This is a genomic window from Lacrimispora indolis DSM 755 (genome assembly GCF_000526995.1).
GTDB classification, from domain to species: Bacteria; Bacillota; Clostridia; order Lachnospirales; family Lachnospiraceae; genus Lacrimispora; species Lacrimispora indolis.
Genome location: NZ_AZUI01000001.1, coordinates 6,189,040 through 6,246,710, shown reverse-complemented (window position 1 = coordinate 6,246,710; position 57,671 = coordinate 6,189,040). Strand labels below are relative to the sequence as shown.

General features: G+C 46.6%; 52 protein-coding genes and 1 tRNA gene (2 of these 53 only partly in view). 46 read left to right on the top strand and 7 right to left on the bottom strand.

All coding sequences use genetic code 11. The features are described 5' to 3' along the window. The 11 genes from K401_RS0130230 to K401_RS0130180 form a co-directional block, all read left to right on the top strand. On the top strand, positions 1–880 hold the 3' portion of the coding sequence (locus K401_RS0130230; RefSeq protein ID WP_024296465.1) for an L-lactate dehydrogenase. Its footprint begins 68 nt before the window's first position; 880 of the gene's 948 nt are visible here — the last part of the coding sequence; its start codon lies beyond the left edge, outside the window; it ends in the stop codon at positions 878–880. 204 nt (positions 881–1,084) lie between these two features. Beyond that, positions 1,085–1,157 (top strand) — tRNA-Thr (locus K401_RS0130225). 164 nt (positions 1,158–1,321) lie between these two features. Next, positions 1,322–3,874, top strand: coding sequence for a transglycosylase domain-containing protein (locus K401_RS0130220; RefSeq protein WP_029701102.1), 2,553 nt, complete (start codon positions 1,322–1,324; stop codon positions 3,872–3,874). Positions 3,875–4,220: 346 nt separating this feature from the next. Then, positions 4,221–5,570: a magnesium transporter gene (gene mgtE, locus K401_RS0130215; protein WP_024296463.1), complete on the top strand. Its 1,350-nt coding sequence runs from the start codon at positions 4,221–4,223 to the stop codon at positions 5,568–5,570. A gap of 111 nt (positions 5,571–5,681) precedes the next feature. Beyond that, positions 5,682–7,142 carry a glutamate--tRNA ligase gene (gene gltX, locus K401_RS0130210; protein ID WP_024296462.1) on the top strand — a complete coding sequence of 487 codons (1,461 nt, stop codon included), beginning with the start codon at positions 5,682–5,684 and terminating at the stop codon, positions 7,140–7,142. 200 nt (positions 7,143–7,342) lie between these two features. Beyond that, a complete protein-coding gene (locus K401_RS0130205) occupies positions 7,343–9,187 on the top strand; it encodes an ATP-dependent helicase (protein ID WP_024296461.1) in 1,845 nt (614 codons plus the stop codon). Between the two features lie 79 nt (positions 9,188–9,266). Next, the gene (locus K401_RS0130200) at positions 9,267–9,791 is read left to right on the top strand and encodes a cob(I)yrinic acid a,c-diamide adenosyltransferase (RefSeq protein WP_024296460.1); all 525 of its coding nucleotides are present in this window, start codon (positions 9,267–9,269) and stop codon (positions 9,789–9,791) included. Between the two features lie 100 nt (positions 9,792–9,891). Next, positions 9,892–10,224, top strand: coding sequence for a DUF1292 domain-containing protein (locus tag K401_RS0130195; protein ID WP_024296459.1), 333 nt, complete (start codon positions 9,892–9,894; stop codon positions 10,222–10,224). Positions 10,225–10,482: 258 nt separating this feature from the next. After that, positions 10,483–10,851 carry a helix-turn-helix domain-containing protein gene (locus K401_RS32190; RefSeq protein WP_024296458.1) on the top strand — a complete coding sequence of 123 codons (369 nt, stop codon included), beginning with the start codon at positions 10,483–10,485 and terminating at the stop codon, positions 10,849–10,851. Between the two features lies 1 nt (position 10,852). Then, positions 10,853–11,467 (top strand): sulfurtransferase-like selenium metabolism protein YedF, encoded by a 615-nt coding sequence (gene yedF, locus K401_RS0130185; protein WP_024296457.1) that lies wholly within the window; start codon positions 10,853–10,855, stop codon positions 11,465–11,467. A 139-nt stretch (positions 11,468–11,606) separates the two neighbouring features. Then, a complete protein-coding gene (locus K401_RS0130180; protein ID WP_024296456.1) occupies positions 11,607–12,011 on the top strand; it encodes a DUF6465 family protein in 405 nt (134 codons plus the stop codon). A 115-nt stretch (positions 12,012–12,126) separates the two neighbouring features. Here the strand turns inward: K401_RS0130180 and K401_RS0130175 are convergent, their stop codons facing one another. Beyond that, positions 12,127–12,690: a hypothetical protein gene (locus K401_RS0130175; RefSeq protein ID WP_024296455.1), complete on the bottom strand. Its 564-nt coding sequence runs from the start codon at positions 12,688–12,690 to the stop codon at positions 12,127–12,129. Positions 12,691–12,795: 105 nt separating this feature from the next. On the opposite strand from K401_RS0130175, the gene K401_RS0130170 reads away from it, so the two are divergent. Beyond that, on the top strand, positions 12,796–14,196 hold the full coding sequence (locus K401_RS0130170; RefSeq protein ID WP_024296454.1) for an RsmB/NOP family class I SAM-dependent RNA methyltransferase: 1,401 nt from the start codon (positions 12,796–12,798) through the stop codon (positions 14,194–14,196). On the opposite strand, the gene K401_RS0130165 is transcribed toward K401_RS0130170, so the two are convergent. Next, positions 14,159–15,082, bottom strand: coding sequence for an RluA family pseudouridine synthase (locus K401_RS0130165; protein WP_024296453.1), 924 nt, complete (start codon positions 15,080–15,082; stop codon positions 14,159–14,161). The two genes, K401_RS0130170 and K401_RS0130165, sit on opposite strands and share 38 nt — an antisense overlap. A gap of 89 nt (positions 15,083–15,171) precedes the next feature. Between K401_RS0130165 and K401_RS0130160 the strand changes: the two genes are divergently transcribed. Continuing rightward, positions 15,172–15,441 (top strand): hypothetical protein, encoded by a 270-nt coding sequence (locus K401_RS0130160; RefSeq protein ID WP_024296452.1) that lies wholly within the window; start codon positions 15,172–15,174, stop codon positions 15,439–15,441. 38 nt (positions 15,442–15,479) lie between these two features. After that, positions 15,480–16,358 (top strand): YitT family protein, encoded by an 879-nt coding sequence (locus K401_RS0130155; RefSeq protein ID WP_024296451.1) that lies wholly within the window; start codon positions 15,480–15,482, stop codon positions 16,356–16,358. Positions 16,359–16,373: 15 nt separating this feature from the next. On the opposite strand, the gene K401_RS0130150 is transcribed toward K401_RS0130155, so the two are convergent. After that, positions 16,374–17,618: a DNA polymerase Y family protein gene (locus K401_RS0130150; RefSeq protein ID WP_024296450.1), complete on the bottom strand. Its 1,245-nt coding sequence runs from the start codon at positions 17,616–17,618 to the stop codon at positions 16,374–16,376. A 138-nt stretch (positions 17,619–17,756) separates the two neighbouring features. On the opposite strand from K401_RS0130150, the gene K401_RS0130145 reads away from it, so the two are divergent. The 15 genes from K401_RS0130145 (at position 17,757) to K401_RS0130075 (ending at position 34,159) form a co-directional block, all read left to right on the top strand. Continuing rightward, positions 17,757–19,076 carry a D-alanyl-D-alanine carboxypeptidase family protein gene (locus tag K401_RS0130145; protein ID WP_024296449.1) on the top strand — a complete coding sequence of 440 codons (1,320 nt, stop codon included), beginning with the start codon at positions 17,757–17,759 and terminating at the stop codon, positions 19,074–19,076. A 174-nt stretch (positions 19,077–19,250) separates the two neighbouring features. Next, complete coding sequence (locus tag K401_RS0130140; RefSeq protein WP_024296448.1) at positions 19,251–20,096, top strand: YitT family protein; 846 nt, start codon at positions 19,251–19,253, stop codon at positions 20,094–20,096. 135 nt (positions 20,097–20,231) lie between these two features. Then, on the top strand, positions 20,232–20,810 hold the full coding sequence (locus tag K401_RS0130135; RefSeq protein WP_024296447.1) for a hypothetical protein: 579 nt from the start codon (positions 20,232–20,234) through the stop codon (positions 20,808–20,810). 267 nt (positions 20,811–21,077) lie between these two features. Beyond that, positions 21,078–22,532 (top strand): acyl-CoA carboxylase subunit beta, encoded by a 1,455-nt coding sequence (locus K401_RS0130130; RefSeq protein WP_024296446.1) that lies wholly within the window; start codon positions 21,078–21,080, stop codon positions 22,530–22,532. 17 nt (positions 22,533–22,549) lie between these two features. Next, positions 22,550–23,332 (top strand): OadG family protein, encoded by a 783-nt coding sequence (locus tag K401_RS0130125; protein WP_024296445.1) that lies wholly within the window; start codon positions 22,550–22,552, stop codon positions 23,330–23,332. A gap of 21 nt (positions 23,333–23,353) precedes the next feature. Then, positions 23,354–23,767 carry a biotin/lipoyl-containing protein gene (locus tag K401_RS0130120; protein WP_024296444.1) on the top strand — a complete coding sequence of 138 codons (414 nt, stop codon included), beginning with the start codon at positions 23,354–23,356 and terminating at the stop codon, positions 23,765–23,767. A 146-nt stretch (positions 23,768–23,913) separates the two neighbouring features. After that, complete coding sequence (locus tag K401_RS0130115; protein ID WP_024296443.1) at positions 23,914–25,062, top strand: sodium ion-translocating decarboxylase subunit beta; 1,149 nt, start codon at positions 23,914–23,916, stop codon at positions 25,060–25,062. 63 nt (positions 25,063–25,125) lie between these two features. Beyond that, positions 25,126–26,538: an oxaloacetate decarboxylase subunit alpha gene (locus K401_RS0130110; RefSeq protein WP_024296442.1), complete on the top strand. Its 1,413-nt coding sequence runs from the start codon at positions 25,126–25,128 to the stop codon at positions 26,536–26,538. 171 nt (positions 26,539–26,709) lie between these two features. Continuing rightward, positions 26,710–27,267, top strand: coding sequence for a helix-turn-helix domain-containing protein (locus K401_RS32185; RefSeq protein ID WP_024296441.1), 558 nt, complete (start codon positions 26,710–26,712; stop codon positions 27,265–27,267). A gap of 196 nt (positions 27,268–27,463) precedes the next feature. Then, positions 27,464–29,152, top strand: a complete 1,689-nt coding sequence (locus K401_RS0130100) for an ABC transporter substrate-binding protein (RefSeq protein ID WP_024296440.1) — start codon at positions 27,464–27,466, stop codon at positions 29,150–29,152. A gap of 102 nt (positions 29,153–29,254) precedes the next feature. Further along, positions 29,255–30,175: an ABC transporter permease gene (locus tag K401_RS0130095; protein WP_024296439.1), complete on the top strand. Its 921-nt coding sequence runs from the start codon at positions 29,255–29,257 to the stop codon at positions 30,173–30,175. Between the two features lie 12 nt (positions 30,176–30,187). After that, the gene (locus K401_RS0130090; protein ID WP_024296438.1) at positions 30,188–31,102 is read left to right on the top strand and encodes an ABC transporter permease; all 915 of its coding nucleotides are present in this window, start codon (positions 30,188–30,190) and stop codon (positions 31,100–31,102) included. A gap of 12 nt (positions 31,103–31,114) precedes the next feature. Further along, positions 31,115–32,104, top strand: a complete 990-nt coding sequence (locus tag K401_RS0130085) for an ABC transporter ATP-binding protein (RefSeq protein ID WP_024296437.1) — start codon at positions 31,115–31,117, stop codon at positions 32,102–32,104. Then, a complete protein-coding gene (locus K401_RS0130080; protein WP_024296436.1) occupies positions 32,105–33,082 on the top strand; it encodes an ABC transporter ATP-binding protein in 978 nt (325 codons plus the stop codon). A gap of 33 nt (positions 33,083–33,115) precedes the next feature. Next, positions 33,116–34,159: a dipeptidase gene (locus K401_RS0130075; RefSeq protein ID WP_024296435.1), complete on the top strand. Its 1,044-nt coding sequence runs from the start codon at positions 33,116–33,118 to the stop codon at positions 34,157–34,159. 185 nt (positions 34,160–34,344) lie between these two features. On the opposite strand, the gene K401_RS0130070 is transcribed toward K401_RS0130075, so the two are convergent. From K401_RS0130070 to K401_RS0130055, 4 genes are read right to left on the bottom strand one after another with little or no spacing between them, the layout of a single operon-like run. Further along, complete coding sequence (locus tag K401_RS0130070; protein ID WP_024296434.1) at positions 34,345–34,932, bottom strand: hypothetical protein; 588 nt, start codon at positions 34,930–34,932, stop codon at positions 34,345–34,347. Further along, positions 34,922–35,671: an SDR family NAD(P)-dependent oxidoreductase gene (locus K401_RS0130065; RefSeq protein WP_024296433.1), complete on the bottom strand. Its 750-nt coding sequence runs from the start codon at positions 35,669–35,671 to the stop codon at positions 34,922–34,924. The genes K401_RS0130070 and K401_RS0130065 overlap by 11 nt, the downstream gene beginning before the upstream one ends. Before the next feature lie 13 nt (positions 35,672–35,684). After that, a complete protein-coding gene (locus K401_RS0130060) occupies positions 35,685–36,800 on the bottom strand; it encodes an enolase C-terminal domain-like protein (RefSeq protein ID WP_024296432.1) in 1,116 nt (371 codons plus the stop codon). After that, positions 36,797–37,339 (bottom strand): YcxB family protein, encoded by a 543-nt coding sequence (locus tag K401_RS0130055; protein ID WP_024296431.1) that lies wholly within the window; start codon positions 37,337–37,339, stop codon positions 36,797–36,799. Before K401_RS0130055 ends, K401_RS0130060 begins: the two co-directional genes overlap by 4 nt. 319 nt (positions 37,340–37,658) lie before the next feature. Between K401_RS0130055 and K401_RS0130050 the strand changes: the two genes are divergently transcribed. The 17 genes from K401_RS0130050 to K401_RS0129970 form a co-directional block, all read left to right on the top strand. Further along, the gene (locus tag K401_RS0130050; protein ID WP_024296430.1) at positions 37,659–38,747 is read left to right on the top strand and encodes a TRAP transporter substrate-binding protein; all 1,089 of its coding nucleotides are present in this window, start codon (positions 37,659–37,661) and stop codon (positions 38,745–38,747) included. 84 nt (positions 38,748–38,831) lie between these two features. Next, on the top strand, positions 38,832–39,338 hold the full coding sequence (locus K401_RS32180; protein ID WP_024296429.1) for a TRAP transporter small permease: 507 nt from the start codon (positions 38,832–38,834) through the stop codon (positions 39,336–39,338). A 1-nt stretch (position 39,339) separates the two neighbouring features. After that, on the top strand, positions 39,340–40,638 hold the full coding sequence (locus K401_RS0130040) for a TRAP transporter large permease (protein ID WP_024296428.1): 1,299 nt from the start codon (positions 39,340–39,342) through the stop codon (positions 40,636–40,638). A 124-nt stretch (positions 40,639–40,762) separates the two neighbouring features. Next, positions 40,763–41,470 (top strand): RraA family protein, encoded by a 708-nt coding sequence (locus K401_RS0130035; protein WP_024296427.1) that lies wholly within the window; start codon positions 40,763–40,765, stop codon positions 41,468–41,470. A 64-nt stretch (positions 41,471–41,534) separates the two neighbouring features. Further along, positions 41,535–41,858, top strand: a complete 324-nt coding sequence (locus K401_RS0130030; RefSeq protein WP_027352251.1) for a UxaA family hydrolase — start codon at positions 41,535–41,537, stop codon at positions 41,856–41,858. Then, positions 41,851–43,089 carry a UxaA family hydrolase gene (locus tag K401_RS0130025; RefSeq protein ID WP_029701098.1) on the top strand — a complete coding sequence of 413 codons (1,239 nt, stop codon included), beginning with the start codon at positions 41,851–41,853 and terminating at the stop codon, positions 43,087–43,089. Before K401_RS0130030 ends, K401_RS0130025 begins: the two co-directional genes overlap by 8 nt. Before the next feature lie 22 nt (positions 43,090–43,111). Continuing rightward, on the top strand, positions 43,112–43,912 hold the full coding sequence (locus K401_RS0130020; RefSeq protein ID WP_024296424.1) for an SDR family NAD(P)-dependent oxidoreductase: 801 nt from the start codon (positions 43,112–43,114) through the stop codon (positions 43,910–43,912). 20 nt (positions 43,913–43,932) lie between these two features. Next, the gene (uxaC, locus tag K401_RS0130015; RefSeq protein ID WP_024296423.1) at positions 43,933–45,339 is read left to right on the top strand and encodes a glucuronate isomerase; all 1,407 of its coding nucleotides are present in this window, start codon (positions 43,933–43,935) and stop codon (positions 45,337–45,339) included. Positions 45,340–45,392: 53 nt separating this feature from the next. Then, positions 45,393–46,484 (top strand): substrate-binding domain-containing protein, encoded by a 1,092-nt coding sequence (locus K401_RS0130010; protein WP_024296422.1) that lies wholly within the window; start codon positions 45,393–45,395, stop codon positions 46,482–46,484. Between the two features lie 29 nt (positions 46,485–46,513). Beyond that, positions 46,514–47,791: a hypothetical protein gene (locus tag K401_RS0130005; RefSeq protein WP_024296421.1), complete on the top strand. Its 1,278-nt coding sequence runs from the start codon at positions 46,514–46,516 to the stop codon at positions 47,789–47,791. 290 nt (positions 47,792–48,081) lie between these two features. Then, entirely contained in the window at positions 48,082–50,424 is a 2,343-nt protein-coding gene (locus tag K401_RS0130000; protein ID WP_024296420.1) for a dockerin type I domain-containing protein, read from the top strand. Positions 50,425–50,448: 24 nt separating this feature from the next. Next, complete coding sequence (locus K401_RS0129995) at positions 50,449–52,326, top strand: cadherin-like beta sandwich domain-containing protein (RefSeq protein WP_024296419.1); 1,878 nt, start codon at positions 50,449–50,451, stop codon at positions 52,324–52,326. Positions 52,327–52,683: 357 nt separating this feature from the next. Continuing rightward, a complete protein-coding gene (locus tag K401_RS0129990) occupies positions 52,684–53,070 on the top strand; it encodes a GntR family transcriptional regulator (RefSeq protein WP_024296418.1) in 387 nt (128 codons plus the stop codon). Between the two features lie 22 nt (positions 53,071–53,092). Further along, positions 53,093–53,698 carry a UvrB/UvrC motif-containing protein gene (locus K401_RS0129985; RefSeq protein ID WP_024296417.1) on the top strand — a complete coding sequence of 202 codons (606 nt, stop codon included), beginning with the start codon at positions 53,093–53,095 and terminating at the stop codon, positions 53,696–53,698. Further along, positions 53,691–54,722, top strand: a complete 1,032-nt coding sequence (locus tag K401_RS0129980) for an ATP--guanido phosphotransferase (RefSeq protein WP_024296416.1) — start codon at positions 53,691–53,693, stop codon at positions 54,720–54,722. The genes K401_RS0129985 and K401_RS0129980 overlap by 8 nt, the downstream gene beginning before the upstream one ends. Positions 54,723–54,835: 113 nt before the next feature. Beyond that, positions 54,836–57,286, top strand: coding sequence for an ATP-dependent Clp protease ATP-binding subunit (locus K401_RS0129975; protein WP_024296415.1), 2,451 nt, complete (start codon positions 54,836–54,838; stop codon positions 57,284–57,286). Between the two features lie 99 nt (positions 57,287–57,385). Beyond that, positions 57,386–57,671 carry the 5' portion of a hypothetical protein gene (locus tag K401_RS0129970; protein WP_024296414.1) on the top strand. The gene runs 128 nt beyond the window's last position, so only the first 286 of its 414 coding nucleotides appear in the window; its start codon is at positions 57,386–57,388; the stop codon falls past the right edge of the window.

The window sequence follows — 57,671 nt, the reverse complement described above, 5'->3', positions numbered from 1 at the left end:
CCTTTTGAACCAGGGAGTTTGTGATGAACTGGTTCTCATCGATATTGACAGAAAACGGGCGGAAGGCGAGGCAATGGATCTAAACCATGGGCTCGCTTTTTCTGCCTCTCATATGAAGATCTATGCCGGAGAATACCGGGATTGTTCCGATGCAGACATTGTTGCGATCTGCGCAGGAGTTGCGCAGAAGCAGGGAGAGACAAGGCTTGACTTGTTAAAGCGCAATGCTTCTGTGTTTCAGTCCATTGTGCAGCCTGTGGCGGAATCCGGCTTTAACGGGATTTTCCTGGTAGCCACCAATCCGGTGGATATTATGACGAGAATCACTTATTCTCTGTCAGGCTTTAATCCCAAACGGGTGCTTGGAAGCGGCACTGCTCTGGATACTGCTCGCCTCCGGTATTTACTTGGCGAATCCTTGCGGGTGGATCCGAGAAATGTCCATGCCTATGTCATGGGTGAGCACGGGGACAGTGAGTTTGTACCCTGGAGCCAGGCCATGATCGCCACAAAGCCCATTTTGTCCCTTTGTGAAGAAGAGGAGGAATTGGTATGCAGGGAAGAGCTGAAACGGATCGAAGACGAAGTCCGGGGAGCCGCTTACCGGATCATTGAGGCCAAGCAGGCCACCTATTATGGGATTGGCATGGCCCTCACCAGGATCACCAGAGCTATTCTTGGAGATGAAAACAGCGTTTTTACGGTATCAGCCATGCTGCGGGGAGAATACGGGCAGTCGGAGGTTTATGCAGGAGTTCCCTGCATCATCAATAAAAACGGAATACAAAGAGTTCTTTCTCTGTCTCTGACGGAAGAAGAGAGAAAGCAGTTTCACAAATCCTGTGACACGCTTCGGGAAAGTTTTGAAGGAATTTTATAAAAACATGTGGAAGAGAATAGGAAACGGGAGGCCGGTTTTTCCTGTTCTCCTTCCCTTTCATGGCCATGGATATGAGTGTGATTGCAGGACAATAATTTTAAATTTTTGTTATTTTGTATTGTTTAGAAAAAATTTTAAAAAGCGTTGACAAACCGATTTTCCCATGCTATGATATACGAGGTTCAGGCGATGAACCAAAAAGATGCTGATGTGGCACAGGTGGTAGCGCACCTCATTGGTAGTGAGGAGGTCACGGGTCCGAGTCCCGTCATCAGCTCTGAAAACAAACGGGAAGTCTTAATAAAGAGGCTTCCCGTTTTTGTCATATGTAAAGGTTAAAGGAGAAAATCTTTAGCCTTAAGGTTGTGAATCAACTGGATATGCAAGCATATTCTTTTGATCCAAAAGGATACAAAAATGATGAAAAGGAGGCATATTGATATGGGAAAGCATAAAAAGAAGCACAAGAGTCCATGGTCCATATTCTTTCGGCCGATTAAAGTTATTCTTTTCGTGTTTCTGGGGATCATGGTTTTGGGCTGTCTGGCAGGCGGCGTGGTATTTTTAAAATATCAGAGTGAGATCATGGCTTGTAAAGAGAAGGCGGATGCCATCATGGACAAGACCGTCAAGACTGATTTTTCCCAGCCAACGGATACGAGAATTTATGATTCTGCCGGAACTCTGATCGGAACCATCAACTCCGGTCACTATGAATACGTTCCGATTTCAGAGATCAGCAAAAATCTGCAGAATGCCTACATTGCCCAGGAGGACAGAAGGTTTTATAAACACCATGGGATCGATTACATAGGCTTACTGCGTGCAGGCGTGGTATACGTAAAAAATAAGGGGGCAATCACCCAGGGTGGTAGTACCATCACCCAGCAGGTCATTAAGAACACCTATCTCACTCAGGAACAGACCTTCCAGAGAAAGCTGACGGAATTTTTTTCCGCTCCCCGTATGGAGGAGAAGTACTCAAAGTCAGACATCCTGGAATTTTACTGCAATACCAATTTCTTTGCAAACAGGTGCTACGGCGTATCCGAGGCCAGCCGCTATTATTTTGATAAGGAAGCAAAAGATCTGACTGTCTGGGAGGCGGCCACCCTGGCGGGCATCAGCAATAACCCGTCAAGGTATGATCCGGTTGCCCATCCGGAAACCTCAAAATGGAAGAGAGATCAGGTCATTGACAATATGGCTCTCAACAAATATATCTCCGAAGAGGAAAGGGATTATGCCAAGGCCCAGCCTTTGACAGTTGCTAAGATTTATGAGCCGGGAACAAAGGAGAATTACCTGACAAGCTATGCCATACACTGCGCCGCACTGGAACTGATGAAGAACGACGGCTTTGTTTTTCAGTATGTGTTTAACAATCAGGCCTCTTATGATTCCTATAAGGAAGAGTATCAGGAGCTTTATCAGGCTAAAAGCGATATGATCCGAAACGGTGGGTTTGAAATACGCACCAGTCTGGAAACATCGGTCCAGAACTCTCTGCAGGCGATCATTGATGAACGGCTGAAGGGCTTTAAGGATCTCCAGGAGAACGGTAAATTCGCCTTACAGGGGGCGGCGGTGTGCATTGATAACCAGACCGGATATGTGGTAGCCATTGTAGGAGGCAGGGGTACTGATGACGAGTACAACCGTGGATTTTTAAGCAAACGCCAGCCAGGGTCTACCATAAAGCCGCTGATTGACTATGCTCCTGCCTTTGAAACCGGATTTTATTATCCCTCCAGGCTGGTAAATGACCACTTATTTGACAAAGGTCCTAAAAACAGCGGAGGCAGCTATTATGGCAATGTTTCCGTGAGAGAGGCATTGAACCGCAGCTTAAATACGGTGGCCTGGCAGGTGCTGGGGGACATCGGCGTTAATACGGGTATCGGGTATCTGGGTAAAATGCATTTTGTTGGCTTAAGCTACCTGGATAACGGAAACAGCAGTATGAGTATCGGAGGTTTTACGGAAGGCGCCAGAGTGGTGGATATGGCAAAGGGATATTCTGTTCTGGCAAACAAGGGGATGTACAGCAATAGAACCTGTATTGTCAGCTTACAAAGCCAGTATGACGGTGAGATCTACAACGGAAATCAGGCAGATGAGAGAATATTTACGGAAGATACCGCTTATATGATCACCGATGTGTTAAAGGGGACCCTGGATAAGCCTTACGGCACAGGCTACGGCCTGGGGCTTGGCATTCCGGCTGCAGGAAAGACCGGGACTACCAACAGCAATAAGGATACCTGGTTTTGCGGGTACACCAAGCATTACACCACAGCTGTCTGGGTTGGATATGACACGCCTAAGGCAATGCCGGGAGTTTACGGAAAAACCTATTCAGGAAGGATCTGGCATGACTTTATGGCCGAAATAAACAACGGGCTTCCTGTTCTGGACTGGGATATGCCTGCAACAGTTTCCCTTTGGAATGTGGATTCCAGAGGGGAAAAAACAGACGCTGCAACAGGAAATAAGGACTTATTTTCCTCTGTGGCAGAGTCCGCAGCCAGATCCAATGGAAGTAAATGGAAGGAAGAGGAAGAGCGTAAAAAACTGGAGTCCCAGGCGCAGAAAAACTTAGAGGCTTCCCAGCAGGCATTGCAGGCTGTGGAGCAGGCGGCTGCCTCCCTCCAGTCCCTGATCGGGGAATTAACCGGCTTAAGCCACAGGGACAGCTCTACGGAAGAAAAAATAAGTACCGCTTACGGCTTATTAGACCAGCTGGTCAATACAGAATATTATGAAGGATTGAAGAGCCAGCTTGATGCGGCGGTGAGCCACGCAGAGTCCCTGCCAAAGCAGGAGGATTCCGGAGGAAACCCCCAGGAGATCGGTCCTGGAGTTACAAAGCCCAGAGAGACCACTGCCCCCGTTTTTCCGGGAGATTTTGATCCTGACGGAGAAAATTCCTCCGGAATTGGCCCCGCCGGCCCTGATTCCGGAGGGGTGGTAGTAGGCCCGGGGATGGAATAAAAGAGAAAAGTGTAATGGGGGTTGCTTTTTATGACGGCAGCTGTTATCCTTAATTAGGAAAATCATTAAGAAAGGAAGTGAACCGGAGTGGAAGGTCGAAGTCAGAAGATGGAAGCAGATAATGATCATAGGCGTATGGCAGTGAAGGCAGAATCCTATGCTTTGAGTCTGCTCTGGTTTCGCTGCCGTTAAAAGAGGAAAGTCTCTGCGTTTATGATAGCCATGGATTACAGGCAGGCTCTGTAATTATGGCTATTTTGCGTTGCCGGAAGTTTGGCAGGGCAGCATTAATTTTGCTTCCATAATAGCCGCGACGAAAAAAAGGTTCATATGGAGGAAGAGTGAAATGCAGGAAAATTACAATATGGAAGAGCTGTTGGAGCTGGCTGACAGCCGTCAGTTCCGAAAGCTGAAGGAAGTGCTGAAGGAATTTAATGAAGTGGATGTTGCCGCTTTTATTGAGGCGCTGGACTGGGAAAAAACAGTGGTGGTATTCCGGATGCTTCCAAAGGAAATGGCCAGTGATGTGATTGCATGCCTGGAAGTGGAGAAGCAGAAACACATTATAAACAGCATAACTGATCACGAACTGGGAACAATCGTAGAAGATTTATTTGTGGATGATGTGGTGGACATGCTGGAGGAGCTGCCTGCCAGCGTGGTAAAAAGAGTTTTGCAGAATGCCACTCCTGATACCAGAAAGCTGATCAACCAGTTTTTGAATTATCCGGAAAACAGCGCCGGAAGCATCATGACGGCTGAGTATGTGGGTCTAAAGAAGACCATGACCGTTGACCAGGCCTTTGATTATATCAGGAAGCATGGAGTGGATAAGGAAACCATTTACACCTGTTACGTGATGGATGCCACAAGAAAGCTGGAGGGGGTGGTCACGGTCAAGGACTTACTGATGAGCCCCTACGAGGTAGCCATCGGCGATATCATGGATACCCATGTGATAAAGGCAGTCACAACAGAGGACCAGGAGGAGGTGGCGGACAGCTTCCGGAAATACGGCCTTTTAAGTCTTCCGGTGGTGGATCACGAGGACCGGCTGGTGGGAATCGTTACCGTTGACGACGTTGTGGATGTCATGGAGCAGGAGGCTACTGAAGATTTTGAGAAAATGGCTGCCATGATCCCAAGCGAAAAGCCCTATTTAAAAACCAGCGTGTTCCAGCTGGCGAAAAACAGGATCATGTGGCTTCTCGTTCTGATGATCAGCAGCATGGTGACCGGAGGGATTCTGGCCAGATATGAGGCGGCCTTTGCGGTGATCCCTCTGCTTGTGACCTTTATTCCCATGCTTACGGATACGGGCGGCAATGCGGGAAGCCAGAGCAGCACCATGATCATCAGGGGAATGGCCGTGGGAGAGATCGGAACAAAGGATATTTTCCGCGTGGTCTTTAAGGAGCTAAAGGTGGCTATCCTGGTCGGACTGATTCTGGGGCTGGTGAATTATGTCCGCCTGATCCTCCTTTATCCGGGGCAGGAAATGCTTTGTCTGACAGTCATGCTGAGCCTTCTGGTCACAGTGATCCTGGCAAAGACCATCGGAGGAGTTCTTCCAATTGCAGCCAAGGTAGTTCATATGGACCCGGCGATCATGGCTGCTCCTCTCATCACCACCATTGTGGATGCGGTCAGCCTGATCATATATTTCCAGCTGGCATGCAGGCTTCTGGAATTATAATTGCTCCGGAAATTTCTGCTAAATCATTGTCTTTTCCAGTTGTTCGTTATATAATGTACTATACGGCTTTGGCGGCCCATCACGAGAAAGAAGATATAGGAGTGTGTTCACATGAGTAAAATAAGAACAAGATACGCACCAAGCCCTACAGGACGTATGCACGTAGGGAATTTAAGAACCGCATTATATGCTTACCTGATTGCAAAACATGAAGGCGGCGATTTCCTTCTGCGCATCGAAGATACGGATCAGGAACGTTTTGTGGAAGGTGCTGTCGGGATTATTTATAGAACTTTACAAGAGACAGGTCTTAACCATGATGAAGGACCGGACAAGGATGGCGGCGTAGGTCCTTACGTACAAAGTGAGCGCCAGGCCTCCGGAATTTATCTGGAATATGCAAAAAAGCTTGTGGAAAAAGGAGAGGCTTATTACTGCTTCTGCACCCAGGAAAGACTGGATTCCTTAAAAAAAACAGTGGAAGGCCAGGAGATCATGACTTATGACAAGCACTGCCTCCATCTCTCCAAAGAAGAAGTGGAAGCCAGCTTAGGGGCAGGTATGCCTTATGTCATCCGTCAGAACAATCCAACAGAAGGAACCACAGCCTTCCATGACGAAATATATGGAGACATTTCCGTGGACAACTCAGAGCTTGATGATATGGTTCTGATCAAATCCGACGGATTCCCCACTTACAATTTTGCAAATGTGGTGGATGACCATCTTATGGGAATCACTCATGTAGTGAGAGGCAATGAATACTTATCCTCCTCTCCAAAATACAACCGCCTTTACAGCGCCTTTGGCTGGGAGGTCCCTGTATATGTCCACTGCCCCCTGATCACCAACGAAGAGCACAAGAAGCTGAGCAAAAGAAGCGGTCATTCCTCCTATGAGGATCTGATCATGCAGGGCTTTATTTCTGAGGCTGTTGTGAATTATGTGGCTCTTTTAGGCTGGTCCCCTGTAGGCAACCAGGAGATTTTCTCCCTGGATGACCTGATCAGGGAATTTGATTACCACAATATCAGCAAATCCCCGGCTGTTTTCGACATGACAAAACTGCGGTGGATGAACGGTGAATATATGAAGGCCATGGATTTTGACCGTTTCTATGAACTGGCAGAGCCTTATTTGAAGGCAGTGATCAATAAAAATCTGGATTTAAAGAAGATTGCAGCCATGGTCAAGACCAGGATCGAGGTTTTTCCGGAAATTGCAGATCACATTGACTTTTTTGAAGCTCTTCCGGAATACGAGCTTTCCATGTACACCAATAAAAAAATGAAGACAGGCAGCGAGACTTCCCTTTCTGTACTGCAGGAAGTGGTTCCCATTCTGGAAGCCCAGGAGGATTACAGCAATGATGCGCTTTATGAGACGCTTTCAAAGTACGTTTCCGAAAAGGGGTATAAAACCGGTTTTGTCATGTGGCCCATCCGCACTGCGGTTTCAGGAAAGCAGATGACTCCGGCAGGTGCTACTGAGATCATGGAGGTCCTTGGCAAGGAAGAATCCCTGGCGAGAATAAGAAAGGGAATCCAACTTTTAAGCAATGGGGCTCAATAGGTTATATTATGAAAACAAAAAGATGTTTTCATAATCGGATGGACGGGGCAAAGAACGCCCCTTTTATCTGAACTTGCGTTGCAAGTTCAGATAAGCTATAATATAGAAGCAGAGGCTCAGGATCAACCGGGCCCTGCTTTTCTTTTGGTCATGGTATGGGCTGAAACCCAATTGTGCTTGATTCATTAGGAGGGAAAATTATGAAAGAACAGGTCATATATGAGGGAGCGCAGAAGGAGGCGGTTCTTCATAACAAAGGGCCTATGATGGTCCTTGCCGGGCCGGGATCAGGAAAGACATTTACCATCACTCACCGGATATGCTATTTGATTGAACGGTACGGAGTGGATCCTTCCAATATTCTTGTTATCACATTCACAAAGGCTGCGGCAAGGGAGATGAAGGAGCGTTTTGAAAGCCTTGTGGGCGGCAGGCCGTCTGCGGTCAGCTTTGGAACCTTTCATGCCATATTTTTCAGGATCTTAAAGTTCGCCTACCGGTACGATGCCAGCAGCATCGTGAGGGAGGAGCAGAAGATTCAGTACATAAAAGAAGCCATGGACAAGTGTCAGGTGGAGGTGGAGGATGAGGCGGAATTTGTGACCTCCATCCTGTCGGAAATCAGCTCCGTAAAGGGAGATATGATCGATTTAAATCATTATTATTCTAAAAACTGCTCTGAGGAGATATTTAAGCAGCTTTATCTTGCGTATGAAGACAGGCTTCGCAGGGCCAATCTCATTGATTTTGATGACATGATGGTGATGTGCTATGAATTGTTCGTCCAAAGAAAGGACATCCTGGAAGCATGGCAGAAAAAGTACCAATATATCCTGGTGGATGAGTTTCAGGATATTAACCGGGTGCAGTATGAGATCGTCCGGATGCTTGCCGCACCGGAAAATAATCTGTTTATCGTAGGGGATGACGACCAGTCCATATACCGTTTCCGGGGAGCAAAGCCGGAAATCATGCTGGGCTTTGAAAAGGATTATGAGGGAGCAAAAAAGGTCCTTTTGAATATGAATTTCCGGAGCACAAGAGAGATCGTGGAGACAGCAGGAAGGCTGATCGCTCATAATGAGCTGCGTTTTCCTAAAAAGATCATCACGAAAAAAGGACCTGGAAAGCCTGTGGTCACAAGAGTCTGGCAGGATCCCCAGGAGGAGACCATGGAAATCGTCAGGGAGATCATGGCTTATGCAAAGGCCGGGTTTGAATGGCAGGATATTGCAGTTCTTTACAGAACGAATTTAGGCCCCAGACTGCTGATCGAAAAGCTTATGGAATATAATATCCCGTTTACCATGAAGGATTCCGTTCCCAATCTATACGACCACTGGATCGCCAAAAACATAATTTCCTATATTCATGTGGCCTCCGGTGAATTATCCAGGGCCAATGCACTCCAGATCCTTAACCGCCCCAACCGTTACATCAGCCGTGATGCGGTTGAAACCAGTCCGGTGAACTGGGAATCGGTGAAATCTTTTTACCAGGATAAGGGCTGGATGGTGGAGCGGATCGAACAGCTGGAATATGATTTAAAAATGATCAGGAACATGGCTCCCGTGGCTGCTGTAAACTATATCAGGAAGGCGGTGGGATATGACGATTATATCCGGGAATATGCCCAGTACCGAAGGATGAAGCCGGAGGAGCTTTTGGAGGTTTTAGACCAGCTTCAGGAAAGTGCAGCCGGTTATCCCACCACGGAGGAATGGTTCTGCCATATGAAGGAATATGGGGAGGAGTTAAAAGCCCAGGCTCAGTCAGGGGAAGGAAGAACCAAGGGAGTCGCCCTTATGACCATGCACAGCGCCAAAGGGCTGGAATACCGGATCGTCTATATTTTAGATGCCAATGAGGGCGTAACGCCTCATCACAAGGCAGTTCTTCCTGCTGATATGGAGGAGGAGAGGCGGATGTTTTACGTGGCAATGACAAGGCCAAAGGAACGTCTTCACGTCAATTATGTGCGGGAGAGATACAGCAAAAAGCAGGAGGTTTCCCGTTTTGTCCGGGAATATTTAGGGCGGGATTGACAAGGAATAAGGGAATACCCTGCGTGCATACCTTTATGTCCTGAAAATATGGACAATAGTAAGGCAAGGAGGAGATGAAATGAAGTCCTGTATACACATATACTGCGGAGATGGAAAGGGAAAGACAACGGCGGCCATAGGACTGGCTGTGCGCGCCTGCGGATGCGGGAAAAAGGTGCTTATTACCCGATTCTTGAAGACCGATCATTCCGGTGAAGTAAAGGCATTAGGCGGGCTTGATCATATTACAGTCACACCCTGTGAACGAAGCTTTGGCTTTTTTTCAAAGATGTCCCCTGAACAGAAAACGGAAGCTGAAATCTATTATTCCCAGCTGTTAGAGACGACCTTGAATAAGGCGGCAACAGAGGATTTTCAACTGCTTGTTTTAGATGAGATCATGGCTGTGTGCAATTTCGGTCTTGTGGAAGAAAGGAAGGTTCTGGAGTTTCTTTCTTCGCGCCCGGAAGGGCTTGAGGTGGTACTTACAGGGCGGGATCCGTCGGAAAAGCTTGTAGAAATGGCGGATTATGTGTCGGAAATCAGGAAGGTAAAGCATCCTTACGACAGGGGAATTTCGGCAAGGCAGGGAATTGAATATTAAAAAGAAAATCCCTTGATTTTTGCCGGATAGTTTGATAGAGTGGAAACAGGTGCAGATGAATGCGCCATACAACTAGATTAAGAAAAAGAGAGGTATCGGGATGGCACAGGATCCTAATTTAGAGCGGGATGATATGGAACCCCAGGAGGAAATGACAGTTACACTGACCCTTGATGACGGATCAGAACTGGAGTGCGTAGTACTTACCATTTTCACAGCAGGAGAAAGAGATTATATTGCACTGCTTCCTATGAACGGCCCTGAGGCAGAAGAAGGAGAAGTTTATCTGTACCGTTATTTTGAGAAAGAGGACGGACAGCCGAATCTTGAAAATATTGAAGATGATGAAGAATATGAGATCGTTGCGGATGCCTTTGATGAATTACTGGACGAAGCGGAATACGACGAGCTGGTAGGCGAAGACGAGGAGTAAACAAAGAAAAAGCCGGGGCAGGTCCTTTCTAAGGGACTGGTCCCGGTTTTGAGATTTGGGCGGGCAGTGAGCCGAACAAATATGCTTGCATATTCATTTGGCGTATACCGCATCAACAAAGAAAAACGTAATGATCAAACCTTACAGATCATAGAATAGTACTGAAAATAGAAGCAAGTACAACAAGTATTACAATCTATCAAAGTTGCGTTCTATATACTACTATTATTGTATCTATGGGAAGTGAGGGGTATCTGTATGGACAACGAGGCGGTACTTAAGAAAATTGAGGAAATCAACAGAAGCAAAGAGTGGTCTATGTACAGGCTGTCAAAAGAAAGCGGGATCGCTCAGTCCACATTGTCCAGTTTGTTTGGCAGGAGGGCCAATATCAGCCTTCCGAAACTTGGCAGGATCTGTCAGGCCTATGGCATTAAAATGTCGGATTTCTTTTCTTTACTGGAGGAGGAGGCGGAAGACGGAGATCCTTGTCAGAAGGATTATGAAATCATTGAGATGGTCCAGAAAGCGGCAACCCTGTCAAATAATAACAGGCGGCTTTTGCGGTCCATGATCATTTTGATGGAAGAACTGGAAAGAGAAAATAAAAGAAAAGGAGAACGGTAAAATGGAAAAGATTGTTGACGCCAGAGGTCTTACATGTCCTCAGCCGGTGATCAAGGCAAAAGAGGCATTAAAGAATATGGCAGAAGGAACTTTAAAGGTTCTTGTGGACAATGAAATTGCAGTCCAGAATGTGATGAAGCTGGGAAAATACGAGGGACTTGCTCCTGTTTCTGAAAAAAAAGGGGAAGAAGAATTTGAGATCCTGTTCCATGTGGACAAAAAATCAGGAGATACGGAAGAGACAGCGCCTGAGGCAGAATGCATTCCCGATGCCAGGAAAAAGGGCCTTGTGGCCGTGCTTTCATCCGATCAGATGGGGGGAGGCAACGAAGAGCTTGGACGACTTCTGATGAAGGGCTTTGTTTACGCTCTTACCCAGCTGGACGAGCTTCCTGAGACAGTTTTGATTTACAACGGCGGAGCTAAATTGTCTGTGGAGGGATCCCAGTCCCTTGAGGATTTAAAGACTCTGGAAGCCCAGGGAGTGGAGGTACTCACTTGCGGGACTTGTCTGAATTACTATGGATTAACGGACCAGCTGAGAGTTGGTTCCGTAACCAATATGTACGAAATTGTGGAAAAAATGGCAGGTGCCCGGGTAGTGGTCAGGCCTTAAGAATCTCAGGTTTTTCATGTAAGAGATGGTTTTTATTGACAAAACATGGGTTTCGTTCTATAATTCACTCAGCTAATTTTAAACATCACAGGCAGGCTTGATTTGTTGTCACCGTTTTATTTGTTTGAGGAGGAGAATTATGGAAAACAATAAAAGTGCAGGAAAAAGACCAGTAAAAGCCGCAGAAGAGAAAGCAGTTGGAAAAGCAACAGCTAAGAAAGCAGCGGCAGCAGCCCAGGTGAGTAAAGTGAAGGTACAGGAAGAGAAAGAGAGCGCTGCTGTCAAGAAGGCACCTGTGAAAAAAAGTGCTGCGCCAAGGAAAACAACTGCAAAGAAGACAGAGCCGGAAGTAACCTTATTCATTGAATATTCCGGAAAACAGATTGCTGCAGGAGAAGTGGTGGAAGCGGTTAAAAAGGATTATCTGTCAAAACAGGAAGGTGCTGCAGTAAAAACCATTGAAGTATACGTAAAACCGGAAGAAAATACTGCTTATTATGCTGTGAACGGGGAAGGCTCCGACCAGTATAAGATCATGTTGTAGTATTCCGCCCTCGCCCCGGTATGATTTTACATACGGGGAGGTCCGGAAAAATGGAAGTGCCCGTAAGAAGTTTTCTTTCTTCCGGGTACTTTCCTTTTTATGATCATGGTTTTACTTATCTCCACAGGAGCCTTGGAGCACAGATCCTTTGGTAAAGTTTTTGCAGCAGGATGGTGCTGGAAAGGATGAAGAAGATTTCCAGCACAGTGCTCACGATCCCGGTGAGGAAAAAGAGGAAAGCGGACATGGCTGTTATCATCAGCAGGCAGTGGAGATAGGGCCGGTAAACCTCCTGATTCATGCAGTAAAGCTTCCAGATGATCATATAGAGGCAGATCAGAAGAGAAATCGATGCCAAAAAGGACAAAATAACATGGAGCACCGCATGAAAAGGCTGGGAATCCGGCAGGTAAGGGGTGATGACCGCCATAGCCAGGAAAAAAAAGGCAAAGTTGCTGACAGCGGTTTCCTTTTTGTTTCTGGGAAGTCCGCCTATGATCCGCTTTAAGACATAATAAAAATATGTTCCTACTATGATGCCCCACAGGAGAAACAGATTTTTTCTGGCGGACAAGCTTCCTAATACGGAAAAATTCAAAGTGAACCAATCAGTTCCCCAGGCAAACAAAACAGTATATATGGGAATAATAAAATAAGCGGTAATGGTTATTAAGGACATAAGGCACCTCCGAAGTTCGTCTCTTTCTATTTTGGCATTTACTTCGGAAAATAATAATAAACAAATGTTATTTTTATATAAAATTTAAAATTCAGAGGAAAAATGATGATTCAATTACCGGATGAATTCAGGGAAAAAATGAAAGAGCTTTTAGGAGAGGGGTATGATTCTTTCATAGAAAGCTATGACAAGGAACGGGTTCAGGGGCTGCGGGTAAATCCCTTAAAGATTTCCCGGGATAAATTTCAAAAGATATGCCCTTTTGAATTAAAGAAAATTCCGTGGGCAGCAGAAGGGTATTACTATCAGGCGGCCCAGCGGCCGGGAAAGCATCCATTCCATGAGGCAGGCCTTTATTATATTCAGGAGCCAAGTGCCATGGCCGTTGTGGAACTCCTTGATCCCCAGCCAGGAGAAAAGATCCTTGATTTATGCGCTGCGCCGGGAGGAAAAACCACTCATATTGCAGGGAGGCTTCAGGGAAAAGGCTTTCTTTTAAGCAATGAGATCCATCCCGCCAGAGCGAGGATTCTTTCCCAGAACGTAGAGCGCATGGGGATCGGAAACGGGGTGGTGTCCAATGAGGATTCCAAAAGCCTGTCCTTGCGCTTTCCCGGTTTTTTTGACCGGATTGTGGTGGACGCGCCCTGTTCCGGCGAGGGGATGTTCCGAAAGGATGAGGCTGCCAGGCTGGAATGGACCCCAGGACATGTAAATGCCTGCGCAGTCCGTCAGGAAGAGCTTCTTTCCAATGCGGCAGTCATGTTAAAGCCGGGAGGAACCATGGTTTATTCCACCTGTACCTTTTCCCCTGAGGAAAATGAACAGGTCATTGAAAGCTTTCTTCTTTCCCATCCCGGCTTTTCCATCAAAGATATGGGAGAGCGCCCCGGCCTTTACCCCGGCCGCCGGTCATGGAGTAAATCCGGTCTGGCGGACTTGGAAAAGACCTTTCGCATCTGGCCTGATAAGTCAGAAGGAGAAGGCCATTACCTGGCGGTATTAAAAAAAGACGGGGATGAGATTTCTGAAAAAAAGCAGACTGTGCCGGAATACACCAGGGACAAATCCGTGTTAGGGGGATTAGAAGAGTTTTTAAAGGATTTCCTGGCAGACCCTGCCCCCTTGCTTCTTAGAAAAGAATATATTCTTTTTGGGGATCAGCTGTATCTGATTCCCCCGGAAATGATGGATTTTAAAGGCATGAAAATCATCCGTCCGGGACTTCATATGGGGACTGTGAAAAAGAACCGGTTTGAGCCGTCCCATGCGTTCGCTCATTTTCTTAAAAAAGAAGAAGTAAACCGTTTCATTGACCTTCCTGCTGACGGAGAGGAAATTATTAAATATCTTAAGGGAGAAACTCTTCCGGAAGAGACCGCCCTTTACGGTGACAATAAAAAAGGCTGGGTGTTAGTCAATGCCGGAGGATATTCCATCGGGTTTGCCAAGCTGGCCGGGGGAATCCTTAAAAATCATTATCCCAAAGGCCTTCGGTGGATGTAATTCCAAGGAACTGCATGTCCTCAGGAAGGGGTGCCTCAAAGGAAAGGGGCTCCTTTTTGATTGGATGAAGGAAATCCAGCCGGAAGGAGTGGAGGGCCTGCCGTTTTATGTAACCATAGTCGGGATGATAAAGAAAATCTCCGGGAATGGGATGGCCGATGGATTTTAAATGGACCCGGATCTGATGTGTGCGGCCGGTTTCCAGGCAAAGACTTACCAGGGAATGTCCGGTCACAGGGTCATAATAAAGCCGTTTATAATGGGTGCGCGCTTCTTCTCCATTTATCCGGTCCACACACCGTTCAATGGTGGAGCCTTCCACACGGGCGATGGGAGCGTCAATGGTGCCTTCCAAGGGGAGCTTTCCACAGGCAACAGCCAGGTAGCGGCGGCGGATCTCCCTTTTTTGCACCATATCTGAAAGGATGCAGGCGCTTAAAGGATTTTTAGCCAGAATCAAAAGTCCGGTTGTATCCCGGTCCAGACGGTTGATGGCCCGGTAAATAAAAGATTCTCCTTTTTCCTTAAAATAATATGCCGTTCCGTTAGCCAGAGTATGGTCAAAATTGCCCTGGGACGGATGGATAGGGATACCGGCCTCCTTATTGACAACCAGGATATGTTCGTCCTCGTATTCAATTTGAATTGCCATGGGAGTGGGAACGATGTTTTCAGAGCTTTCATCCTCACGGATAAAGACAGACAAAGAGTCACCCGGTTTCAGGATGCGGGTGGTATATACGGATTCTCCTCCAACCATGATTCCGTTTTCTGTGTTCCGAAGCTGCCGTATCAGGCTCTGGGAGTATCCCAGGTTCAGGAGATACTGTTTCACAGTCACCTTTTCTTTGATTTGGGTTATAGGATAAGTCATAGTCATTTTCATAAACAGATTCTACCATGGAGGGTGGCGATTGACAAGGAGAATCTATGGGTTATAATTAGCTGGTAGAAAATGAAAGAGGGGTTTTAATCATGTTTGATCAGGATACTTATGAAGCATTGGAAATGGAATTTGGAAGAAACCGCATCACGGAAGATGTTGAGGAGGTTTTGCTGGATTTTGCAGAAGCCATGGCAGACAGGGGAATTATGGATAAAGAACTGGTTTTAACGGAATCCTATGGAAAGACACCGGTTTTAGTGTCAGGGATCTGCTCTGAAGAAGAGGGAGAAGTGAACGTCCTCATTAAGAAGGTGAAGGTCGGTAATAAGGAATTTGAAATTAACGATTATTTTCTATAGGGAGAAAACAGGGCGGAAGAAATGGAGGCAGCACACTCATGATGACAATCAGACAGGAATATTCGCCAAAGGAGATGGGACTTGATCTCCTGTGCGATCTGGCGGGAGCATTTTTATTTAATATTGGAATCTATAATTTTGCGGTAAACGCGGAGTTCGCACCCGTAGGAGTATCAGGCATTGCGCTGATTCTGCGCTATTTGTTCGGCCTTCCCATGGGAATTACCAGCATCGTCTTAAACGTTCCCATTGTGCTGGTCAGCTACCGGCTTTTGGGCCGGCGGTTTTTGCTCCGTTCCATGAAGAGCATGGTCATCTTTGCCCTTGTGCTGGATTACGTGGTCCCTTATCTGCCGGTTTACCAGGGAAATCCCCTGTACGCTTCCGCCTGTACCGGGATTTTTTCCGGCCTTGGTCTGACTATCGTCTATTTAAGAAACTGCTCCACAGGAGGAACAGACTTTCTGGTCATGGCCATCCGAAAACTGCTCCCTCACCTGACCATCGGACAAATATCCCTTGTGGTAGATGCCATCGTGATCATTGCCGGAGGTTTTGTGTTCCGCAACCTGGATGCTGTCATCCTGGGCCTGATATCTTCCATAGTGACCACCATGGTGATCGACAAGATCATGTACGGACTTGGCGCCGGAAAGCTGGTCTTTGTGGTCACCTCCCATGAGGAAGAGGTGGCTCAGAGAATTGAGGAAAATACCGGCCGGGGCTGTACGTTTCTGCAGGGACAGGGCTCCTATTCCCGGGATGAAAAGAAGGTGGTCATGTGCGCCTGCAACAACAGCCAGGTGGTGCCCATCCGCCGTGCTATCCATGAGATTGATAAGGAAGCATTCATCATTATCACAGATTCCAACGAGGTATACGGAGAAGGGTTTAAGGCCATGGGAGGACAGCTTTAGGCGAAAGGCGCACACTTATTTTATGCCGGACTTTCCCCTGCCGGATGTATGGTCCACAATGGCATCCTTTTTTAAAAAGCTGGCCCTTTTCACGCTGTCGGTGCCGAATTTGCTGCGGATATGATCCACGGCTTTTTCCATTTCTTTCATTTTGCGGGCCTGTTCCGATTCAAAAAGACTGAGCTGGCAAAAGCCTTCCTCTGAAATCTTGGTGGTGCGTACGCCGATTAAGCGTAAGGGGGTGCGGTCCCATAGCTCCTCAAGCAGCTTGCAGGCGCTTTCGTAAATAACTGTGGTGGAGTCCGTGGGATTGTTTAAGGTCACCTGATGGGACTTGGTTTGAAAATTCCAGTCCTTAATCTCCACGCAGACGCAGTCGGACAAGACATGGTCTGCCCGGAGGCGGGCGCCCACGGTTTCGCTTAAAGATAAGAGGACCTGGCGGGCTACTTCAAGGTCGTCCACATCATGGGAAAGGGTGGTGCTGTTTCCGTAGCCCTTGTTTAATGGCTCCCTCTCTGCAACAGGGGAGGAGTCAATGCCGCAGGCATAGTCATGGATCAAAAGCGCGTATTTTGCCCCCAGAAGGCGCTTTAAATGGCTTACGTTGCAGGCCGCCAGTTCTCCTATGGTGTGTATGCCGATGCCTTCCAGCTTTTTCTGGGCGGAATGGCCCACAAAAAACAGTTCCCGGATAGGAAGAGGCCACATTTTGGAAGGAATTTCATGGGCAAATAAGGTGTGGCAGAGATTGGGTTTTTTAAAGTCCGAGGCCATCTTTGCCAAAAGCTTGTTGGGAGCTATGCCGATGTTTACCGTAAAGCCCAGTTCACGCCATATCCTTTCCCGTATCTGGTTTGCCACCTCTAAGGGGGGCCCGAAGAGATGGATGGTGGAGGTCATATCAAGAAAGGCTTCGTCAATGCTGAATTTTTCAATGTCAGGAGTGTAATCAGATAAAAGCTCCATAAGCTCACCGGACTTTTCAAGGTAAACGTCAAACCGGGCCGGTACAACGGTCAGAGCCGGGCATTTGCGCAGGGCATGGCTGATGGGTTCTCCGGTGATGATCCCGTATGCTTTTGCCGGCGTGGACTTTGCCAGAACGATTCCGTGCCTTAAGGAAGCGTCGCCGCCTACTGCCGATGGAATGGTGCGAAGATCAAGGGCGCCTGAATCCTCTGCCAGCCGTCTGACAGATTCCCAGCTTAAAAATGCTGAATTTACATCTATGTGGAAAATTAAAGGTTCCGGTGCCATGTCCGTCCCTCCTTTGACATCATTTTATCTTCAAAGCACTTATTCTTTTATTATACCGAAAATACGTTCGGAAAGTAAAGGGAATAATTGAAAAAAATGCGGAATAGGATAAAATAAATTCATGGGGGAGGCTCTTTCATGAGGCATGCCATAGGAATACTGCTGGCAGCGGTATTTGTCCTGATTATGGGGACAGGAACTGCTGCGGTCAGGCTGGCAGGAAAAGAGGCCGTCAACGAGAAAACAACAGTAACAGAGGAGAAAGGAGAAAAAAGTGCGTCGGTTCAGACAAAGGATGAATTAAATCTTTATGCCCAGTCAGCAGTTCTGATGGATGCCTCTACCGGCCGCATCTTATATGGGAAGAACGAGGATCTGGCCCGTCCCATGGCCAGCACCACAAAAATCATGACCTGTATACTTGCCCTGGAGCACGGGAATCTTTCCGACACAGTGACTGCCAGCCAGAATGCTGCTTCCCAGCCCAAGGTCCATTTAGGGGTTCATAAGGGGGAGACGTTCCTGCTGAAGGATCTGCTTTACAGCCTGATGCTGGAATCCCACAATGATGCCGCCATGATGATCGCAGAGCACATAGGAGGGAGCCAGGAAGGATTTGCCCGGCTGATGAACCAGAAAGCCAGGGATTTAGGCTGTGAAAATACATATTTTATTACACCCAATGGCCTTGATGCCAAGGAAGAAAAGGATGGACAGGTGAAGATACATTCCACAACAGCGGCAGACTTAGCCAGGATCATGAATTACTGCATCGGCCAGTCTCCAAAAAAGAAGGAATTTTTAGAGATCACGGCAACGAAAAGCTATTCCTTTACAGACCTGGAAAGAAAACGTTCCTTTTCCTGCAATAACCACAATACCCTTCTGGCCATGATGGACGGGGCGTTTACAGGAAAGACCGGGTTTACGGGAGGAGCCGGGTATTCCTATGTGGGGGCCGCCCAGAATGACGGAAGAGTCTACACCATTGCCCTTTTAGGCTGCGGCTGGCCGCCTCATAAGGCCTATAAATGGTCGGATGCAAGAAAGCTGTTCCAATATGGAATGGAGCGCTTTCATTACAGGAACGTATATAAGGACATTACCTTTCCTGATATTCCGGTTAAAGAGGGTATCCCTTCCTCCGGACGCTTAGATGAACCGGTCACCGTATCCTGCGGCATTGGAGAAGGGGAAGAGAAGAGCTTAAACCTCCTTCTGGCAGATGAGGAAGAGGTTACGGTACAGACAGAGCTTCCAAAGGAATTAAATGCCCCGGTGCGCGAAGGTCAGGCGGTGGGAACCGTTACTTACCGCTTAAACGGAGAGGTTATAAAAAGCTATCCGGTGTGTCTGACCCAGGGGGCTGAGCGCCTGACTACGGCCTGGTGCTTAAAAAACATAGTTCATAAATATCTGTCCATGCCGGGGGTTATGGGAATTATCCCAGCTTTTTAGGATAAACCTGCAGGAATCAGGCAGAAAGGAATGGAGTTCTTTCCTTTCTGCCTGATTCCTGTTTTTTGTCATCACGGGGAGGACGGGGAAAACGGCAGAAATAAATTGTATAAACCATTATCACGTGATATAGTAAAAGTGTTTGTTTATCCAAGGAAAGGAAATTACAAAAGTATGAATATGAAAAAAATTGCCACAGTGCTTGTGGGTAATACCATTTATGCCCTGGCCGTATCCCTGTTCATTCTGCCGGGGGGACTGATCACAGGCGGGACTACGGGGCTTGCCCTGGTTGCCCATCACCAGCTGGGCATTCCTGTAGCTGCTTTTGTAGGGGTTTTTAATATTTTAATGTTCGGGGCGGGAGCCTTTGTTTTAGGAAAACAGTTTGCATTGACCACTATGATAAGCACCTTTTATTATCCTTTCATATTGGGGATATTCGAAAATCTTTTCGGCCAGGCGGCAATGACCGGGGACCGGATGCTTGCCACTGTCTTTTCCGGACTTTTAATCGGTTTGGGAATCGGTATGGTAATACGGGCCGGCGCTTCCACCGGTGGGATGGATATTCCTCCTTTGATTGTTAATAAAAAATGGAATTTATCCGTGTCAATGACCATGTCAGTCTTTGACTGTCTGATCCTGCTGTCACAGATGATATTTTCCAATAAGGAGCAGATCCTTTACGGGATACTTCTGGTGCTTCTGTATTCCATGGTTCTGGATAAGGTGCTTTTGATCGGCCGCAATCAGATGCAGGTAAAGATCATCAGTGAAAGGTATGAAGAGATCAACCAGGCCATCCAGTCCCGGATGGACAGGGGGACAACCTTACTTGCCAGTGAAGGGGGATATTTAAGAAAGGCTTCCTTTGCCGTTCTTACGGTAATATCAGCAAGACAGCTTTCCAGACTCAATGAGCTTGTTATGGGAATTGATCCCAATGCATTCATGATCATAAACCAGGTCAATGAGGTGCGGGGGAGGGGATTTACTCTCCACAAAGAATATAAATAATTGGTAAAAAATGGGCGAGAATCTTACGGAAAGATGACTAAGGTTTACGGTTTTTGAAACCCTATTGACTTATAATCCTGACAGGTGCTATACTGTGGCCGAACTAGAAAATGGACGCAGGGAGGAACCAGGGAAATGCTGAAAAAGAAAATCGGTTTATTTTGCTTTGCCGCTGTTATGACCGTAGTGCTGGCAGCCGGGTGCGGCAGGAAAAATGCCGCGGATATAGGCGGCTCATCTTCGGAAACGGCAAAAACAGAGACTGCGGCCGTAAGGATGGAGAAATCCGGAACAGAAGAAAAGGCTGATGAAGAGGCTGTAACGGAAGATGATATGGACCAGTCAGGGCCGGGAACAGAGGCCACAGAGGAAGAGGAAAGCTCCGGACCGGGAAAAAAGGTGGAGGCTTTTGCCGAAAAAATCCAGGAGGCGGTAGCGGACCGGGATTTACAGGCCTTGGGGGATCTGCTGTTTTATCCCTGTGTTTTCATAACAGGTGATGAGGAAACCATCACTCTTAACAGCCTGGAGGATTTGCTTAAACAGAATCCGGATATGGTGTTTGGAGACGATCTTATGGTAGCGGTGGCCAATGTGGATACCGTTTCTCTGAAAATGACGGATAAAGGTGTGGTCATGGGAGAAGAGACATCAAAAGTCACTTTTCAGGAAAGATCAGACGGAAGCCTGGGGATTACGGAGATCAGGGAATAGGCGTTTACAGTGCCTATTGATAAAAAAAACCAAGGCAAAGTGCTCCGAAATATGGGATTGTGATAAAATACTAACATGAAAAATGGACGGAAAATTATGGATTGTAAGAAATTCATAGTTTTCTGTCTTTTTTTATGCCAAAAGTACTTGAAATTTGCCTAAATTAGTTATACAATTATAATTGGCATAAATTGGTGTTATTCTATGGCTTTTTGTTAATAACTTAACAGAGAGCTATAAAAATATTACAAAATGGAGGACTGCAAAATGAGTAATTCAACGAAAAACTCAGCAAGCGACCGAATTCGAGCTTTGCTTGATGAGAACAGTTTTGTTGAAGTTGGCGGCTATGTTACCGCAAGGAGCACAGACTTCAACATGACGGCAAAGGAAACTCCTGCTGACGGTGTTGTCACTGGCTATGGTACCATTGAAGGAAGCCTTGTTTATGTGTATAGCCAGGACGCATTGGTTCTGGGCGGCTCCGTAGGAGAGATGCACGCAAGGAAGATCACAAAGCTCTATGCTATGGCGATGAAGACCGGCGCACCGGTCATCGGCCTGGTTGATTGTGCTGGCTTAAGACTTCAGGAAGCAACAGACTCCTTAAACGGATTTGGCGAGATTTATATGAGTCAGACCCTGGCATCCGGAGTGATTCCTCAGATAACGGCAATATTTGGAACTTGCGGCGGAGGTATGGCTGTTTCCGCAGCAATGGCAGACTTTACCTTTATGGAAACCAGGGGAGGAAAACTTTTTGTCAATTCCCCCAATGCCATTGAAGGAAATTATACAGAAAAATGCAATACAGCTTCCGCGGACTATCAGAGCAGGGAAACCGGCCTGGTGGATTTTATGGGAGAAGAGGACGATATTTTAAATAAAATCAGGACTCTCATTTCCATTCTTCCTGCCAACAGTGAGGATGACATGTCTTATGATGAGTGCAGTGACGATTTAAACCGTGTATGCTCGGATCTGGAGAATTATGTGGGCGATACGGCGATCGCGCTTGCTCAGATTTCCGATAATCAGTTCTTTATGGAGACCAGGAAGGAATATGCTTCTTCCATGGTCACAGGTTTTATCCGTTTAAATGGCATGACAGTTGGCTGTGTTGCAAACAGAACGGAGTCTTATAATGAAAGCGGTCTTAAGACAGCGGAATACGATGCCCTTTTAAGCGGGCAGGGCTGTGAAAAAGCTGCAAGGTTCATTAATTTCTGTGATGCATTCAGCATTCCTGTGCTTACCTTCGTAAATGTAAAAGGATATGAGGCGTCTGCATATTCCGAGAAAACCATTGCCAGGGCAGCAGCAGGGCTTACCTATGCCTTTGCCAATGCAACGGTTCCCAAGGTCACGGTCATTCTTGGGCAGGCCCTTGGAACTGCATATCTGACCATGAACAGCAAGTCCATTGGAGCAGATGTGGTTTATGCGTGGCCGTCGGCCAGTGTCGGCATGATGGAACCGAATGAAGCGGTAAAGATCATGTATTCCGATGAGATCGCAAAGGCTGAGGATGGAAAAAACCTTATAAATGATAAGGCGGAAAGTTATAAGCTTCTCCAATCCAGCGCCCTTTCCGCAGCTAAGAGAGGATATGTGGATGATATCATTGCTGCCGGTGAGACCAGAGCCCGCGTCATTGCAGCATTTGAGATGCTGTTCACAAAGAGAGAGGATCGTCCGGCAAAAAAACATGGCACGATTTAGAATGAGGTGACAGGTATATGAAACTGAATATAAAACCAGCAGTATTGGGACTTGTTATGGCAGCCTGCCTCTTTTCATTATCTGCATGCAGCAAAGCCGATACCGTATCAGAAGAAATCGATGCTGGTGTCCTAACGCAGATGGAACAGCTTCCAGGCTCCTTCCTGGAACTGTATGCCGGCCTTGAAGACAGCCAGGTAGCTGAGTTTAAGAAGAACATGCTTGCCCAGGATCAATATGCCGCCTTGGCAGAGGGTGTGGATTCCTGGGTGAATATAAAAGGTGAGCTTGGGGCCTTGGTATCCATCAGCGATGATGTGAAGGTGGAGGCCATTGACCATGGGTATAGTGCCACGGTTGATGCGGCATTTGAAAAGAGGAATATGGAATTTTCCATTACAACAGATTCAAAGCTCACTAAGATTACCGGCGTGGCATTTGTTCCGGAATATACCTTAGGCGAACGGATGGAAAAGGCCGTGTTCAACACCCTGATGGGCATGGGGACTGTGTTCCTTGTACTGATATTTATCAGCGTGCTGATCGGAGGTTTCCGGTATATCGGTAAATTTGAAGAAAAGATGAAAGGCAAGGCACAGGAGACTGCTTCCAAACCAATTCCGGAGGCTCCTGCCCCTGTTGCAGCACAAGATGCACAAGAGGAAGAGGAACTTGTAGATGACTTAGAGCTGGTAGCGGTAATCACCGCAGCCATTGCAGCATCCACTGGAAGTTCGCCCCAGGGCCTGGTGGTCCGTTCGATCAAACGTGCACCGGCCGGTAAATGGAAAAAAGCTTAATCAAACAGGAGGAATAACATCATGAAGAATTATACAATTACAGTAAACGGAAATGTTTATGAAGTAACCGTGGAAGAAGGCACATCTGCAGGCGCACCGGCAGCGGCTAAAAGACCGGCGGCACCGGCTCCTTCTGCACCTAGTCCAGCTCCTGTCCCCGCGGCAGCACCGGCTCCTGCAGCAGCGGCTCCGGTAAAGGCGACCAGCGCAGGTACAGAAGGCGCTGTAAAGGTAGCGGCTCCCATGCCTGGAAAGATCCTTGGAGTCAAGACCAGTGCAGGCCAGGCTGTTAAGCGGGGGGATGTGCTGATTGTGCTGGAGGCCATGAAAATGGAGAACGAAATCGTGGCACCCTCCGATGGAACAGTTGCCAGCGTTAATGTAGCGGTCGGCGATTCCGTAGAAGCAGGAGCGACCTTGGCAACTTTGGCATGATTTTCTCAATAAACGTGAATAAAACACAGCTTGAGTTTAGAAAATCAGCCGTTCGATGAGCTGCCAGGCGAATCGAACTTCCTTAAATGAGAACAATGGGATCCGCTTAAAAGATAAACAGGCGGGTTTCATATGGAGGGATTAACATGGATTATATTAGTAATACATTTACCAATCTTCTTCAGCAGACCGCATTTTTTAACCTGACCGCAGGAAATATGATCATGATCCTTGTAGCCTTTATATTTTTATACCTGGCTATAAGGAAAGGCTTTGAGCCCCTGCTTCTGGTACCGATTTCCTTTGGTATGCTGTTGGTCAATATCTATCCGGATATTATGAAGGAGGCCGGACCAGATGGTTCAGGAGGCGGACTGCTGCTGTACTTCTTTAAACTGGATGAATGGGGCATCCTGCCTCCCCTGATTTTCATGGGCGTGGGAGCCATGACGGATTTTGGCCCTTTGATCGCCAATCCAAAAAGCTTCCTTTTGGGAGCTGCAGCCCAGTTCGGAATATACTCCGCTTATTTTCTTGCGATTTTTATGGGCTTTAGTGATAAGGCGGCTGCGGCCATCTCCATCATCGGCGGGGCTGATGGGCCGACTTCCATATTCCTTGCTGGAAAGCTGGGAATGACTGCCCTGATGGGGCCAATTGCGGTTGCTGCTTATTCCTATATGGCGCTGGTGCCTATTATCCAGCCGCCGATCATGAAACTTCTGACAACAGAAAAAGAAAGAAAGATCAAGATGGAGCAGCTCCGTCCCGTATCACGGCTTGAAAGGATCTTATTTCCCATTATCGTAACAACGGTGGTGTGTCTGATTCTTCCTACAACAGCTCCTCTGGTGGGCATGCTGATGTTAGGAAACTTATTCAGGGAATCCGGCGTAGTGAAGCAGCTGACAGAGACGGCCGGAAATGCCTTGATGTATATCGTGGTAATTCTGCTGGGAACTTCAGTAGGTGCAACAACAAGCGCAGAAGCATTTCTGAATTTGAACACCATAAAAATCGTGGTTCTGGGCTTGGTAGCCTTTTCAATAGGAACAGCAGCAGGCGTGCTGTTTGGCAAGCTGATGTGTAAGGTTACCGGAGGCAAGGTGAATCCTCTCATCGGCTCCGCAGGCGTATCAGCTGTTCCCATGTCCGCCCGTGTATCCCAGAAGGTGGGCTCTGAGGCGGATCCGACTAATTTCCTGCTGATGCATGCCATGGGACCTAATGTGGCAGGCGTTATCGGCACCGCGGTTGCGGCCGGTACGTTTATGGCAATATTCGGAGTAAGATAATTTGGAAAGGCATTAAGCCTTTCCTTCAATCAGATGAATGAATAATAACCAGGAGGTAAGACAATGGCAGAAATAGTAAAAAAGCCGGTTAAGATTGTAGAGACAGTTCTCCGTGATGCTCATCAGTCTTTGCTTGCTACAAGAATGACTACTGAACAGATGCTTCCCATTGTGGAAAAGATGGATCAGGTTGGTTATCATGCGGTGGAATGCTGGGGCGGCGCAACCTTTGACTCATGCCTTCGCTTTCTGAAGGAAGATCCCTGGATAAGGCTTAGAAAGCTGAGAGATGGCTTTAAGAATACAAAGCTGCAGATGCTGTTCCGGGGGCAGAATATTCTGGGTTATAACCATTATGCAGATGATGTAGTAGAGTACTTTGTCCAGAAATCTCTGGCAAACGGCATTGATATCATCCGTATCTTTGACTGTTTTAACGATCTCCGCAACTTACAGACCGCAGTGACTGCCTGTAACAGGGAAAAGGGCCATGCACAGGTGGCTTTGTGCTACACTCTGGGAGAGGCCTATACCCTGGATTACTGGAAGGACATTGCAAAAAGGATCGAGGATATGGGAGCGGATTCCATCGGCATCAAGGATATGGCAGGGCTTTTGACGCCTTATAAGGCTGACGAACTGGTCCGTGCCTTAAAAGAATCTACAAAGCTTCCCATTGACATGCACACACATTATACTTCCGGTGTTGCGTCCATGACCTATTTAAAGGGAGTGGAAGCGGGCTGTGATATCATTGACACAGCAATGTCACCCCTTGCACTGGGTACCAGCCAGCCTGCAACAGAGGTTATGGTGGAGACCTTCCGGGGAACGCCTTATGACACGGGCTTTGACCAGAACCTTCTGGCAGAGATCTGCGCATACTTCCAGCCTGTCAGGGAAGAGGCTTTAAAGAGCGGACGCTTAAATCCCAAGGTATTGGGCGTGGATATCAAAACCCTTCAGTACCAGGTGCCCGGCGGCATGCTTTCCAATCTGGTCAGCCAGCTAAAGGAAGCGGGCCAGGAAGACAGGTATATGGATGTTCTTCAGGAGATACCCAGAGTGAGAAAAGAGTTCGGAGAACCGCCTCTTGTTACTCCGTCTTCCCAGATTGTAGGGACTCAGGCAGTGCTGAATGTCATAAGCGGGGAACGCTATAAGATCGTAACAAAAGAAACTAAGAAGATATTCTTAGGCGAATTCGGACAGACGGTTAAGCCTTTTGATGCAGAGGTGCAGAAAAAGATCATCGGCGATGAGACGCCGATCACCTGCCGTCCGGCGGATTTAATTGCTCCCCAGCTGGAGCGGTTTGAAAAGGAATGTGCCCAGTGGAAGCAGCAGGATGAGGATGTATTATCCTATGCCCTGTTCCCGGGTGTAGCAAAAGAGTTCTTTGAGTACCGGGCCGCTCAGCAGACCGGCGTAGATTCTTCCTTGGCAGATAAGGAAAGCAAGGTTTATCCGGTATAGTTTTGTAAATAAGGTCTCTCACTTTTGAGAGGCCCCAGATTGTCAGGAAACCCCATTTCAAACGGAAAAATGGGGTTTCTTTTAGTTATGGGGCATAGATGAAATTTCATGCTTTCTTTTTCATGAATGAACCATTATACTGTAATTAAACTCAATGCCATGGAGAAGAGAATGAAAAGCATAAGAAAAATCAGAAAAGAAAAAAAGCTCACTTTAGAAGACTTAAGTCAAAAGACCGGCTATACCATAGGGTATTTATCCCAGCTGGAACGTCAGCTGAGAACTCCCACCCTGAATACCCTTCGAAAGATTGCCTTTGCCTTTGACCTTGATGTTACGGATCTTTTATCCGATGACAATCCTGGCTCTGATCCTGTTTCTGATGTAAGCGGGAATGAATATATTTTAGTAAAAAAGGGAGAACGAAATCCTCTTTATATTGACGAATTGGATCTGACTTATGAAATCATCATGCAGAATCATACAAATACCAGCAAAATAAAGGCAATGGTCTGTGTGTTAAAACCCGGAGACCTGGGTACAGGCAGCAGGGTGGAGCATACCACCGATGAGTTCATCCTGGTTTTAAAAGGGGATATGTACTGTGAATTAGGCGATGCCTCCATTAAAATGACAGAAGGTGACAGCTTACTGATACCTGCAAAATGTCCTCATACCTTTAAAAACCAATTTGATAAGCCTGCGGAGATACTCATGGTATTAAGCTGACTGCGATTATGAAAAGATATGGAGATTAACAATGGAATTTTCAAAAAATTTTACTCTCAGCTAAAAAAATGTTGACAAATAGAAAAGGTTGTTATAGTATTACCATAATAACACGGCAAAGGTGCTTAAAACACCTCTGCCGTGTTTTTGCGTGTAAACATCGTCCAGGGTTCTTAAACAAACAGGAGGAGTTAGTATGAAGAGAAACAAATTGAAAAAACTATTTGCTTTGGTTACCTGCGTTTCGTTATTGGCCGGCTTAACCGGCTGCGGGAGCAATACAAAATCCACAGGTGCACAGACAACAGGAGAACCGGCTGCAAAAGCGGATACCTCCCCAAACTCCTCTCCCTCAGGAGATGACAATACCTTAAAAGTGGGAATTTTACTTGATACTTTGGGAAATATGGATGTCATGCTTACTTCCCAGAATACCGTATTCCAGATTTCTGATACCATTACCGATACGCTTATGGGAAAGGATGACGAAACATTGGAATTATATCCCCTGTTGCTGGAAAAAGCTCCTGAAATATCTGAGGATGGTTTGATTTATACCTGCACACTGAAAAAAGGAGTTAAATTCCATGACGGGACAGAATTAAAAGCCGATGATGTGATCTTTACTTTTAACCGTTTCTTTGATCCGTCAACGGGAAGCAATATGACGTGGCTTTGTGATGATGTGATTAAGGGCGCTTATGAGATGGAAGACGGAACCGCAACAGAAGTTTCCGGAATTCAAAAAGTAGATGACTATACCTTTACCATTGAATTAAATTACTCATTTTCAGCCTTTACATCGATTCTTGCCGCTTCTCCTCTTGCAATCATACCAAAGGAGGCATGCCTGGCCGCCGGAGATAAGTGGGGTCTGGAAACATACATAGGAACCGGCTCCTACAAAGTAGAAAGCTTTACTCCCAAGGAAGAAATCGTTTTAACAAAATTTGATGACTATTTCGGCGGTGCCAAGGCCACAGATAAGATTGTTATTACCAACATGGATGAAAATACAGGACTTATGGAGTTTGAAGCCGGCAATATTGACGTTTGTACCTTACCGACTTCTCTTGCACAGGATTATCTGGCAGATCCCCAGTTATCTGACAATGTAAAATACCAGGAATTTATGGGAATCTGGGCGTTGCATTTTAACATGGCAGTTGAACCCTTTGATAACAAACTGGTCAGAGAGGCAGTTGCTTATGCCGTAGACTTGAATGCTTTGTGCAACGACTATTACGAAGGAGCCCATACCCCTGGAAACAGCCTGATACCAAAAGGAATTCCAGGTTATGATGAAAACAATCCTGTTCATGAATACAATCCGGAAAAGGCAAAAGAGCTGTTGGCAGAAGCCGGATATCCTGACGGCCTGACTTTTAAGGCAGCTGTCAAAAACACGGAAACGATCGTGGAGTGTTTCCAGGTATTACAGGCCCAGTTAAAAGCGTCCAATATCAACATGGAATTAGAACTGTGTGATCCGGGAAGCTGGGCGGAGAAGAGAAAACAGGATGGCGGAACACAGATGTATATGATCACCTGGTATGCGGACTATGTGGATCCTGATATGTTCTTATATCTGCTGTACCACAGTTCCGTATCCGACAATTTTGCAAATGGATTTAGCTCCCAATATAATGCAGAGGATTCTGCCTGGTATGATGCTCAGGTTGAAGCAGGAAGAAAAATAACAGATCCGGATGAAAAGATCAAATTTTATTCTGACATAGAAAGATGGCTGACAACCGAATATTATGCTGAAGTGCCTCTGTTCTGCGCTTCTGAATATTATATGGTTTCTGACAGAGTCACAGGTGTTGTCTATAAGAGTGATTTCTTGTACAGCTATGAAAACGCAGTAGTCAATAAACGGTAAATACCAGGATCAGGCATAGGATTTCTGTCAGCCGGCCGGTACTTAGGGACAGATCGCAGACATCTGTCCCTATATGAAAAGAAAGGATAGGAAGGATGTCTTATGGCAAAATATTTTGTGAAACGATTGGGTCAGGCATTCATTGTTTTAATCGGTGTTACCCTGGTTACTTTTCTGTTATTAAATGTAATTCCCGGTGACCCGGTTGCCGTTATGCTTGATAAAAGCGCTTCCCCCCAGACGGTGGAAAATCTGAGGCGTGAATGGGGACTGGACCGGCCGCTTCCTGTACAATATTTAAGCTTTGTACTGAATGCCTTCAGCGGTAATCTGGGGAACAGCTATTTTGAAAAAACTTCCGTAATAAATATGCTGGCATCAGGCCTGTCCGCAACCTTAAAAGTAGGGACCATCTCTTTTTTATTTTCCGGTTTTATAGGGATCATCTGCGGGACCCTGGCAGCCGTTTTCCGCGGAAAGCCGGCGGACAAGGTATTCATGATTGTTGCAATGCTTGGCATCTCTCTGCCGGTGTTCTGGATTGCAATTGTATTTCAGATCATCTTTGGATTAAAACTGCACTGGCTGCCTATATCCGGACTCAAGTCTCTCTCCGGTTATATTCTTCCCATGATTGCTCTTGGTTCAACCTATGCCGGTTCCATGGCCAGACTGGTCCGTACCAGTGTGCTGGATGCCATTTCTCAGGATTATGTAAAAACTGCAAGGGCAAAGGGCGTTCATGAAGTCATGATCATTATAAGGCACGTCATGAGGAATGCAGCCATCCCCATTGTTACCTTATCCGGCACACAGATGAAATCCATTTTAACTGGTTCCATGATCATAGAAACCATTTTTTCCATATCAGGTATCGGAAAAATAGCGATCAATGCGATTATGGTCCGTGATATTCCGGTGATACAAGGCACTGTTTTGTATACTGCCGCACTATTTGTTCTGATCAATTTGATTATTGATTTACTCTACGGGGTAATTGATCCCCGTATCAGAGTTTCGTAAGGGGAATCAGTTATGAAAATATTACAATCATTGTTTAACAGAAATGCTTTATACGAAGAAATCGGAATGAGTGATCTGGAATCCACCAGCCTGTATAAGGATGCATGGAAACGGTTTAAAAAAAATAAATTTGCCATGGTTTGTCTGGTCCTTATTATTTTGCTGGCTGTCATTGCTGTTTTTGCACCGTTCATCGCTCCTCATGATCCTTATGAGCAGGATGTGCTGAACAAGTTTGCAGACATTTCGGCCGCGCACCCGCTGGGGACGGATAATTATGGAAGAGATATTCTTTCCCGTATTATTTACGGTACAAGGATCTCTCTGGCCGTCGGTATTGTGGCTGAAGCCATTGCCGTTACCATAGGGGTGATCGTGGGCACTGCGGCCGGTTACTATGGGGGAAAGATTGATACGGTATTATCCAGAATTATTGAGATTTTCGCCTCTTTTCCCTTTATCTTATTTGCGATTGCGGTCATGTTTATTCTGGGACAGGGAATTATGAATGTATTCATTGCAATCGGTGTGATCGGCTGGACAGGACATGCCAGATTGATCAGAAGTCAGGTTTTGCAGCTGCGTACAAAAGAATATGCAGAGGCAGCCAGGGCAGCAGGTGCATCTGATTTCAGGATCATGGTAAAGCATATGATTCCCAACTGTTTATCCACCATCATTGTCATCACCACACTGGATATCCCAAGCGATATTATGCTGGAGGCCACATTAAGCTTTCTGGGCCTTGGTGTGGCGCCGCCCACTGCAAGCTGGGGGGAGATGATCAGTACGGCACGGACCTTTTTAAGACAGCAGCCTATGTTCAGCATTTATCCGGGCATTGCCATTATGATCACCGTTCTGGCCTTTAATACCTTAGGGGATGCCCTTAGAGATGCCCTGGATCCGAAACTGAAAAATATGTAGGAGGAATGTACGATGGAAAAAGATATTTTATTGGAAGTAAAAGATTTACAGACTCACTTTTTCCTGGAAGAAGGAAACGTAAAAGCATTAGACGGCATATCCTTTTGCATCAGACAGGGAGAAACCCTTGGCGTGGTAGGGGAATCCGGCTGCGGAAAGAGCTTGACGGCGCTCTCTGTTATGCGCCAGGTGCCGGATCCCCCCGGGAGAATTGCAGGCGGTGAGGTCCTTTTTGAAGGTGAGGATTTATTAAAGAAAAGCAACGCTGAAATGCGGAAAATACGGGGCGGAAAAATTGCGATGATTTTCCAGGAACCCATGACCTCCTTAAACCCTGTTATGACCGTTGGAATACAGATTGCAGAAACCTTGCGGATTCATCAGAAAATATCCCGCAGGGAGGCTAAGCAAAAAGCAATTGAAATGCTTCGTCTGGTTAAGATTCCCCTTCCGGAGCAAAGATATGGGGAATATCCTCATCAATTATCCGGAGGAATGCGCCAAAGAGTTATGATTGGCATGGCACTGGCCTGCAGCCCCGATTTACTGATCTGTGATGAACCTACCACAGCCTTAGACGTTACCGTACAGGCGCAGATTTTGCAGCTGATTGAGGAATTAAAGAAGTCCTTACATATGGCTGTTATGCTCATTACCCATGATCTTGGTGTTATCTCTTCTGTCGCAGATAAGGTTATTATCATGTATGCGGGAAAAATCGTGGAATACGGCGCCGGTGAGAATATCTTTCTAAGTCCCCTGCATCCATATACGAAAGCGCTCTTGTCCTCTGTACCCAAAATCACGGAAGATACAGAGAAAGACTTGTATATGATAAAAGGCATGGTTCCGAATCTTCTGGAAAAACATGAGGGCTGTTTGTTTGCTCCCAGATGTGACTATGCCTGTGATAAATGCTTTCGTGAAAAGCCCGAATTTATTGGCCGGCCGTCCGGAACGGTACGCTGCTTTCGGTATGCATCTGACTGGGAGGGAAAATAAATGAGTGAATACATCATGGAAGTGAAAAATCTTTCAAAATGGTTTTCCTTAAAGAAGAAAGGGAAAAATGGCCAAAAGCTCTATGTAAAGGCGGTAAACCAGGTGAGCTTCGGTATAAAAGAAGGGGAGACCCTGGGCATTGTAGGAGAATCGGGCTGCGGTAAAACCACGCTGGGGCGTACGCTTGTAAAGCTTATACAGCCTTCCGGCGGAACCATTTTATATGATCAGGAGGATGTGACCGGTTTTAATGATAAAAGATTCCGCCCTTACAGAAAAAATATTCAGATTATGTTTCAGGATCCCTACGCTTCCTTGGATCCCCGGATGACTGTCGGTGATATTATTGGGGAACCAATGGACGTTCAAAAGCTCTATTCCAATAAAAAGGAACGCCTCCAGCGAATTGTGGAGCTAATGGAGCTGTGCGGGTTAAACAAATACTATATTACCAGATATCCTCATGAATTTTCCGGAGGACAAAGACAAAGAATCGGAATTGCCAGGGCATTATCTGTAAATCCCAGGCTGATTCTATGTGATGAGCCGGTTTCCGCACTTGATGTGTCCATACAGTCCCAGATTATTAACCTTTTAATGGAACTGCAAAAACGGCTGCATTTATCTCTGGTATTTATCTCTCATGATTTAAGTGTGGTACACCATATAGCAGACAGAATCGCCGTCATGTATTTAGGACAGATCGTGGAACTGGCGGACAAGAAGGAATTGTACAAAAATCCCCTGCATCCTTATACACAGGCCTTATTAAGTGCCATTCCCATTGTTGGAGAAAAGTCTTTTGAAAAAATGCAGCTTTTGGAGGGAGATCTGCCAAGTCCTGTGAATCTGCCATCAGGCTGTCCTTTTCATACACGGTGCAGGTATGCAGCCCCTGAATGCCTGCAAAAAACTCCTGAACTCATGGAGGCCGCGCCCGATCACATGGTTTCCTGCTTAAAGGTATTTAAAAATTGATTCTTACTAAAAAACGTAAATATGGAGAAAAAAATGGCCCGAATAAATGATGATTATTGGAATGCTGCAATGCAGATACATAAAAAGCATCCCGTGGTCGATGCTCATTTGGATTTGGCAGCGGAAATCCATCTAAGATACCAGTCCGGAGAAAAGGAAGTAATCAGGAACCACTATCTGGATAATTTAAAAAAAGGCGGTGTGAATCTGGTTGTATCTTCTGTGTTTGTTGTCAGCCAGGATCTGCCTGAGAGAGGACTGAAACAGGCTTTAAATCAGATCAGCGCCTTATTGATGGACTTAAAATCTGTGTCTGATGAGGTATTGTTAGTAAAAACAAAACATGATCTGGAAACTGTACTGGCATCAGATAAAATAGGAATCATCCTTTATATGGAAGGACTTGATCCCATTGGCGCTGAAAAGGATCTTTTATGGGCTTTTTATGAAATGGGGGTGAGAGGAGCTAGCCTTACCTGGAGCAGAAGGAATTATTTTGCAGAGGGCTGCTGTAATGCCTCGGATTTAAAAGATATAAAAGGCGGATTATCGCTGCTGGGGCGGGAAACCGTAGCTCTTATGGAAGAAATACCTATGTTTCTGGATATCAGCCATTTAAATGATGAGGGCTTTAAAGAATTAGCCTCCCTGACATCAAAGCCCTTTATTGCAACTCATTCCAATGCCCGAAGCATTCATATGAATTACCGGAATTTAACAGATGAGCAGATCCTTGTGCTGGCAAAGCAAAACGGAATCATGGGGCTGAATGCTTATAAAGATATTGTCGGAGCAGATCCCTCTCTGGATTCAGTTCCCAAAATGTGTGATCATTTAGAGCATGTCATTCGTCTTGCCGGTGATTCTCATGTTGGTTTTGGTTTTGATTTGTGCGACTCCTATTTTATGGCAGTATCTGGACATAATATAGAAAAACCAAAGGAAGACTGTATTACTAGCCATGCCCAGATTCCAGAAATTACGGCGGAATTGCTGAGGCGGGGTCATTCAGAGGAAACCATAGCCAAAATAATCGGCGGAAATTTTTTGACTTATTTTTATGAATTTCTGCCATGAGAACAGTTGCTCATCTTCGGAGCAGTCATTCCTTCCGCTTGATTTATTCTTTTGCAACTCCCATAAAAATGCTCCTTTTCAATGAGAATTATCGTATCTTAATTCTCACTGAAAGGAGCATTTGATTTAGAGTTAAAGTTGTTTGCATAAGTAAGGATCAGTTTACACTCTGAGAGTAATTCATGCTATTGAAGATCCTGGATCCGTCTTTTTTTCAGATACAGCACGCAGCCGGACAGGAGCATGACAACAATCAGTACAAGAGTGGACTTTGCGTTGTTTTCTTCTTTGGAAAAATCCAGAGTTATTTCCTGCAGGGAGGTACCGGGCGAAAACTCTGCGTGTATTTCAAGATTTCGATATTGGGGTTCCTGTTTAAAAGGTTGAAAGCTTAAAATTCCGTCCATTCGGTAAAGGTAACTGCCGCCGTTTCCAGATATGGGCTGCCAGTCGCTGACGTTATTGGGATCATCGTCCTGGACCCGCAGGAAAATCTTGAGATTTCCTTTACCGGTCCATTTTACTGTAATCCGGTCAAAAGAAGGGACGGTCATGATTCCGTAGTAATTGCCGCCTTCCTTAGAATCTGCTTTCAGTTCATCGTTTGACAGCATAAGTCCATTTGTTTCATTGCCTTTTTCTTCCCATAGCCTGGAAACTGATAAGGTTTCCTCGCTTTTTCCGCTGGCAGGGAAGGAAGAGAGACAAATAAAACAAGCAGCTAGACAGAGGAGGGCAGAAACGGGACTGGCTTTTGGGAGATCAATAGCCATAAGCCAAAGCTCCGCCGTCTAAGGCATAATCCTGACCGGTGATATAGCTGCCATTGGGTCCGATCAGCAATCTGGCCAGTGCTCCGAGATCTTCTGCATGACCCAGCTTATGCATTGGCATACGTCCGAGGATTTTAGCACCGCGTTCCTCATCCATGATGTCGTCTAACATTTTGCTGTGGAACCACCCTGGAGCAATGCTGTTGACGCAGATGCCATCTTCCGCCCATTCCACGGCAAGACCGCGGGTCATTCCACATACGGCAGCCTTGCTGGTGCAGTAGGGAACGACCTGGGAAAAGCCCAGATGAGCGCTCATGCTGGAGATGTTTACAATTCTGCCTTTATATGGGCTGTTCTTTAGAAACGGATAGCAGATCTGGCTCATGCGGAATACGCAGGCCACATTGACGTTTATGATCCGGTTAAATTCCTCTTCTGGAAAATCCTGTGCCAGACATTTAAACGTTGCGCCGGCATTGTTTATGAGAAAATCCAGATGGCCGCCGTGACGGGCGGCAAGCTCTTGGCAGATCTTTTCCATAGCATGGAAATCACTGATATCACCTTTGATATGTTCGGTTCCCTTTATGCTTTCCTCATATCCTTCTTTTGTCTTTCCGGAACGGCTGATAATGTATACTGCAGCGCCGGCCTCGGCCAGTGCGTTTGCCATGGCCAGTCCGATTCCGCTGCTTCCGCCGGTAATGATTCCGGCACGTCCTTCTAACTCTTTCATGATATTCTCCTCATTAAAGTTCTAGTTTACGGTGACTGCGGCAGGACTTTTCGATCAGTTCCCAGTCAAGCTCGGCGCCGATGCCTGGTTTATCCGGTACCGTAATGATTCCGTTTTTAATTGGCAGCTTTCCCTTCATGGGCAGCTGATAGTTTTCTTCGGGGACGAAATATTCGAAATATTCGCAGTTACGAATTGCACAGCTGACATGGAGGTTGACCAAATCCATATAGTTCATGGTAGTTGTATGAATTTCGCAGTTCAAACCGAAGCCTTCTGCCATGTGTGCGATCTTTAAGGTCCCTGTAATGCCGTCTTTCCAGCTTACATCTGCCCGGACAATATCCGCAGACCGCTGGGCAATGGCCTGAGCTACGCCCCAGTGTGCACCTCTGGTTGTTTCCGTTGCGGCAATGGGGATATCCAGGGTCCGGCAAAGCTCGGTGTACTTATAAAGTTCAAAATCCCGGAATGGTTCCTCCAGCCATTTGTAGCCCAACCCTTCCAGCTGGCGGCCTATGGCTACCGCATCTCCCATGGTGTATTCAGCAACAGGATCGCTCATCAGAATGTAGTCAGAGCCAACGGCATCCCGAAGGGCCTTATGTACCTCCATATCAAAGGCCGCAGGTCCGGCTGGATGGGCCTTATAACCGGGAACTCCCAATGCTTTGTAATGAAGAGCCTCGTCAACGTATTCCTTAACTGTGGAATGAAAATTTCCGCTGGCATAAACCGGAAGACTGCTTCGGTATGCTCCAATGTATTTATATAGCGGGATCCCTGCTTCCCTGGCGCAGATATCCCATAAAGCAACGTCAATGGGGCCAGGCAGATACACCGGGAAAAATGTCAGGTGACGGTCAATGTTCCAAAGCTCGTGCCAGATCGCTTCCCGGTCATGAGGGTCCCGTCCAAGGATAACCGGCGCAATGTTATCATAAAGATAAGCTTCGCTGACTGCGCCGCTTCTGGCCGCCAGGCAGGTGGCGGTTCCATAGACCCCTGTGTCTGTGCCGATTCGGATTGCAATGACATCCCAGTCCATAGCTGCGTTTCCCTGGCGTTTTTTGTCAAATAGACAATGTTCTCTGCTGACCCACCAGGTTTCAAAGGTTACGATTTTCATAATTGTCTTCTCCATTTCTTTACGGAATGTTTTGGCATATTGCTGCAAAGAAGCTGCCATAGCTCTTCTTTTGTGCCTTTTGTGATGCAGTTGTCGGGAAGAATAAATGCCCGTTTTTGTGTGTAATACAAAAATGTACAGTCTCCGACTTTATGAGCGGCAGAAAGATCTTTCCAGTCATAGGAACTGTGCTCCTTTTTGGTGTCTGCAGAAATGCCGCTGTGGTTAAGGTGAATGGTGTATGCCTCATATGGGTTATCTTCCAGATGAAGTTTTTGTATCTGTGCTTTTACGCTGTTTTTGTATTGATACAGATAAACTGCAGGAAACAGGAATCCTATCCCTGCAAAGACAGCACACAGAACCTGGCTTCCGGTTATAAGCTGGAACCATCCAAACAGAAAGAGCAGGGCTGCAAATGCAATCAGGCTTAAAAAACGGTGATGCAAACGAAATGCCTGGAAATTGGAAAAACTGCAAAACTGCTCTTTGCTTATAGCAACATGCATAATAATTTTTGGATCAAAAGACTGTTCCATATTATTTACTCCCTTCTGAAATCGGACATTTGCAGAAATATAGTATCATATGCGGTTTTAAAAGTAAATACTAAAACGTTTTTTATGTAAAAATGAACAAAATACCATAATGTTGTCGTTTTATAAGAAAATATTTTATTATTAGAAGTGATAAAATGAGGTGAAGTAAAATAATGCACAAAATATTAAGAATTATAAAAATATTATTGACAAAAAGGTGAATATATTATAATCTTTTTGCATAAGGCTTTTGAAACGTTTTAGTAACTGAAAAGGTCTTGCAAAAACTATATTCTAATTTTATTCAGGAGGAAAGATCATGAAAAAATTACTGGCTATGACGCTTGTAACTGCTATGGCAGCCAGCCTGGCAGGCTGTGGATCCGGATCCGGTTCTACCGATGCAGCCACAACTGCAGCACCGTCAAAAGAGACAAAGGCAGCAGAAACCACAGCAGCAAAAACCGGTTCCGCTGCGCCGGAGCTTGTTTTTAAGTACGCAGAATTAAACAGCGATGACAACATCAATACCAAGGTGGGGTACAAGTTTGCCGCTTACGTTGACGATATGTCCAATGGCCGCATTAAGATCGAGGTATATTCCGCATCAACCCTGGGGGATGAAAAAACCTGTCTGAATGCTTTGCAAATGGGCGGGGGAACTGTTGACATGTATCGCGGAAACACCAACTCCTTATCCGATTATGGTTTTAAGAAATTAAACATATTCGGACTGCCGTTTATCTTTTCCAGCCGTGAAGGAATGTGGAAGGTTCTGGAAGAAAAGGAATTGGGTCAGGCATTCTTAACAGAAGGAAGTGAAGTGGGTGCCGGAATGGTAGGGTTATTTTATACCGATGAAGGGGCTCGTAATATGTTCACCTCCAAGGAGATTAAGGGATTGGATGATATTAAGAACAAAAAGATCCGCGTGCCGGAAACAGCTCTTATGATGGATACCATGTCAGCGCTGGGTGCACAGCCTACACCGATTTCTTACAGCGAGTTATACAGTTCCCTGCAGACAGGCGTCGTAGATGGAGCTGAAAATGGTCTGCCGGGATATGCCTCCAATAAATTCTATGAAGTCGCTCCTTATTATTTAATGAGCGGACATACTTTCAGCCCTGGAATCGTTATGATGGCGGAAGCAAAGTGGAATGCCTTAAGTGAAGAGGACAAGGAGATCTTACTGGCAGCCGGACAGAAGGCATCAGACTGGAACAAAGGTGAAATCGAGGCAGAAGAGACTGCTCTCCGGAAAGAACTGGAAGATAAAGGCGTTACCATTATTGAAATGACCGATGAAGACAAGGCGAAAGCCCAGGCTGCCTGTGAGAGTGTATGGGCAAGCTATACCGCCGGAATGGAAGATCTGTTACAGAAAATGCTTGAGGTTCAGAAGTAAATATCCATGGTTTAAAAGGGCAGAGATGTTCTGCCCTTCTGTTATCTGAGTGATTCCTATAATACTTGTTAGGAGGAGACATAAGTGAAGAAATTCTATGATGCTGTGTACTGGCTGTTTATGTCATTTTGCAAGATTGTTTTCATTGCCTCTATCTGCATTACAACATTTGTGGTGTTTTGCCGATACATACTGCACATCACTCCCAGGTGGGGAGAACAGGCCATTCTGCTTTGTATGGTATATATGGCACTGATCAGTGCTTCCCTTGCCGTCCGCACAGATACTCATATCCGCGTTATGCTGATTGATTATCTGCTGCCAACAAAGGCCATTGATTTTTTAAAGGCCATGAGTCATTTCTGTATTTTTGCATTCAGCGTGTTCATGATCGTGTACGGAATCCAATTTACAAAGCTGATGCAGGCCAGTATCATGTCAGGCCTTGGCTGCAAGCAAAGCGTTTTGTATGCTTCAGTGCCCATTGCCGGTATCTGCATGCTTTTGATGCAGAGTGAACGTTTTCTTCTGTTCCTTTTGCAATTGCTGGGCAAGACCCCGGCGGGTTATGAAAAGAAAGGAGGAAAATAAAATGGTGAATGAATCCGTTGCAATCATTTTATTGCTTACTACGTTTTTTGGCTTTATTGCCTTCCGCATGCCGGTGGCATATGCCATCGGTGTATCCAGCGTCATTACCATGGCCTATTTAAAGCTTCCGCTGATGCAGGTGGTCCAGCTGATGGTAAAAGGTGTGTTTTCTTTTTCCCTGATGGCAGTTCCGTTTTTTATTATTGCAGGTGAGATCATGGGAAAGGGCGGGATTTCAGACCGTCTGATTGATTTGTCCGATGCATTGGTAGGTTGGATCCAGGGCGGTCTTGCCATGGTAAATATTGTGGCTTCCATGTTTTTCGGCGGCATTTCCGGTTCCTCCGCAGCAGATACGGCATCTCTTGGCACGATCCTGATACCGATGATGGTAGATCAGGGATATGATGATGATTTTGCCACAAATGTTACCATGGCAAGCTCTGTACAGGGGATTCTCATACCTCCCAGCCACAATATGGTTATTTTTGCTACGGTTGCCGGCAGTGTGTCCATAGGGCGCCTTTTCCTTGCCGGCTTTGTTCCGGGCGTTGTTTTAGGCGTCGCCCTGATGATCTATAGTTATATTATTTCCATAAAGAAAAATTATCCCAAGGGCGGGGCCTTCAGCCTTAAGAGACTGATCAGGGTTTCCGGAGAGGCCGTATGGGGAATGTTTACGGTGATGATTGTTGTGGTGGGAGTAGTTGCCGGTGTTTTTACTGCCACAGAATCCGCTGCCATTGCAGTTGTATGGGCATTTTTCGTATCCATATTTATATACCGGAAAATGAAAATAAAAGACGTCTGGTATGTCATTGAGAACGCTTTGAATACGCTGGCAATTGTCCTGATCCTGATCGCAACCTCATCTGCTTTTGGATGGCTGCTGACCTATTTAAAAGTACCGGTCCTTATTTCCAATGCAATTCTTGGTATAACGACCAACAAATATTTAATTCTGGTCATGATGAACGTTCTGATGCTGATTTTTGGAACCATGATGGATATGAGCTGTATCATTTTGGTCCTGACTCCGATTCTCCTTCCTATCGCCACCAGTGTTGGGGTGGACCCGGTTCACTTTGGTGTTATCATGATCGTTAATCTGGGAATCGGCCTGATTACCCCGCCGGTTGGGTCCACCCTGTTTATCGGAGCTGCCATATCCAAAATTCCCATTGAACGTCTTTCGAAGACTCTGGTGCCGTTCTATCTGGTTATGCTGCTCGTTTTACTGATTGTTACCTATATTCCTGCATTTGTCATGTTCCTGCCGAATATGATCATGCCGGTATAAGGAAAACAGAATCGGCTGCTGCGTTCCGTCCAGGTGCTGCAGCAGCATTTTTTACCTCATTAGGCAGGGAAGCGGATTGCGAATATCCGATTTACTAGGATTATAATAAGGAGAGTTTATCATTATGGCTGTATGGAAAAACGATGAAGAAATGTTTGAGCTGATGAAGAGCAGATTATATACTCCGGTGGTGGGAGATATCCTGGATCAGATGGGGTATACTCATCAGTTTCTTCCTGCGGAGATCCGTCCTCTGGCTGCACTGGCGCCGGTCCGGATTTTCGGAAATTCAGAAGAGCCGGATAACCGGATTAAGCTGGCAGGTTATGCCTGTACGGTACTGGAAAACGATGTATACGGTATGCCGGAAAAACCCTTCGGATATCTGACAGAGGCTCTGGACCAGTTAAGGCCCAATGAAGTCTACATTGCAACCGGTGCTCATAACAGTGCCCTGTGGGGAGAACTGCTGACAACCACCGCAAAGGTCCGGGGGGCAGCAGGTGCCGTAGTGGATGGCTATACCCGTGATACTCCTCAGGTGCTGGATATAAACTGGCCGGTTTTTGCCAGGGCATGCTGGGCCCAGGATTCCAGCGTACGCACGTATGTTTATGACTACCGCTGTACCATTGAGATCGGCCAGGTGACGATACATGACGGGGATCTGGTTTTCGGTGATATTGACGGTGTATTGATCATTCCGAAGGAAGTGGCAGAGGAAGTTCTGGAAAAGGCGCTTTTAAAAGCTGCGGGAGAGAAAAAGGTACGTAAGGCAATTGAAAGCGGAATGAGTGCCACAGAGGCATTTGCTACTTTTGGAATTCTGTAATCAGCCTTGGGGAAGAGCTTTATGCGCTCCCAAAAGAGGCAGAAAAGGAGAAAGGAGAAAAGGCGTGATTGCATTTCAGATACATTTTTCGGACAATGTGGCAACCGCTCTGGGACCTTTGCATCCCGGAAATGTATTGCTGCGGGGAGACACTTCTTTTCCGTCGGTGGAAGCAGTTGGGAAGGTTCCGGCCGGACATAAGATTGCCCTGAGAATGATTGAGGCAGGAGCGGATATCATAAAATACGGGGTGGTAATCGGGCGCGCAACAGAAAACATCTCCCCAGGAAGCTGGGTTCATCTTCATAATATCTGCAGTTTATATGATGAGCGTTCCGGCCATCTGGACGAGGTGACAGGTGCTCCCAAGGATACCAGATATGAATAGAGGAGGGACAGATGTGGATTTGCAGGATGTGCGCTGGCTTGGATATGGGCGAAAGAACGGCATAAAGGGGATCAGAAACCGGGTGCTGGTTATTTATACGGTAAAATGCAGCGAATTTGTAGCCAGACAGATCGTGGAAAAGGCAGGCAGCCCTGATGTGGAGCTGGTTGGATTTGACGGTTGTACAGACAATCAATATGCGGTGAATCTGTTGATCAGCCTCATCCGCCATCCGAATATAGGCGGTGTGCTTGCAGTCGGATTAGGCTGCGAATACGTACAGCCGGAATGGCTTTTCAGGATTGCAAAAGAAGAAGGAAAAGAGGCAGACTGGCTGTTCATTCAGGAAGTGGGAGGAACCCGCTTATCAGTGGAAAAGGGGCTGGCCTGCGTAAATCATATGCTGGAAGCATTAAAAAAAGTTCCCCGGGTGGAAATGGGGTTTTCGGATCTTGTGATTGGTGCAGAATGCGGAGGCAGTGATTATACCAGCGGCCTTGCAGGAAATGTGGTAGTCGGCAGATTTTATGATAAGCTGGTGGATTTAGGCGGCACAGCAGTTTTTGAAGAAATTGTGGAAGCCATTGGCCTAGTGGATCTTTTAACCTCCCGGGCAGCCGATGAAAACGCCGGAAACGAGATCCGGTATACCTATGAAAAAGCGCTCGATTATTGCAGATCCGTGAGACAGTATTCCGTAAGCCCCGGCAATTTTGCGGGAGGACTTTCCACCATTGAAGAAAAGAGTATGGGCGCCGTTATTAAAAGCGGTAGCCGCCCCATACAGGGCGTCGTGAAAGTGTCAGGGACGGTGCCGGGACCGGGCCTATGGCTTCTTGATTCCACACCGGATCCCTATTGGATGCAGTTTGGAATCACCAATCCCAATGACAATGAGGGCTTGATGGATCTGATCAGCTGCGGAGCCCACCTGGTATTTTTGGTGACGGGGCGGGGAAATGTGGTTGGAAGTGCGGTAAGCCCGTGTATTAAAATTACCGGAAATCATGAGACCTACCACCGTATGGAAGAGGACATGGATTTTGATGCAAGCCCTGTATTAATGGGAGAATGCAGCCAGGATGAACTGGCATTAAAGCTGGCTTACCTGGTAAAAGAAACAGCCGCAGGTCAAATGACGAAAAGTGAAGCTCTGGGCCACAGGGAATACTTTGTTCCTTATAAATATCAGGAAAAGCAGGTGACTTTCAAGAGGAACTGTGAAGAATAGGATCGATCAGGAGGAATGGAACATGGCTGCATTTACGCAACAGCAGATTGAAGATTTTGATATAAAGAACTACTACTCTTTAAAAGGGCAGACGGCCGTTGTGACAGGAGGAGCTACGGGACTTGGACTGGCAATTACCCGATGTCTTGTTAACGCAGGTGCCAGGGTCGTTGTGCTCAGCATGGAGTCTCCGGAGCAGGCGGCTCCCGCCTTGGAAGAGTTTGGCAGCCGGACAGTATATTACACGTTTAATATTACGGATACCGACCGGACACAGGAGATGGCGGACCGGATCCTTAAGGAACAGGGGCCGGTCAGTATATTGATTAATAATGCAGGAAACCACTGTAAAAAGTTCATATGGGAAATGAGCGTGGAAGAATACGTAAGCGTACTGAATGTCCATCTGGTAGGTGCATTTGCCCTGACAAAAGCGTTTGTTCCCCAGATGAAGGAGCTGGGACATGGACGAATCCTGTTCCAGGCCAGCATGACAAGCTACATCGGACAACCCCAGGTTTCCGGATATTCCACAGCCAAGGCAGGATATCTGGGGCTGATTCATACCCTGACTGCAGAACTTGCAGAATTTGGCATCACAGTAAATGCCATTGCCCCAGGCTGGATCGATACGCCTATGTTCCATAAAGCGACTGATACGGATCCGGTACGTTTCGCTAAAATCATGGGACGCATTCCTGCAAAAACCGTAGGCGATCCTATGGATGTGGGAATGTGCGCTGCGTTTCTTTGCAGCGATGCGGCGCGCTACATAAGTGGAAGCTGTATTCCCGTAGACGGCGGTGCATTAATCGGCTTTTAAAAGAAAGGGCGGTATTTAAGATGAATACATGTTTTAATGAGGAGCTTTACCTCACCAATGAGACAGGGCGCATGTTATACCATAAATATGCGGAATCAATGCCCATCATTGATTACCACTGTCACCTGCAGCCCAGGGAAATCTACGAAAACAAACAATTTGAGGATCTGGGTGAGATGTGGTTGTCCGGTGACCATTATAAATGGCGGGCCATGAGGACGTTTGGCATCGAAGAACGGTACATTACCGGAAAAGAAACGACCTATTATGAAAAGTATTTAGAATTTGCCAGAATACTTCCCCAGTTGATCGGAAATCCTGTTTACATCTGGTGTGCGCTGGAATTAAAGCGTTTTTTTGATATTAATGAACCTCTTTGTGAGACCAATGCCAAAAGGATTTATGACCAGACAAAAGTCATGATCAGGGACAAGAACATCACACCCCGCTGGTGTATGGAGCACTCCAATGTAGAACTGGCAAGCACCACAGAAGATCCGGTGGATGATCTTCGCTATCATATTGCTTTGAAAAAGGAGTCTTCCTTTGGAGTCCGGGTCATCACCGCATTCCGTCCTGATAAGGCCATGTTTGCTGCCGGGAAAGGGTTTCCTGCTTATATGAAGGCACTGAGCGATGCCTCAGGCTTGACGGTAACAAGCTTTGGAGATATGCTGGAAGCATTGGAGATCCGGCTTAGATTTTTTAAAGAGATTACAGGAACCACGGTATCTGATGACGGCATTCCGGATTTTACATGGGTTGATGCCTCCAAAGAAGAGATTGAAGAAATTTTTACAAAGGCCATCCATGGAGAGTCCTTAACAAAGCTTGAAGATGACAAATACCGCAGCGCATTTCTGTTTGAAATGGGGAAGATGTACTGCCGCAACGGATATGTGATGCAGCTCCATATCGGAACCTATTTAAATGCAAACAGAAAGTATGTAGAACTGGTGGGTCAGAGCACCGGGTTTGATTGTGCAGACGATTCTACAAAAATACAGAGCGTCGGGGAACTTTTAAACCGTCTGAATGAGATTGATCTGCTTCCTAAGACGATTTTATACTGTTTGGATGGAACAAATGTGGAAAATTATGCTATACTTGCAGCAGGGTTTTGCGAAAAAGCTACTCGTGCAAAGGTACAGCTTGGCGCTCCATGGTGGTTCCATGACCAGAGCTATGGCATTGAACGCCAGTTTAAGTCAGTGGCCAATTTATATCCGGTCAGCCTGTCTGTGGGAATGCTGACAGACAGCAGAAGCTTTTTATCCTATCCGCGTCATGAACTCTACCGCCGTGTGCTGTGCAATTATTTCGGTGAACTGGCAGAGCGGGGTGAGTATTTTGGTGGGGAGGAAGAGCTAAAAACGATCATTCAGAATATCTGCTATTATAATGTAAAAGAGTATTTTGGATTTTAAGTCCCACATGGTTTCGCAAAAGGCAAAATAATCATGGAAAGAGGAGGAGCCTGATGAAGAAAAGGGCTACAATCAAAGACATAGCAAGCCTGGCAGGAGTATCACTTGGAACGGTTCACCTGGCACTGAACAATAAACCGGGGGTAAGTGCGGCAACCCGTGACCGCATCTGTACCCTGGCGAGGGAGATGGATTATCATCCGAATATAGTGGCAGCATCCTTAAAAAGAAAAACTCTGCGTCTGGCAGCATGCTTTCCGGGTGTTGATGAAGATAACCGGTTTTACTATCCCCAGCTATGGAATGGTTTGCGTGCCTATGTGGAAACCTTGTATGACTATAACATTAACTGCCAGGAATTTTCTTATCCGGAAAACTGGAAGGAAGAGCGGTTAACAGGAGCAAAAAGCAGGGCACTGAAGGAATTGACGGCCCTTTTGGAGGCTGGGGAGCTTGATGGGCTTGTGATCCAGGGGAACAGCTGCCCGTATACAGAGGAGCAGCTGCGCAGATACGTGGAAAACGGCCTTGCACTTGCTCTGGTTGACACGGATATCCCGGAAAGCGGACGTTTATGCTGTGTTGCAGCCGATTATGACAGCATCGGACGCACCATGGCAGAACAGGTATCAGGAAGGATCCCTTCCTGCGGCAGCATTCTGCTTTGTGCTGGAAAAATGGCATATCCTTCTCATCGCTTGATTGAAAAGGGATTTGATGATTATTTGCGTGAGAACCACCACCGGAATCTGGTGTACAAAGAGCATTCCAATCAGATTGATGAAGAATCTTACCAGAACATTCTGGCATATATTAACCGGCCGGATGTAGCTGCGGCATGCTGTGTTTCCTCCAGATCCAGCGTGATGTTGGGGCGGGCGCTGGAAGAGAGCGGCAGAGCAGGGGAGCTGGTAGCCGTAGGGAGTGATTTATTTGTGGAAAACAAGGAATTTCTTCGCAGAGGTACGTTTCATAATCTGGTTCAGAAAAACCCTTATGCCCAGTCCTTTCTGGCAACTAAATTTTTGATGGATTATCTGCTTCGGGATATCCTCCCGGATGAACTGTTTGTTGTGGGCAGTCAGATGATTTTCAGAAGCAATATGGCCCTGTATGATAAAAATTCGCTGCGCTTTCTGGAATAAGCGCAGCTTTTAGGAGTTGTAGAAAAAAGATGGATCAAACAATACGAAACGGACGCATGCTGGCAGGAGGCTGCGGGAATCAGGATTCTTTTAACACTCAGCTGCTTTATTTTACCTGTTCCTCTGTAAGCCGGGATGAGGAACGGCTCTATCTGATATGCGACAAGGGTGGGAACCCCAATGTAGTGGTCCGGAACTTAATGACCGGAGAAGAAAAGACGATTACGGAAAATTATAACGGTGTTTTAAAAAGCTATGTCTATTTTGACGGAACCTTTCAAAAAGGACTGGGAAAGGCAAGTGTAAGTCTGGATTGCCAGAGAGATATCATTTACTTTATCCAGGATGACAAAATTTGTAAAACAGATGTAAATGGAACCATCACCGTATTAAATGCCGTCCCGGATGGCCGTATGACAGCGTTCACCCATGTGAGCGCAGATGGAAAATTCCTCTGTGTTCCCATGACGGATGGAAGATGCCTGGATTATGATCCGGAAACGGAAGGAAGCGGGCTGGACAAAAGACCGGTCTATAACATAGACAAAAGAGTACAGGAGGAAAATTTAAGCAGCTATTTGTGTGTGTATGATACGGAAAGCGGTGAGCTGCTTTACGAAAAAGAGGTGCCCAGATGCTGGATCACCCATGTTCAGTTCAATCCGGTCAACTCAGAGGAGATCATGTATAACCACGAATGGCCAAGCTTTTCCTGCGGAATCAGGAGAATCTGGCTGTATGACCATGTCTCGGATTCTATTTCCCCGGTGCGTTTAGAAGGAGGGGATACTCTGGGAAATTCCAAAGGATACAGACGGACGGCCGATGACTGGGTCTGCCATGAGATGTGGACCGACGACGGAACCGCCATTGTTTATCATGGCGGCTATGCAAACGGACCGGCCATGGTGGGGAAATACCAGCTGGAATCCGGTAAGTACTGGGAAATTGCATTGCCGGATGATTATGATGCCTATGGGCATTTTACCATGGACCATGTTGGAAATCTGGTTTGTGACGGGTATTTTAAATATCCTTGGGAAATGAAAAAGGTCAGGGATAACAGTACGGATAACGGACCTGATCCTCACAAAAAGGATGCCGAGTACATATGTAAGGTAATTCCGGATTGGGATAAGGGGGAACTGAAATGGTTGCCTCTTTGCAGGCATGAAAGCGACTGGCTGGGCCAGGATGCTCATCCTCATCCGATTTACAGCCATGCAGGTGACCGGATCTTTTTTAACAGCCGGATGAATAAGAACGTAAATGTTTATTGCGTTTCTTCCAAAGAACCTCAGGCTTAAATAAAAGTTATATAACAGGCGAGGCGCTGCAATACGGCTATATCAAGAAAAGCCGGGGTGCAGCGCCTTTTTCACGGGTTATTGTTCACTTAATTTGAATTCTGATTTTGCCCCTGGTTTATACCCCCGCTTGTTGCAAATTTAAAGTTTTTCTTACAAATATTTCCATTTGCCTGAACTTTGCCTGATTTGGTTGACACATGGTATCATTTGTCATTATAATAAATAAATGTATAATTTACATGTAATTGGAAATTCATAAATACAAGAGGACATATTGGGAGAAACAGATGAAAAAGTATAAAAAAGCTCGTAAGATGGCCCTAATTCTGGCCAGTGTCCTGGTGATGGACTCTTATGCGGGAGTTGTTTCGCCATACATAAATGCGTACGCCTATACGGAAAAGGCAGCAACGGTAAATGCCACCTCGCTGAATGTGAGAAGCGGCCCTGGTACGACCTATGGCATTGTTACAAAATTAACGAATGGGGCCTCCGTGACTGTAATCGATGAAAAAAATGCTTCGGATGGAGCCCTTTGGTATCAGATCCGGGTGTCGGGCTCCGGCGGACAGACGGTCACCGGATATGTTTCTAAAAGCTTTCTTCGGTTTCCGGCGTCCTATACCAATGATGCAGATTTTGAATCCCGTCTTACGGCAGAGGGATTTCCGGAAAGCTATAAGGTGAAGCTGCGTGCTCTCCATGCCCAGTATCCCAAGTGGGTGTTCCGCGCCCAGCATACGAATCTGGACTGGAGCACAGCTGTTAAGGAGGAGAGCCAGGCAGGAAAGACCCTGGTCCACACCAACAGCCTGTCATCCTGGAAGTCCACAGTAGACGGCGCTTACAACTGGGATACCAGCACATGGATCGGATACGACGGAAGCACCTGGGTCACCGCTTCTGAAGATATTGTGAAATATTATATGGACCCCAGAAATTTCCTTGATGAGACCAATGTATTCCAGTTTATGACCCATACCTATGACAGCGGCAAGCACAGGTTGGAAGGGTTAAAGACCATGGTAAAGGGGACGTTTTTATCGGGTGAATCTGCCGGCGGAAGCAGCGGTAGTGCGCCGGGCAGTACGGACAGTTCTTCCGGCGGCGGTACCGTCACAGGACCGGGAGCAGTGGTTGGGCCCGGAGCAGCGATCAGTCCAACCACCGGTTCAGAGCCGGAATCCGGTTCTGGTTCAGGAAATGTAAGTCTGGAAGGGCCTCAGGCCTCCATTACGCCGAAAAATCTTCCTATACTCATGGAATACGGGCCTGGAGCCACCCTTACGGGGCCGTCATCCTCCAATACGACTGGAACAGTCACAGGCAGCAGCGACTATGTGAATATGATCATGAATGCGGCTGCCCAGTCCGGGGTGAACCCTTACGTTCTTGTGGCCATGATCATTCAGGAGCAGGGCTCTTCAGGCACAGGCAAAAGCGTTTCAGGAACAGAGCCTGGATATGAGGGGTATTATAATTTTTTTAATATAGAAGCATATCAGTCCGGAACCATGACTGCGGTACAAAGAGGCTTATGGTGGGCATCTCAGTCCGGCAGTTATGAAAGGCCATGGAATTCACCTGAAAAATCAATTTTAGGCGGAGCTTTTTATTATGGTAATAACTATGTAAAAGTTGGGCAGGATACCTTTTATCTGAAGAAGTTTAATGTACAGGGGTCCAACTTATATAAACACCAGTATATGACCAATGTACAGGGAGCTGCATCAGAAGGTGCTGTTTATTCAAAGGCCTATAACAGTGACATGAAACAGACAGAGCTTGAATTTAAGATCCCTGTCTATAACAACATGCCCGATAATGCCTGCAGCCAGCCTACCGGCGACGGAAATCCCAACAATAAGCTGTCCGGTTTAAGCGTGGAAGGATTCGCCATGACTCCCACCTTTAGCCGCGATACCCTGGAATACAACTTAATCGTAGATCCTGGCGTATCAAATATCAATGTGTATGCGACTCCTCTCAGTTCCCTGGCTTCTGTGGGCGGAACCGGATCGATCGCTCTTTCAAGCGGCAATAATGATATAAAGGTGTCTGTTACCGCTCAAAACGGCAGTGTCAGACAATACGTCCTTCATGTGGTGCGCCAGAACAACGGCCCCACCTATTCTTCAGGCGTGGGCGCAAACCCCGACGGAAGCAGTTCTTCCGGACAAGGCAGCAGCACCGGCAGCAATACCTCTTCAGGACCTGGCAGCAGCACGGGACCGGGAGTATCCAAACCTTCCGGCACGGACAATGCGGGCACGCCGGGGGGAAGCAATGTGACCATAGCGCCGGATGGCTCTACGAACATTTCCGTACAGACTTCTACGGGAGTTATATCCCAGGGACCCGGAACAGACGTTAAGGTAACGGAGGCTGCTTCCGGCGGTCCCCAGCAGACACAGGCTTCTTCTGCTGCCGATCAGTCTGCTGCATATACAAAAGGTGATATCAATGGAGACGGGAAAATAAACAGCCTGGATGTTCTCAAGCTTCAGCGCTACCTTCTTGGCCTGGAAACCATACCGGAGAAGGGAAAGCTGGCCGCTGATTTTAATGGAGACGGCAAAGTGAATTCTCAGGATCTTCTGCTTTTGCAGAAAAAAATCCTCGGACTTTAATGTCCGGCAGAAATAGGAGATAATATGAATAGGAAACTGAAAAAACTGACGGCTGGTTTGATGCTGGCCTGTATGATTGCCATGGCCGGTCCTGCCGGACAGATGGTATCCTGGGCCGCAGATGCCAAGATCGCATTTTCCGACCCATCGGTCATGGTTGGGAACGAAGTGACGGTAAACATGAAAGTGACCAGTGACAGTGCCCTGGGTACGGCGGAAATCATGCTGGCTTATGATCCCAATATTCTGGAATTTGTCAGCGGAACCAATGCAAACGGCGGCGCAGGGGCTATTAAGGTTTTGGGAACCATGGATTCAGCCGATCAGAAAACCTTTAGCTTTACTTTAAAATTTAAAGCCCTTCAGGCAGGAAATACCCAGATCAGCGTAACCTCCCAGGAAATCTATGATGTGGATTCCCAGGCTCTTTCCTTAAGCAAGCAAGGAAACTCGTCGGTAAAGGTCACGTCACCTGCCACGTATTCAAAGGATGCAACTTTGAAATCATTAAAGATTTCTCCGGGAACACTGACTCCTGGGTTTTCTGCCTCTGTTGACAGCTATACGGCGGAGGTTGACGCAAACACAACGGACCTGGTGGTCAATGCGGTGGCAGCCAATGCCGGAGCCCATGTGACCCTTCAGGGCGACAAGGGCTTAAAGGCCGGAGAAAACCAGGTGGTTGTAAAAGTGACCGCTGAGGATGGGCAGACAGTTAAGAATTATACCATTCAGGTGAAAAAAGCAGAGGGCGGAGAAACGCCTCCTGCCACAGAAGGAAGCTCGGAAACGTCTGAAGCTGAATTCGGAGCTGTAACGGTGACCATTGACGGAACCGAATACAGCATTGCTTCATCTTTTGACGAATCAGCACTTCCGGAAGGCTTTGAGGCAGGGACCTATTCCTATAAGGGAACCGAAGTCATGTCCGGAAAAGGACTGGAAAAGGATCTTCTTCTGCTTTATTTAAAGGATGCAGGAGGAAACGGCGGATTCTATATTTATAACGAAGGAGCAGATACCTGGTCACAGTTTGTGCAGGTAGAGACTGTTGCAAAGGCCATTGTTATCATTCCTCTTGACGGGGATGCGGTGATTCCCGAAGGATTCCGTGAACGCCAGGCCGATATTGACGGCGTGCGGGTCACCAGCTGGGTGGAAAACTCAGAGGCTGAGCCTCAGTATTGTCTTTTCTATGCCATGAACTGGAACGGAGAGAAGTATTTCTACCGTTATGATCTTTCCGAAAAGACCATCCAAAGATACTATGCTTCCGGGGTTTCCAATGATGAATATGTGAAAATGGCCAACACATACAATGATCTGACCAAAGATTACCGGATGCAGTTCTATATTCTCATTGTGGTGAGCGTCGTTGCCCTCGGCCTTCTGGTCGCTGTGATCTTCCTCGTAAGAAAAGGAAGCGGATCAGGCCCTGGACGGAATGGCAGGGATAGTTCGGGAAAAGGAAGGGAACCAAAAGCGGCTGATGACAGAGTGTGGGCTGAGCCGGAGGAAGAGATCCCCACAAGCAGGATCAAAAGGTATACCAGGGAAGAATTTGACAAAGAGAGCTCCAAAACCGGAAGCATTAATGCGGAAAGCTCCGAAGGTGATATCCCCAAAGCCAAGATAAGATCGGAATATGAGGAAGAATATATGGACGAGCTTGAATACAGGGGTGCCGGAGAACAGGAAGCAAAGGAAGAGGATGATTTTATCATGGAAGGAAGCTTAGAAGACCTGGAACGTGATCTGTCTGCTTCCGTAGAAAAGCCTCCGGTGAAGCACAAAGGAAAGGACGACCCAAGGCCGGACCATAAGGAACCGAAACGCTTTAAGGAAGCCCTAGAGCCTTCAGAGGACGAAGACGACTTTGAGTTTTTGGATTTAGATGATTAAAGAATGATAAAAGATTGAATGATAAATAGTTAAATTACAAACAATTAAAATGCCAGTAACGAAAGCACCTGAATGAAGGTGCTTTCGTTATAAGCTTTTGTTATAAAAGATCGATTATTCTTATTCCATACACGGTCTTCCGGCCCTTATTGCAATGCATGGGGAATCTTCGGATTGCCAGGGTGTACATAAAAAAAATCAATATATAATTTATGACATTTGACCATATAATGACCAGCAGACAGAGAACATTTTACGTTAAAAAAGGGGAATGATACCAATCCATATTTCATGTTGAAAAAAACAGCGGATTGTGCTATTATGTATATAACAGGTATAACGAAAGATGGTGAAAATATGTTCTTGCAAATTGATTTTAACAGTGATGAAGCGATCTACATCCAGCTTCGGAACCAGATAATCATAGGAATCGCCAGGTCAAGTATAAGAGAAGGTGACCCCCTGCCTTCCGTGCGCCAGATGGCCGACAACATAGGTATAAATATGCATACGGTAAATAAGGCGTACTCTGTTCTGAAACAGGAAGGATTTGTCAAGCTGGACCGCCGCAAGGGTGCCGTTGTGTCCCTGGACGTGGATAAAATTCAGGTCCTTGATGAAATGCGCAGAGATTTAAGCGTTGTGCTTGCCAGAGGAGTCTGTAAAAATGTGTCATGTGAAGAGGTTCATCAGCTGGTTGACGAAATATTCCAGTCATTTTTAAAAGGCCAGAGTGAAGAGTGATTCACTGAATTGGAGGTTCATTATGTTATGTGAAAGATGTAAGATTCGCGAAGCAAATATACAATATACAGAAGTTGTAAATGGCACAAAGAAAGAACATCATTTCTGTGCCCAATGTGCAAAAGAGATGGATTTTGGTGTGTACGCAGCCATTTTTGACGGGGAGTTCCCCTTAGGAAAGCTGCTTTCCGGCCTTTTGGGAATCGAAGACAAATCTCAGGGGCCTGATAAGCTTCATCAGATCGTTTGTCCGTCCTGCGGCACCAGCTATGATGAGTTTGTAAGAGACAGCAGGTTTGGCTGTGCGGACTGCTACAGTGTCTTTGGCCCACTTATGGAGGACAGCTTAAAGCAGCTTCATGGAAATCTGGTCCATACGGGAAAAACACCGGTTTACCAAAAGCCGGATCATCTGTCGTCAGTCTTGGGAACAGGCGGAAATTCCGGCCAGGAAAAGGAGAACTCTGCAGGCAAGGCGCCAGATCCCAAAGCCATGGGTAATCATGAAGAGATCTTTCAGTGGGATGCCAAATTAAAAGAGGCTTTACGCTTTGAAGATTATGAGACGGCAGCTGTATGCCGTGATAAGATAAAAGAGCTGAAGAAAGGAAATGAGACAAATGCTTAGATGGTTTGAACAGCAGGATACTGGCCGGCCTGGAATTATAAGCAGCAGGATCCGCCTGGTCAGGAACTGTCAGGATTACCAGTTTCCTTCAACTTTAGATGAAAAGGAAGGCGGTGAGCTGGTCCGCAGGCTGGAGTTTGGTTTAAAGGATTTGGGAAAGGAAGAAGGCAGGAATTTTGAATTTGCCATGCTCGGTGAGCTGGAAGAACTGGACCGGGCGGCCCTTAGGGAGCGGCGGATCTTAAATTCAGCAGCCGTTTCCAATAAAAAGCCTGCGGGCATCCTTATCTCCGAGAATGAAGATACGGGCATTGTGTTTAATTGCGATGACCACATAAGGATCCAGCTTCTCCAGATGGGACTTCATCTGGAAGAGCTTTGGGAAAGGGCCAACAAGATCGATGATTACATCAATGAACGGTTTGCCTATGCCTTTGATGACCGCTATGGGTATCTCACTTCCTTTCCCACCAATGTTGGGACCGGTTTAAGAGCAACTGTGGTGGTGCACCTTCCCATGCTGTCACAGGGAAGAAAGTTCCAGGGCCTTATCAGCGATATGGGCCGCTTTGGAGCCTCCATCAGGGGCGTTCATGGAGAAAGAGACGAAAACTTCGGTTCCCTTTATGAAATATCTAATCAGAAAACCCTGGGCCAGACGGAACGGGAGATCATAGATACGGTTTCAAAGGCAGCCATTCAGCTGACCAACCAGGAACTTTCAGTGAGGAAGCTTTCTCTCCAGAGGCACCGGGAGGAGAGAGAGGATGAGGTATACAAATCCTATGGCGTATTAAAATATTCCAGAAGGCTGACCTCCAGGGATGCCATGATTTTCTTATCACAGATCATGGCAGGGCTGGCAGACGGCCTCATTCATACAGAGGAGGAGTTTTCCGTCTACCGCCTGATGCTTGGAATCCAGCCGGCAAATTTACAGAAGATTTCGGACCGCCCCTTAAGCAAGGAAGAACTGGATGGGGCCAGGGCGGAATTCATCGGTCAGGAATTACCGGAGCTGTAAGAAAGACGCTTTGCCGGTTTCTTACAGATATCGCGGCAGCCGCCGAATGAACGCGCAGGCATGTTCACCCGGCACGCTGCCCGCGTAAATAAAATGACAGGAGGATTGCATTTATGATAGACAGATTTACGACAAAGGCCAGGACGGCCATTAATCTGGCCGTGCAGTCGGCAGAACGTCTTGGCCACAGCTACGTGGGAACGGAACACCTGCTGATCGGGCTTTTAGAAGAAGGCAGCGGGGTGGCTTCCAGGGTTCTGGAAGAGAACGGGGTAAAGGAAGAGAAGGTTTTAAACCTGATCAGTCAGCTGATTGCCCCTGATCAGTCGCTTCATCTTAAAGAGGATGGCGGATATACTCCCGGAGCCAGAAGGGTTTTGGAGAACAGCTACAGAGAAGCCGTGCGGTTTAAAGCGAACTTGATCGGCACGGAACATTTGCTTATTTCCATAATCCGTGACAATGATTGTGTGGCTTCCAGGCTTTTAAATACCATAGGGATCAGCATTCAAAAGCTTTATATCGATGTGCTGTCAGCCATGGGAGAAGATGCTCCTGCAAATAAAGAGGAACTCATGAAATCGCCAAAAGCAAAGGGAAGCACTCCTACCCTTGACAGCTACAGCAGGGATTTGACCGAACTGGCAGCAAAGGGAAAGCTTGATCCGGTCATTGGAAGGGAATCAGAGATCAAGCGCCTGATCCAGATCTTAAGCCGCAGGACCAAGAATAACCCGTGCCTGATCGGAGAGCCTGGAGTAGGTAAGACCGCAGTTGTGGAAGGCTTAGCGCAGATGATAACAGGAGGTGATGTACCTGAAACCATTGCAGGAAAACGGCTTTTGACCCTGGATTTATCCGGCATGGTGGCCGGTTCCAAATACAGGGGAGAATTTGAAGAGAGAATCAAAAAGGTGATTGCCGAGGTGATCGAAGATGGGGACGTTCTTCTGTTCATTGATGAGATCCACACGATTATCGGTGCAGGCGGAGCGGAAGGTGCCATTGATGCTTCCAACATTTTAAAGCCGTCTCTGGCAAGAGGGGAACTGCAGCTGATCGGTGCAACTACCATTGAAGAGTACCGGAAATACATTGAGAAGGATTCTGCCCTGGAACGGCGCTTTCAGCCGGTTACAGTGGAGGAACCTTCCGAGGAAGCCGCTGTCAGCATATTAAGAGGGCTTAAGGGACGGTATGAGGACCACCATAGGGTGACTATTACGGACGATGCCTTAAAGGCTGCGGTAAAACTGTCTTCCAGGTATATCAATGACCGCTTCCTTCCTGATAAGGCCATTGATGTCATTGACGAGGCCTCCTCAAAGGTGCGCTTAACCACATTTGTGGAGCCTGCGGAGATCAAGGAGCTGGAAGCTGAGATTGAGCAGCTGGAGGATCAGAAGGAAGCTGCCATCAAGGCGGAAGCCTATGAAAAGGCAGGGACTATTAAGAGGAAGCAGGAAAAGAAACGGGAAAAAATAGAAAAGATCCGGGAACGGTGGCAGAAGGAAAAAACTTCAAAGAACCTTATTGTAGATGAGGGAGAGATTGCTGATGTGGTATCCAGCTGGACCAAGATTCCCGTCAGAAAGCTGGAAGAAGGGGAGAGCGAACGTCTCCGTAATCTTGAAACCATCCTTCATGAACGGGTGATCGGTCAGGAGGAAGCGGTCACCGCCGTATCAAAGGCCATACGCCGGGGAAGAGTAGGTCTTAAGGATCCCAAACGCCCCATTGGTTCCTTCCTGTTTTTAGGTCCCACAGGCGTGGGTAAGACCGAGCTTTCCAAGGCTCTTTCCGAGGCAATGTTTGGGACGGAAAATGCTTTGATCCGGGTAGACATGTCTGAATACATGGAGAAACACAGCGTTTCCAAGATGATCGGCTCGCCTCCAGGATACGTAGGCTATGACGAAGGCGGACAGCTCAGCGAAAAGGTCCGCAGGAATCCCTACTCCGTAATTTTATTTGACGAGATTGAAAAGGCGCATCCGGATGTGTTCAACATCTTGCTCCAGGTATTGGATGACGGTCATATTACGGATGCTCAGGGCCGGAAAATTGATTTTAAGAATACCGTCATCATCATGACCTCTAATGCAGGGGCAGAGAGCATCATATCACCCAAACGCCTGGGCTTTGGGGCGGTGGCCGATGAAAAGGCTGATTATAAGATCATGAAGGACCGGGTAATGGAGGAAGTAAAGCGTCTGTTTAAGCCGGAATTCATTAACAGGATCGATGAGATCATCGTATTCCATCCGTTGAATAAGACCCACATGAAGGATATCGTGACCATCATGATGAAGGATATTATGAAGCGGACTTCAGAGCAGATGAGCATCACCCTGATGGTCGAAGAAGAGGCCAAGGAATACCTGATCAATAAAGGCTATGATCAGAAATACGGCGCAAGGCCATTAAGGCGTACCATTCAGAACTGCCTGGAGGATAAGCTGGCAGAAGAGATTTTAAATGGAACGGTAAAAACAGGAGATGAAGTCGTTGTGACTGCAGGTGAGGACGGACTAAAATTTTCTGTTAAGGAGCTGGTAAAATAGCTAGCCATTTTATATCAATTCGTGTATAATAGCTACAAGCGAAATCATCTGTTCATCGCAAAAAGGGATAAGTAAACAAAATACTAGGAGGGCAAACCAATGCCGGTAATTGAAGAATTAATCCGCACAGAGCAAGACGGGACGATCAGTTTTGGGAATTACAAATTAAAGACAAAGTCAAAATTGCAGGATTTTGAGCACGATGGCGATTTATATAAAGTAAAGACCTTTTACGAGATAACCAAGCTGGAACGTAACGGCATGTTCGTATACGAATCCGTACCGGGAACGGCTGCCATGAATTTCAGCGTATCTGATGATGGTGTGGAATTTTTGGTAGAAGGCGACAAGGATGCCCAGCTGACCATTCAGCTGGCAGAGGATA

Coding starts and splice junctions, on each gene's coding strand:
- K401_RS0130060 (WP_024296432.1), bottom strand. CDS start 36,800: ATGAAAATCGTAACCTTTGAAACCTGGTGGGTCAGCAGAGAACATTGT.
- K401_RS0129990 (WP_024296418.1), top strand. CDS start 52,684: ATGTTCTTGCAAATTGATTTTAACAGTGATGAAGCGATCTACATCCAG.
- K401_RS0130195 (WP_024296459.1), top strand. CDS start 9,892: ATGGCACAGGATCCTAATTTAGAGCGGGATGATATGGAACCCCAGGAG.
- K401_RS0129980 (WP_024296416.1), top strand. CDS start 53,691: ATGCTTAGATGGTTTGAACAGCAGGATACTGGCCGGCCTGGAATTATA.
- K401_RS0129975 (WP_024296415.1), top strand. CDS start 54,836: ATGATAGACAGATTTACGACAAAGGCCAGGACGGCCATTAATCTGGCC.
- K401_RS0130135 (WP_024296447.1), top strand. CDS start 20,232: ATGCTGAAAAAGAAAATCGGTTTATTTTGCTTTGCCGCTGTTATGACC.
- K401_RS0129985 (WP_024296417.1), top strand. CDS start 53,093: ATGTTATGTGAAAGATGTAAGATTCGCGAAGCAAATATACAATATACA.
- K401_RS0130050 (WP_024296430.1), top strand. CDS start 37,659: ATGAAAAAATTACTGGCTATGACGCTTGTAACTGCTATGGCAGCCAGC.
- K401_RS0130000 (WP_024296420.1), top strand. CDS start 48,082: ATGAAAAAGTATAAAAAAGCTCGTAAGATGGCCCTAATTCTGGCCAGT.
- K401_RS0130090 (WP_024296438.1), top strand. CDS start 30,188: ATGAAAATATTACAATCATTGTTTAACAGAAATGCTTTATACGAAGAA.
- K401_RS0130205 (WP_024296461.1), top strand. CDS start 7,343: ATGAAAGAACAGGTCATATATGAGGGAGCGCAGAAGGAGGCGGTTCTT.
- K401_RS0130130 (WP_024296446.1), top strand. CDS start 21,078: ATGAGTAATTCAACGAAAAACTCAGCAAGCGACCGAATTCGAGCTTTG.
- K401_RS0130025 (WP_029701098.1), top strand. CDS start 41,851: ATGAATAGAGGAGGGACAGATGTGGATTTGCAGGATGTGCGCTGGCTT.
- K401_RS0130035 (WP_024296427.1), top strand. CDS start 40,763: ATGGCTGTATGGAAAAACGATGAAGAAATGTTTGAGCTGATGAAGAGC.
- K401_RS32185 (WP_024296441.1), top strand. CDS start 26,710: ATGAAAAGCATAAGAAAAATCAGAAAAGAAAAAAAGCTCACTTTAGAA.
- K401_RS0129995 (WP_024296419.1), top strand. CDS start 50,449: ATGAATAGGAAACTGAAAAAACTGACGGCTGGTTTGATGCTGGCCTGT.
- K401_RS0130200 (WP_024296460.1), top strand. CDS start 9,267: ATGAAGTCCTGTATACACATATACTGCGGAGATGGAAAGGGAAAGACA.
- K401_RS0130080 (WP_024296436.1), top strand. CDS start 32,105: ATGAGTGAATACATCATGGAAGTGAAAAATCTTTCAAAATGGTTTTCC.
- yedF (WP_024296457.1), top strand. CDS start 10,853: ATGGAAAAGATTGTTGACGCCAGAGGTCTTACATGTCCTCAGCCGGTG.
- K401_RS0130100 (WP_024296440.1), top strand. CDS start 27,464: ATGAAGAGAAACAAATTGAAAAAACTATTTGCTTTGGTTACCTGCGTT.
- K401_RS0130065 (WP_024296433.1), bottom strand. CDS start 35,671: ATGAAAGAGTTAGAAGGACGTGCCGGAATCATTACCGGCGGAAGCAGC.
- K401_RS0130160 (WP_024296452.1), top strand. CDS start 15,172: ATGTTTGATCAGGATACTTATGAAGCATTGGAAATGGAATTTGGAAGA.
- uxaC (WP_024296423.1), top strand. CDS start 43,933: ATGAATACATGTTTTAATGAGGAGCTTTACCTCACCAATGAGACAGGG.
- K401_RS0130140 (WP_024296448.1), top strand. CDS start 19,251: ATGAATATGAAAAAAATTGCCACAGTGCTTGTGGGTAATACCATTTAT.
- K401_RS0130150 (WP_024296450.1), bottom strand. CDS start 17,618: ATGGCACCGGAACCTTTAATTTTCCACATAGATGTAAATTCAGCATTT.
- K401_RS0130145 (WP_024296449.1), top strand. CDS start 17,757: ATGAGGCATGCCATAGGAATACTGCTGGCAGCGGTATTTGTCCTGATT.
- K401_RS0130175 (WP_024296455.1), bottom strand. CDS start 12,690: ATGTCCTTAATAACCATTACCGCTTATTTTATTATTCCCATATATACT.
- K401_RS0130005 (WP_024296421.1), top strand. CDS start 46,514: ATGGATCAAACAATACGAAACGGACGCATGCTGGCAGGAGGCTGCGGG.
- K401_RS0130125 (WP_024296445.1), top strand. CDS start 22,550: ATGAAACTGAATATAAAACCAGCAGTATTGGGACTTGTTATGGCAGCC.
- K401_RS0130155 (WP_024296451.1), top strand. CDS start 15,480: ATGATGACAATCAGACAGGAATATTCGCCAAAGGAGATGGGACTTGAT.
- K401_RS0130115 (WP_024296443.1), top strand. CDS start 23,914: ATGGATTATATTAGTAATACATTTACCAATCTTCTTCAGCAGACCGCA.
- K401_RS0130110 (WP_024296442.1), top strand. CDS start 25,126: ATGGCAGAAATAGTAAAAAAGCCGGTTAAGATTGTAGAGACAGTTCTC.
- K401_RS0130170 (WP_024296454.1), top strand. CDS start 12,796: ATGATTCAATTACCGGATGAATTCAGGGAAAAAATGAAAGAGCTTTTA.
- gltX (WP_024296462.1), top strand. CDS start 5,682: ATGAGTAAAATAAGAACAAGATACGCACCAAGCCCTACAGGACGTATG.
- K401_RS0130075 (WP_024296435.1), top strand. CDS start 33,116: ATGGCCCGAATAAATGATGATTATTGGAATGCTGCAATGCAGATACAT.
- K401_RS0130180 (WP_024296456.1), top strand. CDS start 11,607: ATGGAAAACAATAAAAGTGCAGGAAAAAGACCAGTAAAAGCCGCAGAA.
- K401_RS0130040 (WP_024296428.1), top strand. CDS start 39,340: ATGGTGAATGAATCCGTTGCAATCATTTTATTGCTTACTACGTTTTTT.
- K401_RS0130055 (WP_024296431.1), bottom strand. CDS start 37,339: ATGGAACAGTCTTTTGATCCAAAAATTATTATGCATGTTGCTATAAGC.
- mgtE (WP_024296463.1), top strand. CDS start 4,221: ATGCAGGAAAATTACAATATGGAAGAGCTGTTGGAGCTGGCTGACAGC.
- K401_RS0130120 (WP_024296444.1), top strand. CDS start 23,354: ATGAAGAATTATACAATTACAGTAAACGGAAATGTTTATGAAGTAACC.
- K401_RS0130085 (WP_024296437.1), top strand. CDS start 31,115: ATGGAAAAAGATATTTTATTGGAAGTAAAAGATTTACAGACTCACTTT.
- K401_RS0130165 (WP_024296453.1), bottom strand. CDS start 15,082: ATGAAAATGACTATGACTTATCCTATAACCCAAATCAAAGAAAAGGTG.
- K401_RS0130095 (WP_024296439.1), top strand. CDS start 29,255: ATGGCAAAATATTTTGTGAAACGATTGGGTCAGGCATTCATTGTTTTA.
- K401_RS0130020 (WP_024296424.1), top strand. CDS start 43,112: ATGGCTGCATTTACGCAACAGCAGATTGAAGATTTTGATATAAAGAAC.
- K401_RS32190 (WP_024296458.1), top strand. CDS start 10,483: ATGGACAACGAGGCGGTACTTAAGAAAATTGAGGAAATCAACAGAAGC.
- K401_RS0130010 (WP_024296422.1), top strand. CDS start 45,393: ATGAAGAAAAGGGCTACAATCAAAGACATAGCAAGCCTGGCAGGAGTA.
- K401_RS0130070 (WP_024296434.1), bottom strand. CDS start 34,932: ATGGCTATTGATCTCCCAAAAGCCAGTCCCGTTTCTGCCCTCCTCTGT.
- K401_RS0130220 (WP_029701102.1), top strand. CDS start 1,322: ATGGGAAAGCATAAAAAGAAGCACAAGAGTCCATGGTCCATATTCTTT.